Origin of the sequence: uncultured Nonlabens sp., assembly GCF_947495285.1 — a bacterium.
GTDB lineage: Bacteria > Bacteroidota > Bacteroidia > Flavobacteriales > Flavobacteriaceae > Nonlabens.
Window position 1 is genome coordinate 1 of the sequence record NZ_CANLXZ010000019.1, and the last position, 57,671, is coordinate 57,671.

General features: G+C 34.4%; 59 protein-coding genes. 24 read left to right on the plus strand and 35 right to left on the minus strand.

All coding sequences use genetic code 11. The features are described from left to right. Positions 1–359: 359 nt before the first annotated feature. The 10 genes from Q0838_RS09185 to Q0838_RS09230 form a co-directional block, all read right to left on the minus strand. Positions 360–1,712 carry an MATE family efflux transporter gene (locus tag Q0838_RS09185; protein WP_298953876.1) on the minus strand — a complete coding sequence of 451 codons (1,353 nt, stop codon included), beginning with the start codon at positions 1,710–1,712 and terminating at the stop codon, positions 360–362. Between the two features lie 53 nt (positions 1,713–1,765). Further along, positions 1,766–3,175, minus strand: a complete 1,410-nt coding sequence (locus tag Q0838_RS09190) for a M20/M25/M40 family metallo-hydrolase (protein ID WP_298953879.1) — start codon at positions 3,173–3,175, stop codon at positions 1,766–1,768. Then, positions 3,168–4,046 carry a PPK2 family polyphosphate kinase gene (locus Q0838_RS09195; protein WP_298953882.1) on the minus strand — a complete coding sequence of 293 codons (879 nt, stop codon included), beginning with the start codon at positions 4,044–4,046 and terminating at the stop codon, positions 3,168–3,170. Before Q0838_RS09195 ends, Q0838_RS09190 begins: the two co-directional genes overlap by 8 nt. A 1-nt stretch (position 4,047) precedes the next feature. After that, positions 4,048–5,211, minus strand: a complete 1,164-nt coding sequence (locus Q0838_RS09200) for a sigma-54 dependent transcriptional regulator (RefSeq protein ID WP_298953885.1) — start codon at positions 5,209–5,211, stop codon at positions 4,048–4,050. A 2-nt stretch (positions 5,212–5,213) separates the two neighbouring features. Further along, entirely contained in the window at positions 5,214–6,131 is a 918-nt protein-coding gene (locus Q0838_RS09205; RefSeq protein ID WP_298953888.1) for a DUF6268 family outer membrane beta-barrel protein, read from the minus strand. Beyond that, positions 6,132–6,998, minus strand: a complete 867-nt coding sequence (locus tag Q0838_RS09210; RefSeq protein ID WP_298953890.1) for a mechanosensitive ion channel domain-containing protein — start codon at positions 6,996–6,998, stop codon at positions 6,132–6,134. Beyond that, complete coding sequence (locus tag Q0838_RS09215) at positions 6,983–8,278, minus strand: ABC transporter permease (RefSeq protein ID WP_298953895.1); 1,296 nt, start codon at positions 8,276–8,278, stop codon at positions 6,983–6,985. Before Q0838_RS09215 ends, Q0838_RS09210 begins: the two co-directional genes overlap by 16 nt. After that, the gene (locus tag Q0838_RS09220) at positions 8,271–9,200 is read right to left on the minus strand and encodes an ABC transporter ATP-binding protein (protein WP_298953898.1); all 930 of its coding nucleotides are present in this window, start codon (positions 9,198–9,200) and stop codon (positions 8,271–8,273) included. The genes Q0838_RS09215 and Q0838_RS09220 overlap by 8 nt, the downstream gene beginning before the upstream one ends. A gap of 280 nt (positions 9,201–9,480) precedes the next feature. Further along, the gene (gene dnaJ / locus Q0838_RS09225) at positions 9,481–10,611 is read right to left on the minus strand and encodes a molecular chaperone DnaJ (RefSeq protein WP_298954036.1); all 1,131 of its coding nucleotides are present in this window, start codon (positions 10,609–10,611) and stop codon (positions 9,481–9,483) included. Next, complete coding sequence (locus Q0838_RS09230; RefSeq protein ID WP_298954038.1) at positions 10,611–11,153, minus strand: nucleotide exchange factor GrpE; 543 nt, start codon at positions 11,151–11,153, stop codon at positions 10,611–10,613. The genes dnaJ and Q0838_RS09230 overlap by 1 nt, the downstream gene beginning before the upstream one ends. A 235-nt stretch (positions 11,154–11,388) precedes the next feature. Between Q0838_RS09230 and Q0838_RS09235 the strand changes: the two genes are divergently transcribed. Beyond that, positions 11,389–12,054: a YceI family protein gene (locus tag Q0838_RS09235; protein WP_298953901.1), complete on the plus strand. Its 666-nt coding sequence runs from the start codon at positions 11,389–11,391 to the stop codon at positions 12,052–12,054. 101 nt (positions 12,055–12,155) lie between these two features. Continuing rightward, positions 12,156–12,935, plus strand: a complete 780-nt coding sequence (locus Q0838_RS09240; protein ID WP_298953902.1) for a hypothetical protein — start codon at positions 12,156–12,158, stop codon at positions 12,933–12,935. A gap of 10 nt (positions 12,936–12,945) precedes the next feature. Here Q0838_RS09240 and Q0838_RS09245 read toward each other — a convergent pair whose 3' ends face one another. Both Q0838_RS09245 and Q0838_RS09250 read right to left on the minus strand, forming a co-directional pair. Further along, positions 12,946–13,857 carry a TIGR01777 family oxidoreductase gene (locus Q0838_RS09245; RefSeq protein ID WP_298953904.1) on the minus strand — a complete coding sequence of 304 codons (912 nt, stop codon included), beginning with the start codon at positions 13,855–13,857 and terminating at the stop codon, positions 12,946–12,948. 118 nt (positions 13,858–13,975) lie between these two features. Beyond that, positions 13,976–14,386: a DUF2141 domain-containing protein gene (locus Q0838_RS09250; RefSeq protein ID WP_298953906.1), complete on the minus strand. Its 411-nt coding sequence runs from the start codon at positions 14,384–14,386 to the stop codon at positions 13,976–13,978. Between the two features lie 556 nt (positions 14,387–14,942). On the opposite strand from Q0838_RS09250, the gene Q0838_RS09255 reads away from it, so the two are divergent. The 11 genes from Q0838_RS09255 (at position 14,943) to Q0838_RS09305 (ending at position 30,331) form a co-directional block, all read left to right on the plus strand. Continuing rightward, complete coding sequence (locus tag Q0838_RS09255) at positions 14,943–16,511, plus strand: ABC transporter substrate-binding protein (RefSeq protein WP_298953908.1); 1,569 nt, start codon at positions 14,943–14,945, stop codon at positions 16,509–16,511. A gap of 244 nt (positions 16,512–16,755) precedes the next feature. Next, positions 16,756–17,250, plus strand: coding sequence for a CIA30 family protein (locus tag Q0838_RS09260; protein ID WP_298953910.1), 495 nt, complete (start codon positions 16,756–16,758; stop codon positions 17,248–17,250). A gap of 136 nt (positions 17,251–17,386) precedes the next feature. Further along, positions 17,387–17,860 (plus strand): hypothetical protein, encoded by a 474-nt coding sequence (locus Q0838_RS09265; RefSeq protein WP_298953912.1) that lies wholly within the window; start codon positions 17,387–17,389, stop codon positions 17,858–17,860. A 501-nt stretch (positions 17,861–18,361) separates the two neighbouring features. Continuing rightward, positions 18,362–18,934 carry a cob(I)yrinic acid a,c-diamide adenosyltransferase gene (locus Q0838_RS09270; protein ID WP_298953914.1) on the plus strand — a complete coding sequence of 191 codons (573 nt, stop codon included), beginning with the start codon at positions 18,362–18,364 and terminating at the stop codon, positions 18,932–18,934. Between the two features lie 220 nt (positions 18,935–19,154). Next, on the plus strand, positions 19,155–19,376 hold the full coding sequence (locus Q0838_RS09275; RefSeq protein WP_015360681.1) for a DUF2795 domain-containing protein: 222 nt from the start codon (positions 19,155–19,157) through the stop codon (positions 19,374–19,376). A gap of 117 nt (positions 19,377–19,493) precedes the next feature. After that, positions 19,494–22,862, plus strand: a complete 3,369-nt coding sequence (secA, locus tag Q0838_RS09280) for a preprotein translocase subunit SecA (protein WP_298953929.1) — start codon at positions 19,494–19,496, stop codon at positions 22,860–22,862. 331 nt (positions 22,863–23,193) lie between these two features. Continuing rightward, a complete protein-coding gene (gene meaB / locus Q0838_RS09285) occupies positions 23,194–24,207 on the plus strand; it encodes a methylmalonyl Co-A mutase-associated GTPase MeaB (RefSeq protein WP_298953931.1) in 1,014 nt (337 codons plus the stop codon). A 35-nt stretch (positions 24,208–24,242) separates the two neighbouring features. Next, positions 24,243–25,439, plus strand: coding sequence for an ankyrin repeat domain-containing protein (locus Q0838_RS09290; protein ID WP_298953934.1), 1,197 nt, complete (start codon positions 24,243–24,245; stop codon positions 25,437–25,439). A 30-nt stretch (positions 25,440–25,469) separates the two neighbouring features. Beyond that, positions 25,470–27,332, plus strand: a complete 1,863-nt coding sequence (locus Q0838_RS09295) for a M1 family metallopeptidase (protein WP_298953936.1) — start codon at positions 25,470–25,472, stop codon at positions 27,330–27,332. A gap of 207 nt (positions 27,333–27,539) precedes the next feature. Next, complete coding sequence (locus Q0838_RS09300; protein ID WP_298953939.1) at positions 27,540–27,908, plus strand: hypothetical protein; 369 nt, start codon at positions 27,540–27,542, stop codon at positions 27,906–27,908. A gap of 122 nt (positions 27,909–28,030) precedes the next feature. Continuing rightward, a complete protein-coding gene (locus tag Q0838_RS09305) occupies positions 28,031–30,331 on the plus strand; it encodes an acyl-CoA dehydrogenase (RefSeq protein WP_298953942.1) in 2,301 nt (766 codons plus the stop codon). 583 nt (positions 30,332–30,914) lie between these two features. Here the strand turns inward: Q0838_RS09305 and Q0838_RS09310 are convergent. From Q0838_RS09310 to Q0838_RS09320, 3 genes are read right to left on the minus strand one after another with little or no spacing between them, the layout of a single operon-like run. Then, a complete protein-coding gene (locus tag Q0838_RS09310) occupies positions 30,915–31,364 on the minus strand; it encodes an OsmC family protein (protein WP_298953943.1) in 450 nt (149 codons plus the stop codon). Between the two features lie 6 nt (positions 31,365–31,370). Beyond that, entirely contained in the window at positions 31,371–31,949 is a 579-nt protein-coding gene (locus Q0838_RS09315) for a phosphatase PAP2 family protein (protein ID WP_298953944.1), read from the minus strand. Then, positions 31,950–32,177, minus strand: a complete 228-nt coding sequence (locus Q0838_RS09320; RefSeq protein WP_298953945.1) for a hypothetical protein — start codon at positions 32,175–32,177, stop codon at positions 31,950–31,952. A 142-nt stretch (positions 32,178–32,319) separates the two neighbouring features. Between Q0838_RS09320 and lptB the strand changes: the two genes are divergently transcribed. Continuing rightward, a complete protein-coding gene (lptB, locus tag Q0838_RS09325) occupies positions 32,320–33,066 on the plus strand; it encodes an LPS export ABC transporter ATP-binding protein (protein ID WP_298953948.1) in 747 nt (248 codons plus the stop codon). A gap of 21 nt (positions 33,067–33,087) precedes the next feature. Here the strand turns inward: lptB and Q0838_RS09330 are convergent, their stop codons facing one another. Both Q0838_RS09330 and Q0838_RS09335 read right to left on the minus strand, forming a co-directional pair. Next, on the minus strand, positions 33,088–33,528 hold the full coding sequence (locus tag Q0838_RS09330) for a hypothetical protein (protein ID WP_298953951.1): 441 nt from the start codon (positions 33,526–33,528) through the stop codon (positions 33,088–33,090). A 36-nt stretch (positions 33,529–33,564) separates the two neighbouring features. Beyond that, positions 33,565–34,329: a CDP-alcohol phosphatidyltransferase family protein gene (locus Q0838_RS09335; RefSeq protein WP_298953955.1), complete on the minus strand. Its 765-nt coding sequence runs from the start codon at positions 34,327–34,329 to the stop codon at positions 33,565–33,567. A 117-nt stretch (positions 34,330–34,446) separates the two neighbouring features. On the opposite strand from Q0838_RS09335, the gene Q0838_RS09340 reads away from it, so the two are divergent. Both Q0838_RS09340 and lnt read left to right on the plus strand, forming a co-directional pair. Further along, positions 34,447–35,517: a PorV/PorQ family protein gene (locus Q0838_RS09340; protein ID WP_298953958.1), complete on the plus strand. Its 1,071-nt coding sequence runs from the start codon at positions 34,447–34,449 to the stop codon at positions 35,515–35,517. A gap of 69 nt (positions 35,518–35,586) precedes the next feature. Continuing rightward, positions 35,587–37,212: an apolipoprotein N-acyltransferase gene (gene lnt, locus Q0838_RS09345; protein ID WP_298953961.1), complete on the plus strand. Its 1,626-nt coding sequence runs from the start codon at positions 35,587–35,589 to the stop codon at positions 37,210–37,212. 43 nt (positions 37,213–37,255) lie between these two features. Here lnt and Q0838_RS09350 read toward each other — a convergent pair whose 3' ends face one another. The 5 genes from Q0838_RS09350 to Q0838_RS09370 all read right to left on the minus strand — a co-directional run bounded on the left by Q0838_RS09350 (position 37,256) and on the right by Q0838_RS09370 (position 42,488). Then, positions 37,256–38,641 carry a sugar transferase gene (locus Q0838_RS09350; protein WP_298953965.1) on the minus strand — a complete coding sequence of 462 codons (1,386 nt, stop codon included), beginning with the start codon at positions 38,639–38,641 and terminating at the stop codon, positions 37,256–37,258. 34 nt (positions 38,642–38,675) lie between these two features. After that, positions 38,676–39,689 carry a glycosyltransferase family 4 protein gene (locus Q0838_RS09355; protein WP_298953967.1) on the minus strand — a complete coding sequence of 338 codons (1,014 nt, stop codon included), beginning with the start codon at positions 39,687–39,689 and terminating at the stop codon, positions 38,676–38,678. Further along, positions 39,689–40,906 (minus strand): O-antigen ligase, encoded by a 1,218-nt coding sequence (locus tag Q0838_RS09360; RefSeq protein WP_298953969.1) that lies wholly within the window; start codon positions 40,904–40,906, stop codon positions 39,689–39,691. Before Q0838_RS09360 ends, Q0838_RS09355 begins: the two co-directional genes overlap by 1 nt. A gap of 239 nt (positions 40,907–41,145) precedes the next feature. After that, positions 41,146–41,472 carry a MerR family transcriptional regulator gene (locus Q0838_RS09365; protein WP_298953972.1) on the minus strand — a complete coding sequence of 109 codons (327 nt, stop codon included), beginning with the start codon at positions 41,470–41,472 and terminating at the stop codon, positions 41,146–41,148. Positions 41,473–41,507: 35 nt separating this feature from the next. Continuing rightward, entirely contained in the window at positions 41,508–42,488 is a 981-nt protein-coding gene (locus tag Q0838_RS09370) for a M23 family metallopeptidase (protein WP_298953975.1), read from the minus strand. 155 nt (positions 42,489–42,643) lie between these two features. Between Q0838_RS09370 and alaS the strand changes: the two genes are divergently transcribed. From alaS to Q0838_RS09400, 6 genes are all read left to right on the plus strand, one after another. Further along, positions 42,644–45,265 carry an alanine--tRNA ligase gene (alaS, locus tag Q0838_RS09375; protein WP_298953978.1) on the plus strand — a complete coding sequence of 874 codons (2,622 nt, stop codon included), beginning with the start codon at positions 42,644–42,646 and terminating at the stop codon, positions 45,263–45,265. 21 nt (positions 45,266–45,286) lie between these two features. Further along, entirely contained in the window at positions 45,287–45,808 is a 522-nt protein-coding gene (locus Q0838_RS09380) for a YcxB family protein (RefSeq protein ID WP_298953981.1), read from the plus strand. A gap of 88 nt (positions 45,809–45,896) precedes the next feature. Further along, positions 45,897–46,190, plus strand: coding sequence for a hypothetical protein (locus tag Q0838_RS09385; RefSeq protein ID WP_298953984.1), 294 nt, complete (start codon positions 45,897–45,899; stop codon positions 46,188–46,190). An 11-nt stretch (positions 46,191–46,201) separates the two neighbouring features. Next, the gene (locus Q0838_RS09390) at positions 46,202–46,480 is read left to right on the plus strand and encodes a hypothetical protein (protein ID WP_298953987.1); all 279 of its coding nucleotides are present in this window, start codon (positions 46,202–46,204) and stop codon (positions 46,478–46,480) included. Between the two features lie 47 nt (positions 46,481–46,527). Further along, entirely contained in the window at positions 46,528–47,445 is a 918-nt protein-coding gene (locus Q0838_RS09395; protein WP_298953990.1) for a GSCFA domain-containing protein, read from the plus strand. Then, positions 47,445–48,068 (plus strand): DUF4230 domain-containing protein, encoded by a 624-nt coding sequence (locus Q0838_RS09400; RefSeq protein WP_298953993.1) that lies wholly within the window; start codon positions 47,445–47,447, stop codon positions 48,066–48,068. Before Q0838_RS09395 ends, Q0838_RS09400 begins: the two co-directional genes overlap by 1 nt. A 5-nt stretch (positions 48,069–48,073) precedes the next feature. On the opposite strand, the gene Q0838_RS09405 is transcribed toward Q0838_RS09400, so the two are convergent. The 4 genes from Q0838_RS09405 to Q0838_RS09420 form a co-directional block, all read right to left on the minus strand. Further along, the gene (locus Q0838_RS09405; RefSeq protein WP_298953996.1) at positions 48,074–48,409 is read right to left on the minus strand and encodes a hypothetical protein; all 336 of its coding nucleotides are present in this window, start codon (positions 48,407–48,409) and stop codon (positions 48,074–48,076) included. A gap of 112 nt (positions 48,410–48,521) precedes the next feature. Beyond that, a complete protein-coding gene (locus Q0838_RS09410; protein WP_298953999.1) occupies positions 48,522–48,992 on the minus strand; it encodes a hypothetical protein in 471 nt (156 codons plus the stop codon). After that, positions 48,989–49,504, minus strand: a complete 516-nt coding sequence (locus tag Q0838_RS09415) for a hypothetical protein (protein WP_298954002.1) — start codon at positions 49,502–49,504, stop codon at positions 48,989–48,991. Before Q0838_RS09415 ends, Q0838_RS09410 begins: the two co-directional genes overlap by 4 nt. Positions 49,505–49,534: 30 nt before the next feature. Then, on the minus strand, positions 49,535–50,083 hold the full coding sequence (locus Q0838_RS09420; protein WP_298954005.1) for a sigma-70 family RNA polymerase sigma factor: 549 nt from the start codon (positions 50,081–50,083) through the stop codon (positions 49,535–49,537). A 111-nt stretch (positions 50,084–50,194) separates the two neighbouring features. Between Q0838_RS09420 and Q0838_RS09425 the strand changes: the two genes are divergently transcribed. Continuing rightward, positions 50,195–50,926, plus strand: coding sequence for a Bax inhibitor-1 family protein (locus Q0838_RS09425; protein WP_298954008.1), 732 nt, complete (start codon positions 50,195–50,197; stop codon positions 50,924–50,926). Between the two features lie 52 nt (positions 50,927–50,978). Then, entirely contained in the window at positions 50,979–51,779 is an 801-nt protein-coding gene (locus tag Q0838_RS09430) for a zinc-dependent peptidase (protein WP_298954011.1), read from the plus strand. Between the two features lie 68 nt (positions 51,780–51,847). On the opposite strand, the gene Q0838_RS09435 is transcribed toward Q0838_RS09430, so the two are convergent. From Q0838_RS09435 to Q0838_RS09475, 9 genes are all read right to left on the minus strand, one after another. Continuing rightward, positions 51,848–52,213, minus strand: coding sequence for a hypothetical protein (locus Q0838_RS09435; protein ID WP_298954014.1), 366 nt, complete (start codon positions 52,211–52,213; stop codon positions 51,848–51,850). 135 nt (positions 52,214–52,348) lie between these two features. Beyond that, positions 52,349–54,040, minus strand: coding sequence for an energy-dependent translational throttle protein EttA (ettA, locus tag Q0838_RS09440; protein WP_298954016.1), 1,692 nt, complete (start codon positions 54,038–54,040; stop codon positions 52,349–52,351). Then, a complete protein-coding gene (locus Q0838_RS09445; RefSeq protein WP_298954017.1) occupies positions 54,027–54,410 on the minus strand; it encodes a hypothetical protein in 384 nt (127 codons plus the stop codon). The genes ettA and Q0838_RS09445 overlap by 14 nt, the downstream gene beginning before the upstream one ends. A gap of 36 nt (positions 54,411–54,446) precedes the next feature. Next, positions 54,447–54,626: a CAL67264 family membrane protein gene (locus Q0838_RS09450; RefSeq protein WP_298954019.1), complete on the minus strand. Its 180-nt coding sequence runs from the start codon at positions 54,624–54,626 to the stop codon at positions 54,447–54,449. A 140-nt stretch (positions 54,627–54,766) separates the two neighbouring features. Further along, on the minus strand, positions 54,767–55,555 hold the full coding sequence (locus Q0838_RS09455) for a YgcG family protein (protein WP_298954021.1): 789 nt from the start codon (positions 55,553–55,555) through the stop codon (positions 54,767–54,769). After that, the gene (locus Q0838_RS09460; protein WP_298954023.1) at positions 55,555–55,992 is read right to left on the minus strand and encodes a TPM domain-containing protein; all 438 of its coding nucleotides are present in this window, start codon (positions 55,990–55,992) and stop codon (positions 55,555–55,557) included. The genes Q0838_RS09455 and Q0838_RS09460 overlap by 1 nt, the downstream gene beginning before the upstream one ends. A 2-nt stretch (positions 55,993–55,994) precedes the next feature. Then, the gene (locus Q0838_RS09465; protein WP_298954025.1) at positions 55,995–56,606 is read right to left on the minus strand and encodes a LemA family protein; all 612 of its coding nucleotides are present in this window, start codon (positions 56,604–56,606) and stop codon (positions 55,995–55,997) included. A gap of 68 nt (positions 56,607–56,674) precedes the next feature. Then, on the minus strand, positions 56,675–57,511 hold the full coding sequence (locus tag Q0838_RS09470) for an ABC transporter substrate-binding protein (protein ID WP_298954030.1): 837 nt from the start codon (positions 57,509–57,511) through the stop codon (positions 56,675–56,677). Next, the gene (locus Q0838_RS09475) at positions 57,511–57,663 is read right to left on the minus strand and encodes an SsrA-binding protein (RefSeq protein ID WP_298954032.1); all 153 of its coding nucleotides are present in this window, start codon (positions 57,661–57,663) and stop codon (positions 57,511–57,513) included. Before Q0838_RS09475 ends, Q0838_RS09470 begins: the two co-directional genes overlap by 1 nt. Between the last annotated feature and the right edge of the window lie 8 nt (positions 57,664–57,671).

Sequence of the window (57,671 nt, forward strand, 5' to 3'; positions counted from 1 at the left end):
TATCGAAACCACTTAATTAGCTTTGTGTCTATTTTATTTTTAAATTTAATGCTTCGTAAAACAATAAATATTTTTTTGTGCTGTCAATATCTCAATGAACTCCCCCAAACATTATAGCTAAAATCTTACTGCAAATCTTCACGACTTACTAACTGATCCTTTAACTTCTTTGAAGAACTTTTGCCTCGTTAAACATATATCTGTTTTCCTAAGCGGCTGCGAATATACAACCCTTTTTCTTTAACTTCCTAACTTTTTATTAATAAAATCTAAACTAAATTGGAAGAATATCAATAACTAATTGATATAAAGTATATTAAAATTTTTAAATGATAAAAATATAAAGTATATTACATAAATTATTCAACCCTATTTAGATTTTGGTTTTGAATAGTCAATAAATAACGGTATCTACAAAACATTAATCCGAATGAAAGGGTTAAACCTGTAAATAATCCGATCCAAATTCCTTGTAAGCCTAAATCAAGAGATTGACTTAGCAAATACGATATAAGTAAACCTATTACCCAATAAGAAAAGAAACATATAAGACTAGGTACCCAAACATCTTGTAATCCTCTTAGCGCACCTAACATGACGACTTGAAAACCATCGCTTAGTTGAAAAAATGCAGCAATTAAAAGTGCTCCAGCTGCTAGTTGTACAACCTCCCAATCATCGATATATAAGTACGGAAGTTGATTCCTGAATAAAATAAAACATAGTGCGAAAAATAGCTCCACAATAAGTGTCAATAAAAATATAGACTTGACAATTCTTTTCAACTCACCAAATTGATTCAGTCCTTTTTGATTACCGACTCTAATAGTAGCAGTCACACCTAAACCTACTCCTACCATGAATGTTAAAGCTGAAAGATTTAAGGCTATTTGATTTGCAGCCTGACTACTAGTTCCTAGTAATCCAGATAAAATAATTGCTGCTGTAAACAAACCTACTTCAAAAAACATTTGCAGAGCAGTAGGAAAACCAAGGTTCAACAATTTAGTCATAATACCTGCAGATTTGACCTTTATGAAAACAAGGTATTGTTTCAATTCTTTTTTAGTTAATAAGAAAGCTAGAATAATCAACACCATTACTATTCTAGAGATAAACGTACCTATCCCTGCACCTTCTACCTCTAATCTTGGAAAACCGAACTCTCCATATATAAATAAAAAATTCAAAAATACATTTATCAGATTAGCAATTATAGAAGCTGTCATGGAGTAGACCGTTTTTGATAAGCCATCGATAAATTGCTTTATAGCCTGAAACATCATTAAAGGAATCAAAGACAACGCAACCCATCTCATATAAGGGATAGCCAATTCCACAACTTCTTTAGGTTGATCTAACATTGACAAAATAGGTTCACAAAGAAGAACCACAAAAGTCAATAGCACACCTATAATCGTACATAATATAAAACCTTGTTTAAAAATCGAGCCTATTCTACCTATATCCTTTTTAGCATCTGCTTCTGAAACAAGTGGGGTTATAGCAAATGAAAAACCTATACCTATAGAGAGTGCTATAAAAATTAATGTGTTTCCTAAAGATACAGCCGCAAGTTGCGCCTTACCCAACTTACCTACCATAACGTTATCTGCTAGCGCTACTAGTAAATGCGCTATTTGACCAACCATGATCGGTACCGCTATTTTTAAGTTTGTTGAAAATTCTCTTGTATAATCTTTTAGTGCCATCTTGAATTGTAAAGAGGCGCAAAAGTAGTGAGATTCAGGATCTATACAACCATCTAATCCATGCTATTATCAACCACTCCATACTGGTCAAAAAGATAAATTAAGCTAGTCATTGTAGCCGCACCTAATTCTAATTCTCTTTTATTAACAGCTTTAAAAGTATCATTTGCCGCATGATGAAAGTCAAAATATCTTTGAGAATCTGGACGTAAACCAGCTAGTACGGTACCGCTATCTTTTAAGGGACCTACATCTGCACCACTGCCACCTTTTTCAAAATAATGAATTAAATAAGGTTTAAAAAGCTCTTTCCAAGAATGAACAACTTTCATTTGCTTATCGGTTGTGTCAAAGCTAAAACCTCTAGGGGAAAAACCACCTGCATCACTTTCTAAAGCAAAAATATGATTCTCATTTTTTGCCTTTGCTTGTTTTGCATACTCACGAGCTCCTTTTAATCCATTTTCTTCATTCATGAATAGTACAACTCTAATGGTTCTCAAGGGCTGGTAATCTAATTTTTTCAATGTTTCTAGAACCTGCATAGATTGCACCACACCAGCACCGTCATCATGACTACCATCACCTAAGTCCCATGAATCTAAATGACCACCTACAATAATGACTTCATTAGGATACTTAGCTCCTTTGATCTCTCCTATTACATTATAACTTTCTACATTACCCCAAACTGTGCAATCCTGTTTTAAGAAAAACTGAAGATTCTTATCTAGAGATAAGTAAGTATGTAACTTTTCAGCGTCGTTTGTACTTATTGCCGCAGCTGGAATATAATTTTCTACATCTAAGTCTCCATAACTCATAGAGCCGGTATGTGGAAAATCGTCCTGTCTTAAATTCATTGATCTAACTATAACACCTACAGCACCATATTTACCAGCTTCTTCTGCACCGCTGTATCGTTGATCTACACAGCCACCGTATGCCTCAAAAGTTTGAATTTTTGTAGGATCCATAGGTCTGTTATAGAACACAATTTTACCTTCTATTTCTTTTCTCCCTATTTGGGCTAATTGCTCTAAAGAAGTAACCTCTACCACTCCAGCCTTTATACCAGCTTCTCTAGTGGGAATAGAACCACCTAATGCGCAAACATTTACATTAATAGTTGAAAAATCATTTAATTGTATGTAGGCAAATTCTGGAGTACCACGTGTCCATTTAGGCACCATTACAGATTGTAATTCTGTGCGAGAAGAAAATTTTGCTATTTCCTTTTCTGTATATTCTACAGCTCTTTGAGCCTGTATGGAACCAGATAATCTTCCTCCTATATTATTAGATAGGTAATCTAACCACTCATAACTTTTGGACTCTGTAAGGCTGTAGTCATAAATTTTCTTAAGCATTAATGAATCTGCTTGAGATGTTTGTACTAGTTGCGCTTTCGCGAAAGCGGAACACAACAAAATAAGGAATCCAATAGTATGTAGTTTATTCATTTTCTAGCTCTTCAATGTATTTTTTAATATTTCCTGAAACCTCGTCATCTATTTGGGGTGGTTGAATGTACTCCTTTTGAGTAAGTGCATGCGCCAGTATTTTTGCGACTAATAATCTGGCCATGGGTTTATCATCTGCTGGGATGATGTGCCATGGAGCAACGTCTGTATGCGTGTGTTTAATAGCCTGTTCATAACAGTACATGTATTTATCCCAAAGTTTACGTTCTTTCAGATCGTCTTTTGAGAATTTCCAATTCTTTTCTGGTGTTCTCAATCTTCTTAATAGGCGTCTTTTTTGTTCTTCTTCACTTAAATTAAGGAAAAACTTAAAGATAAAGGTTCCGTTTTGAGTTAGTTCCTTTTCAAAATTATTGATCTGGTTGTAACGCATTTGCCAAAACTCTTCTGTAGCGTCTTCTGGCCCATTAAAATCAGGCAAGTTTTCTGCCATGAGATATTCTGGATGCACACGAGTAACTAAGACATTTTCATAATGGGTTCTATTAAAAATTCCAAAATGTCCCTTAGAAGGTAGCGCGATATAATGCCTCCATAAATAACCATGTGATAATTCTAAATCTGTAGGCACTTTAAAACTGTGCTGTACAACACCTCTTACATTAAAATCTTTAAAAACCTCTCTTATCAGACTGTCTTTACCAGAGGTATCCATACCTTGAAAACACACAAGTACCGCATGTTTATCATGTGCATAGAGTCTTGCTTGAAAATCTGCAAGTTCTCTTCTTACTTTTTCCAGTTCCTTTTTGGCTTCTTTTTTTGATAGTGCCTTCTTAGGCAATGTAGAATGTTCTTTAAGCTGCAACTTTGTAGATGCTTTGAATTCTTCTGAATGGATTTTATACATATTATTTACTTGCAAAAAGTTTTACATCTGTCTCACTAATTTCATCACCTCCTAATATAATGAGTCGTTCTACAACGTTGCGCAACTCTCGTATATTACCAGTCCAATCGTATTCTTGTAATAGTTTAAATGCTTTGTTTTCAAATTTCTTTGCTGCATTACCTTGTTCTTTGGCAATTTTTGCTGCAAAATGGTTAATCAATAAAGGAATATCATCTCTTCTATCGTTTAATGAAGGGACGTTAATTAGTATTACCGCAAGTCTGTGATATAAATCTTCTCTAAATTTCTTATCTTCTATCTCTTGTTTAAGATCTTTGTTAGTCGCTGCAAGAATTCTTACGTCTACCTTTATATCTTTATCACTACCGACACGTTGTATTTTATTTTCTTGTAACGCTCTTAGGACTTTGGCTTGCGCTTTGGCACTCATATCCCCTATTTCGTCTAGAAAAATAGTACCTCCGTTTGCTGCTTCAAATTTTCCTGCGCGGTCTTTATTAGCTCCTGTAAAACTACCTTTTACATGACCGAATAACTCGCTTTCTATTAACTCACTAGGTATAGCCGCACAATTCACTTCTATAAAAGGGCCTTTTGAACGGTCGCTTTTTTCGTGTAACCAGTGGGCAACAAGTTCTTTACCAGTACCATTTTCTCCTGTAATTAAAACTCTAGCGTCTGTAGGTGCTACTTTTTCAATAATATTTTTTATAATAACGATTAACTCGCTATTTCCTATCATCTCATAGTTTTTACTCACTTTTTTCTTGAGACGTTTGTTCTCTACTACTAGCTTTTTATTATCTAGCGCATTGCGTACTGTGTTTAAAAGTCTATTTAAATCTGGTGGCTTTGAAATATAATCAAAAGCTCCTAGACGCATCGTGTTTACTGCCGTATCTAGATCTCCATGTCCTGAGATCATGACGATAGGAATTTCTGGCTTTATTTTCTTAATAGCCTCTAGGACTTCTACACCGTCCATTTTAGGCATTTTTATATCACATAGAACAAGATCATAATCGTTATCCTTTATCAACTCTATACCTTCTAGACCGTCTACTGCCTCTACGACATTGTAATCTTTACTTTCTTCTGATAATATTTTACTTAAAACGCGACGTATCGCGCCTTCATCTTCTATAAGGAGAATATTTGCCATTATTATATTTTAAATTTTATTCCTATTCTAGAATAAAACGTATTAGTATCATTAAGTGTTACTACATCATCACCATTATCATCTCTAAGTCTGATGTCATTAATAAATGTATAACCTGCATAAATATAAGCCGAAATATGCTTAGTAAAATTATGTTGGTATCCAGGTCCGAACATTGCAACGGTCATAGAAACATCTTCTGCGACACCTCTTGTGGTAGGCTCGTCATTTTGAATATTTGCATAAAAACCATCTAGACGCGCATATAATTGCACATCATTTTTCTCATTAAATCGATATTTAAGATTCATTTTAGGAGCACCTAATGTAAAACTCCAGCTTTCATTAAGTTCTCTATAGTAATTAAGATAAGGTAATGGAAAAGGTCTACCTGCTGTGGTAGAGTATTGTACTCCTACCACTAGCTGCCATGGTTTACCACCATCTTGTCTTTTCTTTTCATTTTTTATAAAATAAACACTACCTATGAAAAAGTAATCGTCGCTACGTGCTTTTCCCTCGTCAAAATTTGAAGCTACTAATAGGCCAGCTCTTGATCCAAAACGCCAATTATTTTTCATAGGAAATGTATAGCCCAGTGCGACTTGATAACTTTCATATCTATCTGAGCCAAAATCTGTAGCTCTGAAATTATCTCTAACTAAATATTCTACGTTTCGGTACTCTAGGTAAGGAACAAGATAACTAGCATCTCCCACTTTGAGCGGTACGTTCACAAAAGTCCTGAATCTTCTAAAGCTGTTATTAGAATTACTTTGAGGAAAGTATGTGTACTCTGCTCTGAAAAGATCTGTTCCTTGTGAGTACGCTTTTGCGAAAGCGAAAACACAAAAGACTAAAAAACTAGTTCTTATAATTTTATTTAATCTAGCTATTTCTGCTATTTTTAGACTCTTCATCTATTTATTATTTATTATATGAATATCTCTTTGCGGAAATGGAATGCTCACATTATTTACTCTGAACGCTTTATCAATGTCAAATCGTATAGCACTTTTAATACGAGGCTCTGTAAAAGCATCTCTTACAAAGAAGTAAACTGCAAAATTTAATGAACTATCGCCAAATTCATTAAACATGACAAATGGCTCTGGACTTTGCAATACTCCTTTTTGATTTCTTACACATTCTATAAGTAATCTTTCTATTAATCGCGTATCACTGCCATAAGCAACACCTACGTTTACTTGTTCTCTAGTTTTAGGATGGTTTTGAGTATAATTATAAACTATTTCTGACATGAAAAGATGATTAGGGATAATCAATATTTTATCATCACGAGTAATTATTCTCGTACTCCTTAATTTTACTTCAAAGACACGGCCTACTTTGTTATTAATTTCTATAATATCATTTACTAGAACAGACCTGTCTATTAATATAGTTACCCCAGCAATTATATCTTTAAATAGATCTTGTAATGCAAAACCTAAACCTACAAATAATGCTGCACTAGCGGTTAAAAGTCCTGTAAGGTTCACGCCACTAGAATGCAAGACTGAGATAATTACTATGATGTAAACAATGTAATTAAAGAATTTAAAGGCACTCTCAAATTTGAGCTTATCTGGAGTATCCATCTTGCGTGTAACTACCTTTCTAACACCTCTTAATATGAAAGTAGTTATCAAGATGGCAAGTACTGCAAGAATGAGCATCCAAGTATTTAAATGAAAACCTCCATTTTTACCTGGCGCTATAATCTCATGAGTTAGAAACTCCTGTATTTTAACCCAATTTAAACCCATGACTAATATCGCAACCATTTATACAGCTCTTTCCAATTTGTTTTTTTACCGTACATTAAAATTCCTATTCTATAAATTTTGGCAGCTAGCATCGCTACACCTATGATACTTATGTATAATAATAACATACTTAATGCTATTTCCCACCACGCAATCTCACCAAAAGGGATTCTCATTAACATCACTATAGGTGAGGTTAATGGAATGTATGAAAATATTACTGCCACCGTACCATGAGGGTTGTCCATGACTGAAAAGAAACCTACATAAATGGCTAGCATTAATGGTAAAATTACTGGCAACATAAACTGTTGTGTATCTGTTTCATTATCTACAGCGGCACCTATAGCTGTGTAAATAGATGCATATAAAAAGTAACCTCCCATAAAGTAAATAAAGAAACAAATCAATATTTTGAGAATAGGTAGTTGCGCTATGTCGTTTGTAATTAATTGAAACTTATTAGGATCTTGTGCTTGTGCAAGCATGTCTGCATTTGCAGGTGTCGAAAATGCGTCTACCCCAAAAAATGTCGTTGCAACTATCATTAATATAAAACCGACTATTACCCAAATTATAAATTGGGTGATACCAGCTAGAGAAGTTCCTGTTATTTTACCTATCATAAGATAGATAGGTTTTACACTACTTACTATAATCTCAATAATACGATTTGTTTTTTCTTCTATCACAGATCGCATCACCATGTTGCCATAGATAATAATAAACATCATCAATAGATAACCAGCGATACCACCTGCAGCAATTTTTACCCAGCCGGACATTTTACTGGTCTTTTCTCCTGTAAAATTTTGTATTTGGATCTCTTTAGTTACTTTACGTCTATTGATCTCGTTAATATCAATACCAGCATCTTTTAAATTATTAACGGTAGCCTCTTTATTGATTTTATCTTCAATAGATTGTAAAAAACCTTGAGATGGAGAGTCGTCAGAATAAAAGCTTAAGTTAGCTAGTTGACCTTTTTGCGCTTCTATTAATATTAAACCGTAGTAGTCTGCTTCTTTACTAGCAGTTATCGCAGCTTCTTTAGAAATGCCATTAAGCTTAATGTACTCATTGCGCTTATTTGAATCAAATAAGGATATGTAGCTATCTTCAGTTTGATCTAAAATAGCTATTTTTCTACTCGTATCTGAATTTATACTAGTAAGCCACCCTATTAATAAAGCAACGCCTATAAATATTAATGGACTCACAAAAGTCATTATAATAAAGGTTCTATTTCTTACTTTATTAAGGTATTCTCTTTTAATAATAAGCCACAGTTTATCCATTATGCTGTACAGTTTGAATGAAAATATCATTAACACTAGGTATCACCTCACTAAAATGTGTTAATTCTCCTAATTGTGTTAATCGATTTAATGCACTAGGTACATCTATATGAGTAGGAATTTGAATTTGAACATCTAGCGTATTATCTAATCCTGATAAGACTATAGGTTGCGCATTAAACTCTATAGGTATTTGTTGAAAAGCCATGTCATTATTTTGACAAATAAGTGACACCGCATATTTGCGATCTCTATAGCGCTGTTTTACATCACTCAACTTACCTTGCAGGACTAGATTAGACTTATTAATAAGTGCGATGTGGTCGCACATCTCTTCTACACTTTCCATACGGTGCGTAGAAAAAATTATAGTTGCTCCATCATCTCTCAACTTTAAAATTTCGTCCTTTATGAGATTTGCATTTACTGGGTCAAAACCAGAAAATGGTTCATCAAAAATAAGCAAACTAGGCTCGTGCATGACAGTAACAATAAATTGTACTTTTTGCGCCATTCCTTTAGAAAGCTCTTCCAGTTTCTTGTTCCACCAGCCTTCTATACCTAATCTATCAAACCAGTAAGTGAGTCTATCCTTTGCCTCTGCTCTTGATAGACCTTTAAGCCTGGCTAGATAAATGCATTGTTCACCTACTTTCATAGATTTATAAAGCCCACGCTCTTCTGGCATGTACCCTATATCTTCTATGTGATTAGGTTTTAATTGCTCACCATTAAGAAGGATCTTCCCTTCGTCTGGCATCGTAATTTGATTTATGATTCTTATAAGTGATGTTTTACCAGCTCCATTAGGACCTAATAAACCATAAACACTTCCTTTGGGTACTGAGATGGATACATCATTTAATGCTGTATAATCTCCATATACCTTTTTTATATGTATTGCTTCTAACGCGTTTACCATCTATCTATTAATTGCGCTAAATTAACAAGAACCATATGGTATTGCTAAAGATTTAGAATAAAATAATAGGAATGCCAGTTAAAAAAAATATGTAGATCATGTAAATATGCAGTTTCTATAATTTAAAACCCTATTAATTACAAAAAGGCATAAAAAAAAACCACCTCTCTAATAAATAGGGAGGTGGAAAAATTGCTATGAAAAAGAAAAATAACAAATGGCTGGTTAACCATTTGTTGGTATAAATATATACTATTTTTTCTAATTCATTAAGTTTTCTTTAAGAAAACATATCTTTTACTTTTTCAAAGAAAGATTTATCTCCTTTTTCTGGAGCTGGATCAAAATTAGAATCTTTCATCATACTTTCAAAAAATTCTTTTTGATCCTTAGTTAAACTACGAGGTGTCCATACATTTACATGTACTAACAGATCTCCTGTAGCATACCCATTAAGGTTGGGCATTCCTTTACCACGTAATCTTAAAATCTTACCACTTTGAATTCCTGCTTCTACTGGTATACGTACTTTTCCTGTTACGGTCTGTATTTCTTTAGAAGTTCCTAAAACGGCTTCGGGCACACTTACATATAGATCATAATGGAGGTTATTCCCTTCACGCTGTAACTCTGCATGTGGTTTAACTTCTATATCAACAAGTAAATCACCGCTAACTCCATTACCTGGTGCGTCGTTTCCTTTTCCAGAAACCTTAAGACGCATATCAGACTCTACACCAGCAGGGATTTGAATAGTTACTGTTTCTTCAGTAGCTATCATTCCTTGAGAATCTGCTCCAGCTGGTTTGTTATTTAGGATTTGTCCTGCACCACCACATGTATTACATGGCGCAGCAGTTTGCATGCGGCCTAGTATTGTGTTTTGAATTCTAGTAACCTGACCGCTACCATTACAGGTAGTACACGTTTTATAAGAAACTCCAGGAGCTTGCTTTTTACGTTTTACTTTAACCTTTTTATCGACACCGTTTGCAGCTTCTTCTAGAGTAAGAGAGACACGTATACGTAAATCTTTTCCTTTTACCCTACGCTGGCCACCGCGGCCACCGCCACCGAAACCACCAAAACCGCCGCCACCGCCGCCGAAAATATCACCGAACTGACTAAAAATGTCATCCACGTCAAAACCTCCAGCACCGCCACCACCGAAACCGCCTGCGCCGCCAGAAGTATATGCCTGGTGACCTAACTGGTCATAACGAGATTTTTTTTGTGGATCACTTAAAGTTTCATAAGCCTCTGCAGCTTTTTTAAAGTTCTCCTCTGCTGCGTCATCTCCAGGGTTTTTATCTGGATGATACTGAATCGCTTTTTTTCTATAAGCTTTCTTTATCTCTGCCGCTGTTGCACTTCTCTGAATATCTAATATGTCGTAGAAATCTGCCATAATTATTGTCCTATAACTACTTTAGGAAAACGTATGATCTTGTCTCCTAGTTTATATCCTTTTTCTATCACGTCTACTATTTTACCTTTCATATCATCACTAGGTGCTGGTATTTGAGTAATTGCCTCGTGGACGTCTGCATTAAAGGTATCTCCTGCTCGCACGTCAAATTCTTCTAGACCTTTATTATTTAAGGTATTAGTTAATTTATTTGCAATTAACTTTACACCACTTGTCAGCTGCTCGTCTTCTGATTTATTAATTTCTACCATCGCTCTGTCAAAATCGTCTAGAACTGGCAGCATGTCTTTTAAGACACCTTCTCCTGCGGTTTTAAATAATTCTATGCGCTCCTTTGCAGTACGTCTTTTAAAGTTCTCAAACTCTGCAAACAGACGTAGGTATTTTTCTTTTTCTACTTGTAGTTGATCTTCTAGAATTTCTAGATCGCTGCGCTCGTCTTGTACCTCTTCAGTTACTTCTTGCTCGACAACCTCAGGTGCTTCCTGATCTTTTAAGTCTTTTTCGTTTGTATTCTTTGCCATCTTCTGACGATATCTTTTAAATAAATTCAACACTTTTTTATCGAGGTGTTTTAAATGGTTACGCTTTCGCGAAAGCGAGATAGCCACACTATTTTTCACCTAACTATACGCCATAAGGCAAAAGTGTTGCCATTTAAAATTGTGTGTCAAAATGTCACCGAGAATAATTAATATAGATTTAACGATGTTATATGTTTATAAATTTAATTTTGTTTCTCATTTAAATTTAAAGATAATGAAACGTAATTTTTTAAAACTTTCAGGTATGGCTCTTATGATTGCTTTTACCGTAGCGTGTAAAGACAATAAGAATGAGGTAGAAGCAATGGATAGTGAAGAAGCTGCTGTCGCAACTCAAGAAGCTGTTACTTATAAGGTAGATACTGAAGCTTCTAACATCGCATGGATAGGTTCTAAGCCTACTGAGGATCACACTGGTAACATCTCTCTTGCTGGCGGTATGGTTAAAGTGAATGGTGATGTTGTGGAGAGTGGTGAGTTTATTATAGATATGACCTCTATCGAGGTGACCGATCTAGAAGGAGATGCTGCTAATAATTTAAAAGCACACCTAGAAGGTACTGTAGAAGGAAAGGAAACTGACTTTTTTAATACTCCTAAATATCCTACTGCAAAATTTATAGTAACAGGCCTTAAAGCGACTGACAACAATACGACTCTAGAAGGTAATCTTACTCTTAAGGATGTGACTAAGAAAATCGCTTTTAACGTTACTGTTAAGTATGATGGTGATAAAATGATGCTTACTAGTGAGGACTTTACGATAGATAGAACAGACTGGGGTATACAGTATGGCTCTAGTAACTTTACTGATATAGTTGCTAACAAAGCAATATCTGATGATATTACATTAACTTTAAACATAGTTGCTACTAAGTAATTATTATTTTAAAGTCTTAATTTTAAAAGCCTTGCGATCTAAGATTGCAAGGCTTTTTTATTTATGGGTAAGATGGTATTTTTACTCTCTTAACTTTTTACATGAAAAACTTTTTACTCTCCACGCTTTCTATATTTTGCTTTATCACTACTACTGCGCAAGAAGTGGAGTTTATAGATCCTGATTTAATTAACACGTTATATGATTATGAGCAGGTAGAGATAGACTCTGTTCTTACTATAGAATTACCGTCTGATTATTTTAAAACTACTGAGAATGAAGATGGAATTGAGTCTCACTACTGGTTAGGTTATGGAGAGAATGACGTGGTTTATATGGTACATCGTGCTAGAATAGATGAGAGAATATGTCTATCTAACAGACGTGAGTTAAAGAGTTATTATGATAATACCTTAAATGAATGGACCAAAGATGAGGAAATTAAAGTGGTCAAAGACGAACGTGTTGTAGAGAACGACGTGTACCAAGCTTATTATATCCATAACGAAATGGATGAAGACGGAGAAGAGATGATCCAGAATTCTTATCGATTAGTCCAGATTAAAGAAACTCTTTACCAGATAGGTGTTACACAACCCTTAAAAACTAAGGACAGATCTGTGGATGAAGATTTTTTTAATAGTATAGTGATACAACCAGATTTTGCTTTAAAAAATCAATATACGGCGTGTGGCACTTTTGATTTAATTTTTGGCGATGAGGATGACGACTCTTCTACTACCGCTTATGAAATAGGTGAGATTTTAGGTGGCTTTGCTTGTGTTGCTATATTCTTATTACTATTGGGTCTAGTAATATTTTTTATGGTTAGAACTAATAGAAAGAATAAGCAAAAGGAATGGGATCAATTTAATAGTTAGGGCTATTGCTTTACTTTAAATATTTCCTTAAAGCTGGTTCTATTTCTGGGTATTTAAAAGAATAGCCTTTTTCTTCTATTCTTGAACTACTAGCATGCTGGCTAGCAAGAACGATAGAAGACATTTCACCTAGCATTACTTTCATTATAAACTCTGGTACGTTAGGGAGAAATACTGGTTTACCCATCACTTTTCCTATCTTACTTATCATAGGTCTATTTCTTACAGGATGTGGAGCCACACCATTATACACACCTTCTAGCTCGTGATTAAGTATGTGGATAAAAATGCCCGATAAGTCGTCTATAGCGACCCAACTTTGCCACATTTTACCGTTTCCAAATCCTGATCCTGCATAAAACTTTACAGGTTTAGACATTTGCTCTAACGCACCACCTTTGTCAGATAGGACTATTCCTATGCGTACAATGGCATGAGTGAGGCCTAGTTCTTTAAATTGAGTTCCTATTTTTTCCCAAGCGATACAAACATGTGCTAAGAAATTTGTTGCCGTAGGTGGTATCTCATCTTCTCTCAATGCTTTACCATCTTGATCATCTGGATAAATACCGATCGCACTAGCTGTAACTACATGCTTTACTCGATGCTCATTCTCTTTAAGTAAATTTAAAAGCAAGTAAGTACTGTCTATACGACTGTTGAGTATGCGTTTTTTTGCTGCCTCTGTCCATCTTTGAAAAACAGTCTCACCTGCCAGATGCACGATCACATCTACACCGTCTATACACGCTGCGTCTATGGTCATTTTATTTACATTCCATAAAAAGCCTTTATGATTATCGCTAGTTTTTATTGTGCTCTCTCTAGTAGTTAAATAATGAACCGTATGTCCTTGAGACAGTAAATCTTCTGATATTTTTGAGCCCACTAGACCAGTTGCTCCTGTAATAAGTATAACCATATTACGAATTTAATTATCAAACTGATGCGATACTATAATGTTTTAAATTAATTAACAACAAATAATAATCCTGACACAATGTGCATTAATAAAAGTAGATGGGTCAGGTAAAAGAATATTATAGTCGTATGGCAATTTCTTTATCATTTTCTATAGTAATTTTTGCATCATTCCAAGAAGGCGGGCCATAACTCATAGGGTTATTACTCATACCATAAGCCTCATGAGGCATTCCTTGATCTGTAAAATCCATTTGATTATTACCATTTTTATCATGTAAAACCATAATGGCATATTCTCCTGCTGGTATGTTTTCAAATATCGCAACAGCAACACCGCCTTTAATTTCTGCGGTTGCAGATTGTAATGGAGCAGCTTTCATGAATTGGTTTTCTGTACTCAGACTGTAAATTATAGTACCTCGATCGTTCTTTGCATTATCGACAGTAACTTTTAAGGTAAAGGTCTTTTGTGCACTTAGAGCCATAGAGAATAATAAAACGATAATAGTAGTAAAAAGAGTTTTCATATGTACGTATTTTAATTTGTTAGACAGGACAAATATGCAGTACTTTTCTAGTTAAGAATAATTGCATTAACCCAACTGTATTATTTACTTACTCAATTGTAAAAATCATACTAATATTATTATCAACAGTTTAGGTTTAAATTAATGACAAAATAGCATAGAGGTAAAAGTAGATCTTAAAAAACAGTCCCGAACAACACGTAGTAATTTCTTATTTACATCTAGATACTTATAGTTCTTATGCGTTAGAACTTAATTAGTATCAAAAACCCATAGAACTAGCACATTTAATTCTCTGTGTCCATATTCTGCATATTCGGTAGTTTACAAAAAAAAACTGTTTAAAATAGCGGTAACTAGATAGAAAAAATCACTTCATGAGAATACCATAATGGGATCTGGTAAATCTGTACCTATCTACGATGTTTTAACTAAAAAAAAATGAAAAATCAATGTTATGAAAGCAATTAATAAGTTCGTTATATGGATAGAAGAATATTGATAAATAAATAGGCTATTTTTATTTTTTAAATAAGCCAACTAATATCTTTACCCTATGAATAGATATGTGCTCGTTTTAGTTTCGCTTTTTACTTTGATTTCCTGTCATAATCAAGAACAGAAAATAGATACATCTACTGTATTTAGATATAATGAGCATGCAAATGTGACTAGTCTGGACCCTGCTTTTGCAAAGGACCAGCGCAATATCTGGGTTTGCAACCTGCTTTATAACGGCCTAGTAAAACTCGATAATCAGCTAGAAGTCATTCCCGATCTTGCCAGCCGTTGGGAAATCGATAATACCGGTACTTCTTATAAATTCTACATTAAGAAAGGTATTTATTTTAATGACGCTTTCGCGAAAGCGAGAACCGTAACAGCAACAGATTTTAAATATTCTCTAGAACGATTAACAGATCCTGCAATAGCTTCTAATGGTGCATTTGTTATGAAACATGTAAAAGAGATCAATGTTTTAGACACGCTAATTTTAGAAATAAAATTAAAACAACCTTTTCCTGCCTTTCTAGGCTTACTCACCATGAAATATTGTAGTGTCGTACCATACGGAAGCTCTAATTTAAGAGAGCGTCCCATAGGAACAGGACCTTTTTATCTTAAAAAGTGGCAAGAAAATGTAAAGATGGTATTGCGTAGAAATGACCGCTATCATGAAAAAGATAATTATGGTAATGCACTACCCTATCTAGAAGCTGTTGCGATTACTTTTAAAACAGATAAGCAAAGTGAGTTTCTAGAATTTGCTCAAGGGAATTTAGATTTTTTAAATGCTATAGATCCTAGTTATAAAGATGAATTACTAACTACTAGTGGTGATTTAAAAGAAAAATATAAAGCTACTGTAGATTTAAAAAAAGCTCCTTTTTTAAATACTGAATATTTAGGATTAAAGATAGATTCTAAAACAACTGAATTACAAAGTCAGGAACTGCGCCGAGCAATTAACATGGGATTTGATAGAAAAAAAATGATTAAATACCTGCGTAACAATATAGGTACACCAGCCGTAAATGGTTTCATACCTAAAGGATTACCTGGTGGCGGCTTAGTAAAAGGATACTCTTATAATCCTACACAAGCTAGAAATCTAGTACAAGAATACATAGTAGAGTCTGGTAATAAATTTCCTTCTATAACCATAAGTACAGGTGCTAATTATCTGGACCTATGTGAATTTATCCAGAAAGAATTACAAAAAATAGGAATAAACACCACTATACATGTAATGACACCATCGACATTACGGGAGGCTAGAAAAGCTGGACAATTAGACATTTTCAGAAGCAGCTGGATTGCAGATTATCCTGATGCTCAAAATTACTTATCCCTCTTTTATTCTGGTAATTTTGCGCCTAAAGGTCCTAATTACACTCATTTTAAAAATAATACTTTTGACTCCTTATATAAAGAAGCATTATCTACAGCCAGCGTTTCAACTAGAAAGACTTTATATATTAAAATGGATAGGATTATTATTAAGAATGCGCCTATTGTGCCGCTATACTATGATCAAAGTGTGCGTTTTATATCAAAAAATGTAGAGAACTTAGAGAGCAATGCTGTAAATATGCTCCAACTTACTAGGGTTAGAAAAAAATAATTAAATATCGCAAGCTACCAGAAAAAAACATACCTATAAACTGATCTTACAAAACTCAAATAATAAAAAACAGAACACATACCTTTATAGATTTGTTTATTAATCATATGCTTTTTTAATAACTCACTATTGCATCGTTAAAATCTTTCCTTTTAACGATAGTAAGACGTAAACTTCTTACAATAATTAAAAAAGAGCTTAAAATAAGAAACTCTAAAGCAATGTATACCTTATCTTTAGACCTATGATGGTCAACAATGTGTTATTTGATTTTGGTTCTAAAAGTGATTTAGAAAACTGGAGTGTCTTAAACGATACAGTAATGGGAGGCACTTCAACAAGTTCTTTTGAACTTAATGAAGAAGGTCACGCTATTTTCAGCGGTAAGGTTAATCTTAAAAATGATGGTGGTTTTGCATCAGCAAAGTACGATTGTCCTGATACTAAATTAGGAGATATTTCAATTGCCGTACTAAAAGTTAAAGGCGATGGTAAAAATTACCAGTTACGTTTTAAAGAAACTGAATCCGACTACCATTCTTACATTATCACATTCCCTACTACTGGAGAATGGGAAACTGTAGAGTTAGAAGTAGATGAGATGATACCTTCTTATAGAGGCCGTCAGTTAAATATGGAAAATTTTCATCACACCATGATAGATGAATTAACAATTTTTATAGGTAATGGTGAAGAAGAGACTTTTAAACTTCTCATAGATAAGATAGAATTTAAGTAAAATCAAGTTGAGAGATCTTTTTTATAGCACATTACTTAACTATACTAATGATATAGATTACATCAATAACTGCTATAGTTATATTATAAATCAATACAGCTCTAGATTTTACCACAATATAGATCACTTAATATTCATGTTCAAGGAATTAACTCAATCGAGTATTCTTCCAGTAAACCGTGATGCATTAATCTTAAGTATTTTTTATCATGATGTTATTTATAAATCTACTCAAAAAAATAATGAATATCAAAGTGCGTTGATTCTTGAAAAGCACCTTGCAAAAACTGATTTTAAACATATAGAGCTATGTAAAAATCAAATTAATGCAACTAAGAATCATTCAACTAGCTTAATAGATTCTGACACTAATCTACTTATAGATATAGATCTTGCCATATTAGGCCATAAAAAAGACGTTTATCAATTATATACTGAAAATGTAAGAAAGGAATACAAAATTTACCCTAAATTTATCTATAATCCTGCACGTAAAAAGGCAATGCAGCATTTCTTAGAACAAGATCGCATCTTTAAAACCGAAGAGTTTTATAATCTTTATGAGTCTATAGCTAGAGATAATATAACCAGAGAAATAAATAATTTATAAGTATCCATTTTGAGACAGTCTCCTACATCTATACAACTTACCATTTAAGACCTTAAGCAACTCTAATGTACTGCCATTAAGTATTTATTGTAACACAACCGCGTTAATATATATTATAATCTTTAAAAGAAAATACTGCTAGTACATAAATAGCAATTTACCCTATAAAATTAACGATCAGTGCGTCTCTACAATTTCAACTCTATAATTAGATGATAACCTGACACATGATTATTTCTAGGCAAAATCATTTTGAAATACTAAAAGTTAGATGATCACCCTGTAAATTACAAAAGGAACTATAAAATTCCCTTTTTGTTTACCGCTTATCTTTATTTTAAAATACCACTTCCCTATCTTTGGTTTTTTAGGATAAGCTAGAATACAGTTTTAATTCATTAATAAATAAGAATTTTGTTTTTAAAGCACTAAGAGAGTGGCAACACACTTTAAAATCTCTGAAGAGAAACAAGATCAATAATAGATATTTTACAAAACGTAATGAAAATATATACTAAAACAGGTGACAAAGGTACGACCGCACTATTCGGTGGTACACGAGTACCTAAGCATAATATAAGAATAGATAGTTACGGTACCGTAGATGAACTTAATTCATGGATGGGTTTACTGCGGGATCAAGAAATAGATGCTCATACCAGTAAAATTATCAATCTTATTCAACACCATTTATTTACATTAGGTGCAATTCTGGCTACTCCTCCAGAAAAGGAGACGCTTAAAAATGGTAAAGACCGACTTAACATCTCAAAAATAAGTGATGAAGAAATAAAAATGTTAGAAACCGAAATGGACCATATGGACAAAGAATTGCCACCTATGACTCATTTCATACTTCCTGGCGGCCATCCATCTGTGTCATATTGTCACATTACAAGAACCATTTGTCGTAGAGCAGAACGCTTAGTCTCTGAGCTTAATGATGTCACCCCTGTAGATCCACAAGTTTTAAGGTATCTTAACCGACTATCTGACTATCTTTTTGTATTGGCACGTAAATTGTCTAAAGAATTGCAAGCCGAAGAGATAAAATGGATCCCAAATAAGTATTAATTTTTATTTTATACGTAAAATGTAACTAGGCATCGCATGTAGCGACAACAGTAACATCGGTATAAAATAATGACTAAGTGGGGCAACTGATGAGCATTTTCAGCAAACATTTTGATTTTCAAAAGCTTAGACGCTCTTGTAAAACATGAAATCAAAGTAAAAATAACTTGCATAAATCGACTAGAAGTTTATTTTTGCAAAAAACTTAACGAGTAAAAATATGTATTGGACACTAGAATTAGCATCTTATTTAAGTGATGCACCTTGGCCTGCAGAGAAAGATGAATTGATTGATTATGCGATTCGTACTGGTGCACCTTTAGAGGTAGTGGAAAATTTACAAGCCATTGAAGATGAGGGTGACTTATATGAGTCTATTCAAGAAATCTGGCCAGATTATCCTACAGACGACGATTACCTCTGGAATGAGGACGAATACTAACGATCAAAATATCGGATAAAAAGTCTCCAAAAGAGGCTTTTTTTTTGCTTTAATTTCAGATATTAGCACGAGCAGTTTGAATTTTTTAAACTGTTATAAATCAAATAAATAAAAACCATGGGACTATTAGATTCCGTTTTAAAAGTATTCGTAGGCGATAAGTCTAAGAAAGATATAAAAGAATTACAACCTATTGTAAACAAAATTCTCAAATTTGAGCCTCTTCTAGAGCAACTTACTATTGATGAATTAAGACACAAAACAATAGAATTTAAAGAAAAAATAGCCACTGCAACAGCTGACACGCTATCTAAAATAGCATCGCTTAAAGAAACTGCAGAGAAAGAAGAAGACATCGATAAACGTGAAGAAATCTATAATGAAATAGATCAATTACAAGATGTAGCCTACGAGCAAACTGAAACCGTCCTTAACGAGATCATGCCAGAAGCATTTGCTGTAGTTAAAGAAACCGCAAAACGTTTCTTCCATAATTCTGAATTAAGAGTTGCCGCTACCGCAAGAGATCGTGAATTATCTGGCACAGTAGACTATGTCAGTCTAGATAACGATCATGCCATATGGCAAAATTCTTGGAATGCTGCTGGTAAAGCAATCACTTGGGACATGATACATTATGATGTTCAATTAATAGGAGGTGCAACTCTACACAGTGGTAAAATTGCCGAAATGCAAACTGGAGAAGGTAAAACACTTGTTGCCACCTTACCTGTTTATCTTAACGCACTTACCGGTAATGGTGTACACGTGGTTACTGTAAATGATTACCTAGCAAAACGTGATGGTGCATGGATAGGTCCTCTATTTGAATTCCACGGACTTACTATAGACTGTATCGATTATCACAAACCTAATTCTGAAGAAAGACGTCAGGCATATCTTGCAGATATTACTTATGGTACTAACAACGAGTTCGGTTTTGATTACCTGCGAGATAACATGGCACATGCCACTAAAGATCTAGTACAACGCAAGCACAACTACGCAATTATTGATGAGACCGATTCTGTTCTTATAGACGATGCTCGTACTCCTTTAATTATTTCTGGACCAGTACCACAAGGTGACCGTCAAGAATATGATGTATTAAAAGCTCCTGTAGATAATATTGTTAACGTACAAAGAAAAGAACTGGTACAAACTCTTGCACAAGCTAAAAAACTTATAGCAGATGGTGATGCAAAAGAAGGCGGTAAACAATTACTACGTGTTTTCCGTGGATTACCTAAAAATAAAGCATTAATTAAATTCTTAAGTGAAGAAGGTATCAAAACTTTACTTCAAAAAACAGAGAATTTCTATATGCAAGATAACAATCGTGAAATGCCTAAAGTAGATGAGGCACTTTACTTTGTTATAGATGAAAAGAACAATCAAGTAGAACTTACAGATAAAGGTATAGAATTCTTATCTGGTGAAGAACAGCCAGACTTCTTCATTATGCCAGAAGTAGGTATGGAAATTAACCGTATCGAGAATGCAGGCTTATCTGCAGAGGAAGAAGCTGAGAAAAAAGAAGAACTTTTCCGTGAATTCTCTGTAAAATCAGAGCGTATTCACACCCTTAACCAGTTGCTTAAAGCTTATACCCTTTTTGAAAAAGATACCGAGTATATTGTACAAGGTCAGGATATAAAAATTGTAGATGAGCAAACCGGTCGTGCCATGGAAGGACGTCGTTACAGCGATGGACTACACCAGGCTATTGAAGCAAAAGAAAATGTAAAAATTCAAGATGCTACTCAAACCTTTGCTACTATTACCTTACAGAATTACTTCCGTATGTATAGAAAGTTATCTGGTATGACTGGTACTGCGGTAACAGAGGCTGGTGAATTCTGGGAAATCTATAAACTAGACGTAGTAGAAATACCTACTAACAGACCTATCGCACGTGATGATAGACAAGATCTTGTTTATAAAACAAAACGTGAGAAATACGGTGCCGTTATAGAAGAGGTAACTAAACTGAAAGCAGCTGGACGTCCAGTACTTATAGGTACTACTTCTGTAGATATTTCAGAGCTACTTAGTAGAACATTACAAAGAGCAGGAATAGATCATAACGTGTTGAACGCAAAGCAGCACAAACGCGAGGCAGACATCGTTGCAGAGGCTGGTAACCCAGGCCAGATAACTATTGCAACAAACATGGCCGGTCGTGGTACAGATATTAAATTATCTGACGAGGTAAAAGCAGCTGGTGGTCTTGCCATTATAGGTACAGAGCGTCATGACTCACGTCGTGTAGATAGGCAGCTACGTGGTCGTGCTGGCCGTCAGGGTGATCCAGGAAGTTCTCAATTCTATGTATCTCTAGAAGATAACTTAATGAGACTATTTGGTTCTGAACGTATGGCAAAAACCATGGATAGACTAGGAATGAAAGAAGGTGAAGTAATTCAACATTCTATGATTTCTAAATCTATTGAACGTGCACAATCTAAGGTAGAAGAAAACGCCTTCGGTGTTCGTAAAAGATTATTAGAATACGATGATGTAATGAACGCGCAACGTGAAGTAATTTATAAGCGACGTCACAACGCATTATTCGGTGATCGTCTTGCGGTAGATATCGCAAATATGATCTATGACATTTCAGAGAACATTACTAACGGTAATAAACAAGCACAAGACTTTAAAAACTTTGAGTTTGAATTAATCCGCTATTTCTCAATGAGCAGCCCTATTACAGAAAAAGAATTTGCTGCCAAAGATGATAAGACCATAACCGATATTATATACCATGCTGCTTACGAACACTATAAGCAAAAAATGGAACGCACTGCTGCAGAGGTGTACCCTGTAATCAAGAACGTTATGGAGAATGACGAGCGCAACTATGAGCGCATCGCAGTTCCTTTTACAGACGGTATAAAAACTCTTAATGTTGCCACTAACCTGCAGGAAGCCTATGATTCTCAAGGACATTCTTTAGTAACTGATTTTGAGAAAAATATTACTCTTGCCATCATAGACGAAGCGTGGAAAACACACCTACGTAAAATGGACGAGTTAAAGCAGAGTGTACAACTAGCCGTGCATGAGCAAAAGGACCCATTACTTATCTATAAATTTGAAGCTTTTGAATTATTCAAAGTAATGATCGATAAGGTGAACAAGGACGTAATAGGTTTCATGTTTAAAGGCGATTTACCATCTAGAGATGCTGCTGCTATAAGCGAGGCTAGACAGAAACAAGCCGAGAAAACAAACACAAAAAAAGAAGAAGTTCTTAATAGTGACGAGCAAGCTGCCAAAGCTAGAGCCGTAGGCGCTGGCGCTAGTCAACAGCAACAACGTCCTCAAGTAACAGAAACTTTTAAACGCGACCAACCTAAAATAGGTCGTAATGATAAAGTGATTATCAAAAATATCATGACAGGAGAAACTAAAGAAGCAAAGTATAAAGCAGCGCTGCCTTTAATTAATTCTGGACAGTGGGTTATGGATAAGAAAGCATAGTTGAAATATATTTCCGCTTTCGCGAAAGCGAGAACAAAAAATGCCTCTCTGAAAAGTGAGGCATTTTTTATGTATAGAAGATTGAAGTAAGTAAATTTATTTGTTCATAAACTGCACTTTATAAATTAGTCTCGTCTATTAACGTATGCTAAAAAAATAGTTGAAATGCTAGCCTATCTCCTATTTATATTGAAACAATGGATTTTATGCTAGTATTTACTCCATACTATTTAAGTAACCATAAGTATTGTATAGAAATTTTAAAGTGCGTCATTTAATTTTATAACTTCACTTAAATTTGTGTATCAATCAGCCTTTAAACACCACCGACTTGTCTCAAAATTCACATATCAATCCTAATTTAAAACGTAAAAAAGAAGCGGTAAATGTGAATCGCCTTTTTAACGACCTACATTTAGGACAGGTAAGCGCACTGAGTCGTGCGATAACATTAGTGGAGAGCACAGCTGGTAGTGATTCCGCTTTCGCGAAAGCAATAATTAAACAAGCTCTACCCTATTCAGGAAACTCTTTTAGACTAGGAATAACCGGTGTGCCAGGCGTGGGAAAATCTACCTTTATAGAATCGCTGGGAAGACAGCTCATAGAACACGGCAAGAAAGTAGCCGTGCTGGCCATAGATCCATCCAGTAACATCTCACGAGGCAGCATTTTAGGAGACAAAACCAGAATGGAAGAACTGGTTAAAAGCGACCAAGCCTTTATCAGACCCAGCCCTGCAGGAACAACCCTAGGCGGCGTAGCACGTAAAACACGTGAAGCCATTATACTTTGCGAGGCAGCAGGATATGACTTTATCATAGTAGAAACCGTAGGTGTGGGACAAAGCGAGACCGCAGTCCACTCCATGACAGATTTCTTTCTACTTCTCAAACTCGCAGGCGCCGGCGACGATTTACAAGGAATTAAACGCGGCATCATGGAAATGGCAGATGCTATAATCATCAATAAAGCAGATGGCGATAACCAACTCGCCGCAAAACACGCCCGTCGCGAATTCAAAAATGCGGTACATCTCATGCCACAAAAAGACCACAACTGGCCTACACAGGTACTGACCTGTAGCGGGTTGAATAATGTAGGAATCACAGAAGTCATAGAAGAAATCAACAACTACAAAGCACACGCAACCGAGAACAAATCTTTCACTAAAAAACGCAACGCACAAGAACTCTACTGGTTCCATCAGACCATAGAAGACGCCATTAAAACCAACTTCTACAACCGACCAGAAGTCATCGCAAAACTGGCTGTTTTAGAAAAAGAGGTTTTGAGTAAAGTGAAGAGCCCTTTTGACGCTGCTGGGGAATTGTTGGGGTTGTGATTTTACACTAAAGTTTCACCCAATTAATAATAAATATGGATTACAAAGCCTCCAAAAATATATTTTTCCTATTCTCGATAATTAGCTTCTTATCAAAGCGAATTAGTGGGATTAAAGAGATCCCAGTACTTAAGATTCCTTTAAACTCAACAAGCGATGGTATAATATATCTTTTATATGTCGTTATGTTTTTGTTTAGTTTAATTCATTTAATAGTAGAGAGAAAGAATCATAAGTTCCTATTTGAATTATGGTTTCTAATATTGATATTTTTAACAGTAAGTATTTCTAAATTTTGGGAAAGTTTAATGCCTTATATATTTGAATTATGCAGCACTATTTTCGTAGTTTTTTTAATTGCATCTCTCACCCAATCAATCATTAAAGAAAGTTTTTTTATTAGAAGTAAAATAAAGTCTGAGCAACTTAATCTACCGAGAATACCATCTGCTTCCTTACCAATGTTTATTTTTGATGTAATTGGAATTATAGTTGCAATTGGGATTTGGACTTACATTTCTTACAATTTTTTAGATTGGAATTTTATTATTAAAAACATAATATTTATAGCTGTATTACCATTTTCTTTCTTCCTTATTTTATTTTCAAAAAAACAAATTAAAATATTTTTTAAAATATCAAATTGGCAAGATGAAAAAGAAATAATTGAAAAAATGAAAAAAGCCTTTGATAACCATGATAGAGATTATCAGAATATGGGATTAATTAAAGTGAAAAAAAGTAATTCTAAATCTAGAGAAATCAACTCCTATATAACGATAGATGATGTTAGTTCTATAGACAAATATTATCTATCTGGAAAAGATCCAAATGAAGTATTTAGTTTTGGTTTCACATCTCTAATGTTTGCAAGCGCAGAAAATAAAATTAATTCTGTAAAGAAGATAATTGAACATGGAGCAAATTTAAATTTAAAAAACTCTAAGGGAAGAACGGCTTTATGCTTTGCCTCTCGATACAATCATCATAGTATTGTGGAATTACTCTTGGAAAAAGGTGCGGACCCAAATGACTGTTCTTTAGGAGCGGAAACACCTTTACAAATAGCTGCCTTTAATGGAAATGAGGAATCTGTAATTCACTTATTGAATTCTGAAAAAATTAACCTGGAAAGAAAAACGCTTTTAGATGGATATACTGCCTTAGATTTAGCAATGCAAAACGGACACGGAAAAATTGCTAAATTACTTAGAAAAAAAGCAATTACTTAAATAATTAACAATGTTATCTTAACAATTAAAATGAAAAACAATATACTGTTAAACATAATAATCATCGTCCTGTTAGCAAGCTGTAACAACATGAATGATAATGAAACAATTATTCACAGACCTACTAAAACCTACCTAGAAGAATCCCATTCCTACGCACAACCTAATGATGCTGTGACGACACATCTAGATTTAGATATCAATGTAGATTTTGAAACACAAGTTATAAGTGGTACAGCAACTTATAATATTGTAAATAACGGTAGTGAGCAAATCATTCTAGACAGTAAATTCTTAGAAATTGAAAGCGTAACCGCAAATGGTGTAGCGACTACTTTTAAATTGGGTGAAATGGATGCTACTTTAGGGCAGCCATTAACTATTGCCATTAAAAAAGACACTAAGCAAATAGCCATCACCTACTCTACCACGGCAAAAACAGAAGCTTTACAATGGCTTACTGCTCAACAAACAGCAGACAAAACAAATCCATTTCTATTCACTCAAGGTCAAGCGATTTTAACTCGCACTTGGATTCCTATTCAGGATAGTCCGCAAATACGTATTACTTATGATGCAACTGTAAAAGTTCCTGAACAGCTTATGGCAGTGATGAGTGCCGAGAATCCTAAGGCCAAAAATGAAAATGGTATCTATAATTTCAAAATGGAACAACCTATTCCTGCATACCTCATCGCTCTTGCCGTTGGTGATATTAAATACAAATCGATAAGTGACAGAACTGGTGTTTATGCTGAGAAATCCATGCTGGACAAAGTACACGAAGAGTTCTCAGACATGGAAAAAATGGTCGTTGCAGCAGAGAATTTATACGGCGCTTATGATTGGGATCAATTTGATGTGATCGTGTTGCCACCTAGTTTTCCTTTTGGCGGTATGGAAAATCCGCGGTTGACCTTTGCTACGCCTACAGTTATTGCAGGAGATAAAAGTTTGACTTCCCTTGTAGCGCATGAGTTGGCTCATTCTTGGTCTGGAAATCTCGTAACTAATGCAACATGGAACGATTTCTGGCTCAATGAAGGTTTTACCGTTTATTTTGAGATTAGAATCATGGAAGCGCTTTACGGTAAGGACCGCGCAAATATGCTTGCATTAATAGGTCGTCAGGATCTTGAAGATGAGTTAGAAGCCTTGAGCGATTTACCTAATGACACAAAGTTAAAACTAGATCTAAAAGGCCGCAATCCAGATGATGGAATGAACAGCATCGCTTATGATAAAGGGTATTTATTTCTAAGAACGTTAGAAGAAAAAGTAGGACGTGACCACATAGATGCTTTCTTAAAATCTTACTTTAAGAAAAATGCATTCTCCACCACTAATACAGAAGATTTTATCGTTTACCTCAACGAGAACTTACTAGATAAAAACAACATCACGTTCAATACAGAAGAGTGGATTTATCAACCAGGCATTCCAGATAACGCAGCTGTCATAGAGTCTGATGCGTTTTCTAATGCAGAAAATACACTAGAGCTGTTTTTAAAAACAAATAAAATAGACACTGCAGTAACACAAAACTGGACACCACAAGAATGGGTGCATTTTGTACGCAATTTTCCTCCAGGAATAACATTAGAACAAATGAAACAACTGGACGACACCTTTGATTTTACTAACTCTAGCAATTCATATATCAGTATGGTATGGTTTGAACAGTCTATTTTAAACGGTTATGATGGTAATAATGTTGATTCTAAAATTTCAGAATTCTTGAATACAGTAGGAAGACGTTGGTATGTTACTACTCTTTTTAACGCTTTCGCGAAAGCGGACAGAATAGACGAAGCCCTAGAAATTTACAAAACCGCTAGAGGCAACTATCACAGTGTGACGGCAAATACGGTGGATGGGATTTTGGGATTATAGACTAATTATCAGTATAATTTCAACATCTACTAACCTCTTAAAGTTATAAAGATGAACAATTATCAGAAAATAATTTAGACTTTAATCTTATGTTTTTATGTTAATTCTATAAAAGCTCAAGTTAATTCATCAAAGCATTTAGATTCTTTAGATTTAAAATTTAATGAAGCGGTATTATTAAATCCTAATAATGATAATAGGTTAACAATGAAACTTGCTCAAAACCGCTGGACTCCAGGTAAGAATGAAATTACATTACTAAGAGAAATTCTTATACAGCCTTCTAAGGACGGGAAACTAGATTTTATAGATAAACCGCATAAAATTAATTTATTTGAACAGTATTTTTTCCAATACATACCTTATATCAATAACAAAAATGAAAAAGTAGTTTTAGTGAATTCATTTTGTTACAATCGTGAATCTTACGAGAAAGAAAAAGAATCAGGAAGAGCATATATAAGCTATGCTCATGGTATAGTAAGAATTACGCATGCTGGTCGATGCCTCTGGCAACTGTTAATCAATATAGAAAATAAAAATTACGGATCACTAAACATAGGAGACACATATTAAACTAAATACCACCATTCCATACTTTAACTAGATATTATATAGTTGGTTATAGGATAATAAACATTTGAAAACTATCTTTCTAGAATAATTAACACGAGCATTGATCACTTAAAATAAAAAGCATGTCAGTTTCCATACAAGATCCCTTATTACCATTCTTACCTTTATTATATATCGCCTGGGCTGATGGTGTTCTAGAAGAGACAGAAATAAATTTTATCAATAAAAAGATTTATGAGAACAAAACCATAAAAAGAGAAACCAAAGATATGGTTTGTAAATGGTTGAATCCTCAAAATGCGCCATCTGCTAGAGTACTGGCTTATTGGAAAAACTACATAAAACAAAATGCAGATCTTTTGAATCCATCTGAGAAGTCTGATTTATTTTCTATTGGTGCGCAACTGGCAAAGAAGGAAGATACAGAGTACTGGGTAAATGATGAAACTAAAGAATCGCTGCATTTAATAGAAGATTATCTAGGGATAGTAAGTCGTGAGGCATTGCGATCTGTTTATGAAAACGATCCTGTAACTTCTACCTCCTTACCTACAGAAAAATTATCTGAAAAGGCATATTCTAAACCTTTAAAAGCTCTTTTACAACATGGTTATCCAGACATTAAATCTAGAGTACAAAGTATTCTTGACCCTCATAAAGAAGCTATAGAAAGTTATGACGACGATTTAAAAACGCGAAAAGAGAAAGTACTAAAATGGTGTAAAGAACTGGCTAATGCAGGTTTAGGAAATCTAGCCTATCTACCAGCTTATGGTGGATCTGGTTCTATGCCTAAATACGCCGCTGTTTTTGAAGAGATTTCTAAGTATGATTTAAGTCTAACGATCAAGTTTGGGGTTCATTTCGGATTATTCGGTGGTAGTGTAGAATCCTTAGGTACAAAAATGCATCATGATAAGTATTTAAAAGATATAGGTACGATGGTATTACCAGGTTGTTTTGCCATGACTGAAATGCACCATGGTAGTAATGTAAAAGCACTACAGACCACAGCTACTTATCAACCAGATGATAACACCTTTATCATAAACACTCCATCACAATACGATAGAAAAACCTATATAGGTAACGCTGGTATGCATGCTCAAATGGCAACCGTGTTTGCTCAACTTATAGTGAATGAAGAAGAGCATGGTATTCACGCATTTTTAGTGCCTATAAGAGATAGTAAAGGAAATACCTTAAACCATATAACAATAGGTGATAATGGTCATAAAATGGGTTTAAACGGTGTAGATAACGGTACATTACATTTTAACGCTGTAAAAATCCCTAAAGAAAATTTACTCAACAAATTTGGAGATGTGGACGAAGAAGGTAAATATACCAGCCCTATAAGCAGTTCTTCAAAACGTTTCTTCACCATGCTAGGAACTCTGGTAGGTGGTAGACTTTGTGTACCTATCGCGGGACAATCTGCTGCAAAAAAGGCGCTAAATATGGCGGTATATTTTGCACTAGAACGTAAACAATTCGGTCCACCTGGGAAAGCAGAACAATCCATAATGGATTATCCCACACATCAAAAAAAATTGATGCCGTTAATTGCAAATGTTTATGCTTATGATTTTGCTCATGATTTCTTATTAAATGATTATTCAAATAATAAAGAAGCAAATAGCCAGCAGGTAGAAGCACTTGCTGCTGGATTAAAAGCACTGAGCACATGGAACACTACTCAAACTATACAGATATGTAGAGAGTCCTGTGGAGGAAAAGGGTATTTAAGTGAAATGTATTTTGATTTACTTAAAGCAGATACAGACATATTCACCACATTTGAAGGAGATAATACCGTACTGTTACAACTCACAGCTAAGAGTCGATTGACCTATTTTAAAAAGCAATTTGGTAAAATGGACTGGTGGGATACTCTCAAGTATATATCTAGTATTGCTTCTACTAATTTAAGTGAGTTGAATCCACTGGTGACCAGAGACACGTCCCAAGACCATTTATTAAGTAATGATTTCCAGATCGATGCATTTTCTTATCGAGAAGAGTACTCTTTACGAACACTTGCTATGCGATTAAATAAAAAAATTAAAAATGGAATGGATAGTTATGACGCTTTTCTAGATGTTCAAGTACATTTAATAGATATGGCGAGCGCCTATATAGATCGTGTGGTTCTAGAACGATTTATTATTACTATTAATGAACAAAAGGATAATAGTGTTAAAGAAGTACTGACCTCACTTAAAAACTTATATGCGTTACACTTAATAGAAAAAAATAAAGGCTGGTACTTAGAGCATGATTACATATCTGGATCAAAGTCATTGGCTATAAATAAGCTTGTTATAAAACTCTGTAATGATTTAAAAGAAGAAAGTAAACAGTTAGTTGATGCTTTTGATATACCTAAACACATGACACAAACAGCTTTGAAGTTTTATTAAAATCTAAAAATCTATCTTTAAACATGAACAGCTGTTTAAAGATAGATTCACAATACTTATTTTAAAATAAGTACGATATTTGAGATCTTAAAAAGTTTTATGTACTCATGTATTGCTTTTAAAAAGTTACACCGTCTTACAGGTCAAGTTTTATAGAGTATTTCTTTTAAGAAATTACATTTTCTACCGTAGATAAATAAATCGTCAGATATAATACCATTAACGAGTCGTCATCTTCTGGAAAAACCTTAGTCTCTACAAAGTATCGATAAATTTATTCCCTGTATATGCAGTGGTATCATCTAGATAACCTAACGTATATACTAGCTCTTTAGCAATCTTTTTTATTATTGGAGACAACTGCCTTACTACTGTTAGGACACTATCGTTATCACAATTAAAAATGATTGATACATCGTCGACAGGCTAGTATAAAGTTAATTATGCCACAAAATTAAATTCTAATCACCCTACATTTAAGGTTATATATTTAAAAGCAATTTCAGAGTCAACTCTATAAAATGAAAGAGGTTATTTCTCATACTTTATCAAATTAACTTACTTAGAACATATTTAAAATAAATCACAATGTATTTATTCTTGAAATTATTTTAATCTTAAAGTTAACTGAATTTGCGATAAAACAAAGCTGGTGTGCTTTTTCATGCAAACTTATTGCTAGAGATTTTTGATCACTGTTTTTGATAGTAACTACAGGATTTAACTGGACTACCGTAAAGCCACCACTGGCATCTGGACGCAATTCTAACATACCAGTCGCAGTATCCTTATAATCCATAATCTCTATTCCTTCCTGCTGGCATACATAGAAGTAAGACATCATATGACAGGAAGAAAGTGCACTAAGTAATAAATCTTCTGGATTGCGTTTATCTGGCTCTCCTTTAAATTCTCTAGCGGCACTGACGTTTATACTTTCCTTTCCATCAATTGTAGAAGTGTGAGTTTTAGAATTAACAAATTGATTTTTTTGCCATTGAGTATGGACTTCAAAATGAAATTCTTTTTTCATCTATTTTTAAATTATCGTTGTAGATATTCCGTATCTCGCTTTCGCGAAAGCGTACAACCATAAAAAAATTAAACCTAGAATAAGCCCCATAAACGCGCCCATAAGCACATCTCCTAAATAGTGAACCCCTAGATAAACACGACTATAGGCTACTAATACGGCCCAGACTATCATAACCATACCTATCGTTTTATGTTTTCTCCTTAATAGAAACCACAAGAATGTGGCTAGCGCAACGGCGCTGCTGGCATGACCGCTATAAAACCCATAAGTACCGCCACTCTTACCTACTTTAGAAATAAGTCCTTCTAGTGCTGGCTCTCTAAAAGGACGCAATCTTTCCATGCTGTCTTTAAAGAAACTAGCTAGTTGATCGCTACAGGTTATGAGTAGCGCTATTGCTATTAATGCAATAACTAGATTACGTGTACCGAGTTTCTTATATAGAATATATAAAACAAAGAGATATAAAGGAATCGCATACAGTTTATGAGTGATAACGTTGAAGAATAAATCTACAGCATCATTACCCCAGTCGTTAAGAAAAAGCGTCGCGTCCCAGTCTAATTGTTTGATATCTACCATTTACTTATCGTAAAGTTCCATTTGCTCATCATAGAATCTGCTTGCTTCTTCGATAAGGTTTTTAGTTTCTTCTTCTAGCTCCTCAGCATCTTCTTTAGTCACCTCTTCTAGAAACTCTACCTCATCATCTTTAAGGTTGATAATAAATCTTGGGTAATCTAGGTGAATGACGAAAATATCTTCAGGATAATGAACGTTATCGCCCATAAGAAATCTAGGAAGTTCCATTAGTTGTTTTTATTAGGTAAAAATATAGTTTTAGGATCGATTAATCTCTTTTAAAACCAGCTTTACCATATTTAATGGTGCAATCTAATAAATTCTGAATATAGAATTCACTATATAGAATTGAAAAAACTAAATTTGTTCCATGCGAAAGAAACTAAGAGCTGATAATTTACAGAAATCCTATAAAGGTCGTCCGGTAGTTAAGGGCGTGTCTTATGAAGTGAATCAAGGAGAAATAGTAGGATTACTAGGACCTAATGGTGCTGGTAAAACCACTTCTTTTTACATGACCGTAGGACTGGTAAAACCTACTGATGGTGACGTGTGGCTGGACGATAAAAAAATCACACAATATCCTATGTACAAACGTGCACAAAATGGTATAGGTTATCTAGCACAAGAGGCTTCTATCTTTAGAAAATTAACTGTAGAAGAAAATATACTAGGTGTACTGCAACTGACTAACCTTTCTAAGAAAGAGCAAAAGGAACGTTGTGAGAAACTTCTAGAAGAATTCAGTTTGCAAGACCGTCGCAATAGAAATGGTGATTTATTGAGTGGTGGTGAGCGACGTCGTACAGAAATAGCTCGCGCGCTAGCAACAGATCCTACTTTTATATTACTAGATGAGCCGTTTGCAGGTGTAGACCCAGTGGCAGTAGAAGACATACAGAGAATAGTTGCACAACTAACTAAAAAAAATATAGGTATTCTTATTACGGACCATAATGTACAAGAAACACTCGCTATTACCGACCGCACGTACTTAATGTTTGAAGGTAAGATCTTAAAACACGGTTCTCCAGAAGAACTGACTGAAGATGAAGTGGTACGTAGAGTTTATTTAGGACAGAATTTTGAGTTGAGAAAGAAGAAGATTTTTGAGTAGAATTTATATCTAATCAAAAGTTTAAAGAAATTGATTTCTCTTATACATTTCGGAAATTCTAATGCGTTGATCAATTTTCAAATCATAAAAATCTGGATATTCATAGTCTGAAATTTCCTTTCCTATTTTTTGAGTGTTTATCAGTTCCTTTTTCTTAGTTTCAAAAATTACTCCCCATTTTTCATATTCCTCATTATCATGGAGTATCAAAGAATTAATAGCATTAAGAGAAACAATAGAGATATCATTATTGATTGTTTTACAAATTTCTTTATAAACCAAATCATTATCCTTTGCAAATTTTGATAATTCAATAACCGATTGTACTCTTATATTAAAGTCTTTAGATTTTAAGCCTAGAAATAAAAAAACAATATCACCATTCTTCGATGCGTTTTCAATAACTGAACTCGTAATTTTCAAAATACCTTTCTTGTATAAATATTTGATAGGTTTAATCATGCTTTACGAGATTTCAAGACTTCATATTTTACTTAACTATATTTTGAAAGCTTTTCTACTCATCACATTATTCACCACACTCATCAAGATATAAATTACAATAATGCAAGGCACTGCATAAATTTGAAGTGTTGCTATTAGTGTAATACACAAAGCGATAAAGATCCAGCGTATTTCATTTCCTTTCCAGCCGAAGCTTTTAAATTTTAAAGCAAATAGAGGCAATTCTGCATTAAGAATATAAACACTAAAAATAGTGATAGTGGTTAATACATAAGGATTAGTCAGCGCCTCTGTCACCCAGCCAGCATTATAATCTTGTGCGATAATACCTAATGAAATAATGAAAATCGCATTTGCCGGTGTCGGTACTCCTATAAAAGAATCTGTCTGTCTGGTGTCTATATTGAATTTTGCCAGTCGGTAACAACTTCCTAAAGTAATTAAGAAACCTATTACTGGCACAAATGGGTGTGCATACCACTGCTCTGGCGCAGCTGTTTCAAAACTTGTTATCGTATTTATCAGGTTATATCCTACAGCATCGCTCAACATTTGATACATGACTATTCCTGGTACAAGACCACTAGTAACCATGTCTGCAAGAGAATCCAGTTGTTTACCTAGCTCGCTAGAAACGTGGAGCAATCTCGCGGCAAGACCATCAAAAAAGTCAAAAAATATTCCAGCTGCTACAAATATCCCAGCTAGAATAAGCTGGTCATTAAATGCATAAATAGCTCCTAGACATCCACAAAGTAGATTTAATAATGTAATAATATTAGGTACCCAATTCTTCATGATACAAATATGCAGTATTTTACTGATGTGTTTTGCCTACTTTTGAGGCAATATGTACATAATATCATAGTTATTAACTCAGAAACCTAGATATTTGCGATTTATTAAAATTTGTACTTGAAAAATTATTACTTTTTACTGTTTGCTTTATGTTCTGCATGTGCTCATGCGCAGACCTCTAGAGCCTATTCTAACGAATTTTTAAATATAGGAGTAGATGCCGCAGCCTTAGGAATGAGTAATGCTGTAGTAGCTAGTACAGATAATGTAAACTCTGTTTACTGGAATCCTGCTGGATTAATAAAAATGGAAGAGCAAGAACTGTCCTTAATGCACTCTAGCTATTTTGCAAACATTGCTCAATTTAATTACGGCGCATATGCGATGCCTATAGATAATCAAAGTGCATTCGGCTTTTCTGTGGTACGATTTTCTGTAGATGACATTTTAAACACCACACAACTTATAGACGATCAAGGAAATATAAACTACGACCGCATTTCTACCTTTTCTACAGCAGACTGGGCTTTTACATTCTCCTATGCTAGAGAATTAAAATTAGATGGCTTTTCTTATGGCGCAAATGCTAAGGTTATACGCCGTGTCATAGGAGAATTTGCAAGCTCTTGGGGTTTTGGATTTGATGTAGGATTACAGTTTAAACGTGGTGACTGGCAGGTAGGTATTATGGCACGCGATATAACTACTACCTATAACACATGGGCTATCGATGAAGAGAAGTTTTCCGAAATAAGTGATGCCGTAGAAAATCAAAATCAAGAATTACCAGAAACTACCGAGATTACATTACCTAAATTACAACTAGGACTCGCGAGAACGTTTACATTTCACTACGACCATGTTCTTACTGCCGAGGTTGATTTAAACATGCGTTTCATACAGACTAACGACATATTCTCTAGCAGTGCCGTAAGTGCTACTCCAGCGCTAGGCCTAGAATATGGATTTACAGACTTAGTTTTTGTACGCGCCGGAGTAGGAAATTTTCAAAACATACAACAACTAGACGGCAACGATAGTGTTACCCTACAACCCAATATAGGTATAGGTTTTAAATACAAAGGAATCGCAGTAGATTATGCACTTACCGATATAGGAGATTCTAGCGAGGCGCTGTATTCTAATGTCTTTTCAGTAAATATCGACCTATCTGTTTTCAGTAAATAAAAGATTAACTTCTTATTCGATTTTTAGTTGACTGCAAAGACCTTAACTTAGCAACAGATAAATTTATACATGAAAATTACCAGCATATTACTAGCCATTTTATCAGGAATTCTATTATGGCTAGGATGGCCTACCTATGGATTTGCAGGATTATTATTTATCGCATTGGTCCCATTACTTATTTCAGAACGTAAATTGCGTTTAAGCGACAGTAAAAACATCGCTGGAAAAGTATTTCTCCATTCCTATCTCACTTTTTTTATCTGGAATATCGCCACTACATACTGGTTATATTTCTCCACGCCATTTGGTATGTGGTTTGCTGTTTTAGTAAATACAGCGTTAATGAGTCTGGTTTTCTTAGGTTATCATTACCTAGCTAGAAAAGCAACACAAGGCGCAGCACTTACCTTTCTCGCCTGTTTATGGATCAGTTTTGAGAGATTGCATTTAGACTGGGATTTTTCATGGCCTTGGCTCAATTTAGGAAACGGTTTTAGTGAGACCACCTCATGGATTCAGTGGTATGAATATACGGGCACCTTCGGCGGTTCTTTATGGATATGGCTGGTTAATATATTTATTTTTGTTGCTGTGTTACGCTTTCGCGAAAGCGGACTTACCACAAGGCGAAAATTCATTATCAAACGCTCTCTAGTACTTACAGCTATAATAGCAATTCCTGTACTTATATCACAAGCCCTCATCATAGAGAGCATACCTTTTCAAAAAGATGGTGGTACTAACGTGGTGATCGTACAACCTAATATTGATCCATATGAGGAGAAATATTACCTGAATAACGATAGTATTATAAAAACTATTATGAGTCTGGCAAAACCAGAAATGGACCAGTTTACCGACCTAATTATTACACCAGAAACTGTACTAGCAGATGACGTACGATTGAATAATCTCACTCAACTTAAATTTAATCCAACTGTTCTCTCTATAAGACAAGAGTTATATGATTATCCTAATGTTAATTATCTAGGTGGTGTTGCTATAGATGAGGTATTTACAGATAAGCGCAGAGCGACTGGTCGTACTAATTTATTTAGAGATGGGAGAACGTTTTACAATAGTTACAATAGCGCTATGTTTCTATCTGCTGGTGGGCCATTAGGATTATATAATAAATCAAAACTAGTCGTAGGTGTTGAAAATTTTCCTTACAAGGGAATACTGCAACCCATTTTAGGGGACGTTATGCTAGATTTAGGCGGCACCGTTTCTACAAAGACTATACAAGAAGATAGAACTGTTTTTAAAACTATAGATGCTACCGTGGTTGCTCCTGTAATATGCTATGAGTCTGTTTATGGAGAGTATGTAACTGAATTTGTGAAAAATGGTGCTCAGGTTCTAGCTATTATAACTAACGATGCCTGGTGGAATGAGACTCAAGGCCATAAACAACATTTAAGTCTGGCTAGATTGCGAGCTATCGAGAATAGAAGATGGATAGCGCGCAGTGCTAATACTGGAATAAGTGCTATTATAGATGATCGTGGCGTTATTAAAAAATCACTGGGATATGAAAAGCAAGGTGTTTTAAAAGGAACATTACTTCCTAAAACAGAACTTACATTTTACACTATTCATGGAGATTATATTGCTAGAATAGCAACTGTCATGGGACTATTTGTACTTCTATTCAGTATTTTTAGAAGAGGAAAAATGCAGAGAAAATAGTAGGAATCGTTAATAAGTAAATTATTACCTATCTAGTTAAAATCTATTGTCCTTTAAAGAAAATAATGGTACTCAGGGTTTTTACTACTATTCTTATATCTAAAAACACACTGCGTTTTTTAATATAATAAAGGTCGTACTGTAGTTTTCTTAAATGATCTTCGTCCGTAACGCCATACTTGGTTTTTACTTGTGCCCAACCTGTAAGACCTGGTTTTATCACGTGACGAGTTTCATAAAATGGAATTTTTTCTGACAGTTGTTCTACAAAAACCTCTCTCTCTGGTCTAGGACCTATTACACTCATTTCTCCTTTAAATATATTTAAAAACTGTGGAAATTCATCTATACGCGTTGCTCTTAAAAACTTACCGAATTTTGTAATACGTGCGTCATTAACTACGGCAAACTGTGCTCCAGATTTTTCTGCATCGGTAACCATTGATCTAAATTTTATAATCTTGAATAGCTTTCTATTCATACCTACACGTTCTTGTGTATAAAATAGAGGGCCTTTATTACCTATTAAATTACCCAAGAATACTACTGGTATTAAAAGTAAAGTCACTATAATACCTAATACAGAAGCTAACAAATCAAATAAACGATGGTATACTAGGTACAATCTATTTTGATTATTACGTGCAAATGGAAAGTATCTATAAAAATCCTTACCTACATATTGTACTGGTACTCTATCTGTCATTTCTTCATATACCTGTGTATATTCTCTTACAGAATAACCATTTTCTACTAATTCAATAAGCCATTTATAAAGATGAGAAGTTATTCCATTCACCTCATTACTAGCTACTACTATCTCTGTAACCGACTGGTCATGCAATAATTCATGTGCATTTTTTATACTTATAGCTTTTACACCTACTATATGACCTTGTTCTATGTTAGAACCTGTATTAATAAAACCGCTTATTTTATAATTAGGATCTACGTCTTGCAAGTTTTGGGCTACCATAGCCGCATCACTAGAGTCTGCAATAATGATTATATTTTTATTAAATCTAGAACTAGCAAAAAGCTTTATATAAAGTGTTCTCCATAAAAGCAATGGAACGGTAACCGCTAGATAAAAGTATAAAATCTGTATTCTATTTTCAGGTAACACTGGTGTAAAGAATGGTGTCAGTAAATATACTAACGACGTTACAGATCCTGTACTTATAGCACCTCTCAACGTATCGGTAATACGACTGGCTCTTTGAAGATTATACATTTCAAAAACTGTGGCAAAAAATAATAAATAACCTGAGAGAATCACAGACCACAACCACTGTCGCTCATTGATTAAGAAATAATCAAATTGAAATATAATTCCTAATAAATACAACGCAATTAAAACTACTGTAACATCTATGATACGCAACAGTATTTTACGTTCAGACATTTCAAAATGAATAGGTTTTGACACTTTGGTTAAGTTTTATATATGTAAATATACATTTTTATACCTTGAGCAATGTATTCCAGTCTTTACTTACTTCACTCCAAGAAAATTGCTGAGTATACTTTCTAGCCGTTAGAATGATATTATTGCACTCTAATGATTTATCTATCAATTCATTAACAGATTCTACCATCGCATGAACATCATTATCAGGAATTAACTTACCATTAATATCATTATCGATTAAACAGGAAATACCTCCTACATTAGTGGATATGATAGGTAAACCTAATGCCATAGCCTCTATTAAGCTTACTGGTAAGTTATCAAAATGCGTAGTATTGATAAATATGTTGTGTGATTTACTTAATTCTACCCATTGTTTTTTAGATAGCAATCCTGTAAAAGTTACATCTAAGTTCATATTTTTTGCTATTGTTCTACATGTCGCTAGAGTACCGTCTTTATCTGGACCTACCATAGTTAGACTAGCCGCAGGATATTTTTCTTTAAGTTCTTTTAGAACAAATACTGCCATTTGCGGATTATAAATTTGAGCAAATGAACGTACCCAAAGTAACTTAGGTTCCTTAATAATTCTGTCTGTAAAAGGATAATTTTCTAACTCAATAAAGTTATTTATCTTAATAATATTTTGAAATCCCACTTTATTAAAAGCTAGTTTTAAAAACTCACTAGGACTGACGACCTGGTAGGCATTATCTAGAAAAAATTTAATTGCTTTAGGGTTTTTCTCTAGCCTACTAGGTAAATTACCACCATGTAATATAGGAATATATTTAAGATTTAAAGATTTACAAATACGCGATATGGTAATCGCATACCAAAAATTCTTAGTACTATAGGTATCAATCAACACTACGTCTGCCCATTTTCTATTTAAATAAGTCATGCGCATCATATGCAGCATGCGCTTACTTATGTTTTTAATAGAAGAAGCATATCTAACGTTATATCCTTCTTTTTCTAACAGTGGTCCTAATGTATCTATAGTTGTAGCTGTTGCACCATGTCCAGCTAGTTTATTACCTATGTAAAGAATATTATTCATTAGGAAACAGCAATAATGGGTGTTTCTAACTCCGTTTTTTGTTTTTTCTTAGTCTTTGGTTTATATACATAAAGTAAAGATAATCCATAGAAAAAAGCAGGTGCTGCAACACGCATTGCACTATGATTAATAGTTGCTATCCAGAAAATTAAAAAAGCATAAAAATAGATATTTCCTTTATATGAAAGCCGGAATATAAGTGGTGTAAATATCAAAACCAATAAAGACAGGATACCAATACTGCCATGTTCAGAAAGCAATCTACTGGTCTCGTTATGAGAAGCAGCGAGAATACCATCTTTCTTTGCCCTGTAATATTTTACCTGCCCTGCCCCTATTCCTGCAATAGGGTTTTCTAAAAAAGCTTCTATTTCTACCGATATTAATTTTGCTCTACCAGTAGATAAATCAGACTTCACCCTTCCGGCTGCATCTTTATTTGCATAGCGTTTATCTATAAGTCCACTAGTAGCAAGAGAAGTATAACCCCATGCAAATAATAATCCTAACACGATAACAATTAATTTTGGTAAAAATGAAAATTTAAATTCAGATCGTTTAAGAAAAAATAAAGTTCCTATTACAGCTATAATCATTAAAAAAGCTGTGATAACTCCACCACGTGAAAAGGTCACCCAGCCTCTATACGTCATTCCTAAAAACAGAATAATATCTATAACATTAAACAACAAATTTTTAATACGTAAAAAACGAACAAAGCAAATAAACATACCTATACCTAGAGCTGTAGCTACCTGATTAGGCCCATAGCCACCAGAAGCTGCAAAATTAGATGCGGTATCTGTAATAACATCCCTTATGTTAGGAGTAACCACAAAAAGATAAAACATGAGCATGACTATAGGGCCTACACTCAGCTTTAAAATCTCATCTAATCGATCTGTGCTTATCCTGCGTTGAAAACAATAAATAGCTACTATACCTAGAGTCACAGGTCCACTTAAATTAAATGCTACCGCTTTTCTTAGGGACTCTGAGATAGGTATATTTTGCGAGGCAACTATTATACTGGGAACCAACAGTAGCAAGTAAAACACAAAAGGAATGGATTTAAGAGAAAAACCTCTTAGTAAAATACCAGCGAGCATAAATAGAATAACTATATATTTAATCATCTCATAAAAAAAGAGCGCATTATTCATACGCAAGAAAACTTCTAAGCACGATAAATAACAACATGCTAGTATAACCTCCATGTTTTTATCAACACTAATAAGTAATCTTAAGATAAAATATATAATGGCTCCATAAAAAAACACCTTAACTAAAAATGGAAAGGCAATCATAAAGATCGTGATCAGAATATGGCCTGCTATTAGAATCGGATACGGCAGTTTCTCAAACTTGATCATTAAAAAAGGTAGGAATTAAGTGTTATAACAAGAGCAAATTTAATGTAATAAAAATAAGGCTTATTAATTCTTTTAAATTTAGATTATAACTGTGCTTTGATTTTCAGCAACTCGGCCTTTACATGTTCAAGTTTACTTATTATTTCAAAGGTCTGAAGCTCATTTTTATGATTTTTCATATAATCTTGAGCACCATCTAGAGTAAAACCTTTTTCTTTTACTAGGTGATATATAGTTTTAAGGTTTTCTATATCTGTTTTAGAAAACTTGCGGTTACCTCTGGAATTTTTTTTAGGTTTTAAAACATCAAATTCTTTTTCCCAAAAACGCACCAAAGATGCATTTACTTGAAATGCTTTGGTAACCTCTCCCATGGAGTAATATAATTTTTCAGGAAGTTCTATATGCATGAATTGCTTATAACGTGTTTAAATCTACTTTCTTATTAGTCTAAAGAAATATTTTCTTGTTGCGATTTTTGTAGCAAGGCATTAAACTCATCTGGTGTTAGATTACCATAATAGAAATTAATAGGGTTAATGCGTTCATTATTTTTAGATACCTCATAATGTAAATGTGGCCCTTGTGATCTTCCAGTACTTCCTACATACCCTATAATATCACCACGTTTCACCTTTTGCCCTGGTCGTACATTATATGGTTTTGACCTTCTTAAATGCGCATAAAGAGATTTGTAACCAAATCCGTGATCTATTCTTATATGGTTTCCATAACCAGAGCTATTAGCATCTGCTCTTTTAACAATACCGTCACCTGTTGCAAAAACTGGTGTACCTCTAGGAGCGGTAAAATCCATGCCGTAATGAAATTTTCTAGTCTTATTAAAAGGATCAGTACGATAACCATAACCACTGGCCATACGTGTTAAATCTTGATTGCGCACTGGTTGTATAGCAGGTATAGAGGCCAGTAACTTCTCTTTATCTTCGGCAAGAATCACTATTTCTTCTAGCGATTGAGACTGTATGGCCGTTCTTTTTTTAAGTTTATCTATAGACTCTCTCAGGGCGATGATTTTTTTTGCACTCGGCCCATTTTCATATTCTTTATAACGATTTACCCCTCCAAAACCTGCCTGACGCTGCTCTCTAGAGATAGGATTTGCATCAAAATAAATGCGATAAATATTATTATCGCGATCTTCTATATTTTCAATAACTGTAGAGAGTCTAGTTACATCATCCTGCACATCATCTAGTTGCAATTCTAGATACTCTATTTTACTGCGTGATTCCTTTAATTCTGGTGATTCTATGAAAAGATCTGCAATGAAAAAACAACATAATCCAAAGCAACAACTAATTAATAGAAACAGAAAGCTACCCAAAAAAAATCTGCTTTTTTTAGTTTTAACCTTACGGTAAGAAAGAGTTTCAGAATCGTAGTAATACTTGACCTTTGACATATGGTTTATTATGCTATTTTTGTGATGCTTTAAGAGATAAAAATTAAGTAAAAAAAAATTAGTAGTTGTTTCGCTTTCGCGAAAGCGATATTATAACAATTTTTATCACGCACAGCAAAAATAAGAAAAATGAATTAACCGCTAGTAAAGCCATAATGAAGTCAAAACAAATACGCCAAACGTTTCTTGAGTTTTTTGAAAATAAAAAACACCAAATCGTCCCAAGTGCACCCATGGTGATCAAAAATGATCCTACCCTGATGTTTACTAACGCCGGTATGAATCAATTTAAAGAATACTTCTTAGGAAATTCTGAACCTAAAAATAACCGTATTACAGATTCTCAAAAATGTCTGAGAGTAAGCGGTAAACATAACGATCTAGAAGAAGTAGGTGTAGATACATATCACCACACGATGTTTGAGATGCTGGGTAACTGGAGTTTTGGCGATTACTTTAAAAAAGATGCGATTTCATGGGCGTGGGAATTACTTACTGAAGTTTATGGTATTGATAAAGACTGCCTTTATGTAACCATTTTTGAAGGTGATAAAAGTGAAGGCCTAGAACGCGATACAGAAGCTTATGATCTATGGAAAGAACTTATAGACCAAGATCGTATTCTTAACGGTAATAAAGCAGATAACTTTTGGGAAATGGGCGCACAAGGACCTTGTGGACCATGTTCTGAAATACACGTAGACATAAGAAGTAAAGAAGAAAAAGCAGCAGTAGATGGCGCTACTCTTGTTAATATGGATCACCCACAGGTGGTAGAAATATGGAATCTAGTTTTTATGCAATACAACCGCATGGCAGACAGTTCTCTTAAAAATCTACCTAACCAGCATGTTGATACCGGTATGGGCTTTGAACGTCTTGCGATGGTATTACAGAATGTACAGTCTAATTATGATACTGATATTTTTACACCTCTTATTAGAGAAATAGAAACCATAACTGGACATGCATATGGAAAAACAACGCAAGAAGATATCGCAATACGTGTTATTGCAGACCACTTGAGAGCGGTATCTTTTTCTATTGCAGACGGACAACTACCTTCTAACAACGGTGCTGGTTATGTAATACGTATGATATTGCGTCGTGCGATACGTTATGGATTTACTTACCTAGGTAAAAAAGAACCTTTTATCTACCAGTTAGTAAATACTCTTTCTAAGCAAATGGGCGATGCTTTCCCAGAACTTAAATCTCAAAAGAACTTAATTCTTAATGTCATTAAAGAAGAAGAAACTTCTTTTTTAAGAACACTAGAAAATGGACTTACTCTTCTAGATTCTATGATCGCAGGCATGAAGTCTGCCGGTTCTGAAATCCTAGACGGTAAAAAAGCATTTGAACTTAATGATACCTATGGTTTTCCTAAAGAACTGACGCGTCTTATATTAAGCGAGCAAGGTCTAGAAATGGACGAAGAAGGATTTGCCATTGCTCTTAAAAAACAACAAGACGACTCTCGTAAAGCGAGCGCGACAGAGACTAGTGACTGGACTGTTCTAGTAGATGACGACACGCAAGAGTTTATAGGTTATGATCAACTAGAAGCAGAGGTGCGTATATCTCAATACCGCAAGGTAACGAGTAAAAAAGATGGCGAGTTGTACCAGATCGTTTTTAACATGACTCCGTTTTATGGAGAAAGTGGTGGACAGACTGGTGACAAAGGTTATCTAGAAAGTGCTAGTGGTGACACGGTTTACATAGTAGATACTAAAAAAGAAAATGGCCAGACCGTACATTTAACTAAGAACCTACCTAAAGAAATAGGTGGTACTCATAAAGTAGTGGTAGATGCAAATCAACGTGCACGTACTGCTGCAAACCATACAGCTACTCACCTACTACACCAGGCGATGCGTAAGATATTAGGTACTCACGTGGAGCAAAAAGGTTCTATGGTGAGAAGTGCTAGTTTAAGATTTGACTTCTCACACTTCTCTAAAGTAAGTGCAGAGGAACTCGTAGAAATAGAAAACTTTGTAAACGCACGTATTAGAGAACAATTATCTCTAGAAGAAAATCGCGATAATACGTATGACCAGGCTATGGAAGATGGTGCAATAGGATTATTTGGCGAGAAGTATGGTGACGTAGTACGTACCATTAAATTCGGTGAGAGTAACGAGCTTTGTGGTGGTACTCATGTAAAAAATACGGGAGACATTTGGCATTTTAAAATCACTAATGAAAGCGCTGTTGCATCTGGAATACGTCGTATAGAGGCAATTACTAGCGATGCGGTAAAAGATTTCTTTACAGAGCAATCAAAAAGCTTTGAAGAAATTAAAGCCGTTTTAAAGAACCCTACTAAAAACCCAGCAGAATCTATTGCTGCGCTGCAAGATGAGAATGCTTCTTTGAAAAAAGAAATCGAGCAACTTCTTAAAGCAAAGGCTGGAAACCTAAAAGGTGATTTAATAGCTAGTGCAAAAAGCATTAATGGAGTGAACTTTATCGCTACAAAAACCGATCTAGATGCAAAGTCTGTTAAGGAACTAGCTTTTAATATCGAGAGAGAAATGGAAAACCTTTTCTTAATTATAGGAGCAGCAAACGGAGAGAAAGCAACTCTAACGGTTATTCTAAGTAAGAATCTAGTAGAAGAAAAATCACTAGACGCTGGTAAAATAGTTAGAGAACTAGGTAAACACATTCAAGGTGGTGGCGGTGGCCAGTCTCATTTTGCAACGGCTGGTGGTAAAAATGCTGCTGGAATAGATGCGGCTCTTGTTGCTGCTGAAGGGTTGATTTAATTTACTTTTTATTATTATAAAATGAAAGAAGTAGAGATAAATTATAGAGTTGAAAAGAAGGAGTTTGTTAATCATAGGATGCGCATGCTCTTAAAATCAAGAAATATCATGATTTTCGGTTTATTTATAATACTCTTACCATCATTCAAATTTATCGTACCGTTAATTAACCCAGCGCAGAATGCAGCTCCTGAGCAAGGTTTCACCTCGATAATGATTAGTGTTTTACCACTTATCATTGTGCCCATTCTGATTGTTCTGTACTTAAGGTATCAGTTTAAAAAAGTATACGATAATACCACAGACTTTCAGCAAGACGTAAAGGTCGTTATGGATGAGAACGGTTATTTTGGAAAGTCTGCCTCTTCAGAAGGAAGAAAAGATTGGAACGCTATCCATAAAAATGTTCAACAAAAAGAAATGTTAGATATATATTTTTCAAAACAACTTTGCGCTTCTATTCCTATGAGATCTGTGAGTTCTGAAAAAATAAAAACCTTGAAAGAAATTCTTAATAAAGCTCAGATAAATAACAACCTATAAAACAAATGGTCTATTTAAATTTAAATGGACCATTGTTATTTCACGTCACAGACTGTAACATTTCTTCATTAAAAGCTACTCATATTATATGGGAGTTGTCACTAAACATTTACTGGAGAAAATAGATCGCATACATGCAAAGGGCGACGAGCGTAGAGCTGACCGTATACATGATGCTCGTTTTGCTACTGCATCTTTGTATCAAACAGCTTGCAAATGCAAGGTTTTTACTCCACAAGAAGTAGCAGCTGCCAAAGAAGTATACAAACAGAAATTACAAAAAAGTAGAATAAAACACAAAATCATCTGGATCTTAACAATAATCCTAACACCAGTGTGCTTTTATCTAGGTTATTTATTTCTATTCATGTTTGACTTTTAAAATTACAGATTATGGGCTCTCTAGCATTTATTACAACCATTAAAATTAATGCAAAACAGTTAAAATCTAGATCTAAATTCAAAGGACTAGACGCTGACACCGGCATTTATAAAGGGAATATTAATAAAGAAGACTTTTCACCAGAACAAATACAGGCCGCAAAAGATGCCTTTCAATTGCAGGTAAAAGCAGAGAAAAAGAAAACACTTATAGTACTACTCCTTACCATAGTATTAGTCCCTATTTTGATATATGCACTCATAAAACTCTATCTATTTACATTTGTTTAAACCTTAAATTAAGATCGTACCTTTGAATTAATTGATCTTAATAATCCATGAAACTAAGCACACCTGTTCCTGTTTTAAAACTATCCAGCCCTATAGATTATAATTCTAAAGTGGTTCTACTAGGCAGCTGTTTTACCGAGAATATAGGTTCTAAGCTATCCTATTATGGGTTTGATACGAGTATAAATCCTTTTGGGATTATTTTTAATTCCACTAGTTTAAGAGTTTTAATAAATCGTGCTGTTCACCATATTCCGTTTACACGAGAAGATATAGAAGGTGATTATTCTTATCTAGCACATTCTGATCTTAATAATAAAGATCAGAACGTGCTATTAGATCAATTAAATACCGCTTTAAAAAAACTAGAAACAGATTTAAAACAGGCTTCTCATCTATTTATAACTCTAGGTACTGCGTGGGTTTACCGTCATATAGAAAAGGATATAATAGTTGCTAACTGTCATAAACAACCGCAACAATTGTTTATTAAAGAACTGCTGGATACAGAAACCATAAATATGGATCTAACGAGTATACAGGAATGGGTAAACAAGGTAAATCCAGAAATAAACATCACCTATACCCTATCGCCGGTGCGTCATATTAAAGATGGTTTTATAGAAAACACACGTAGTAAATCGAGATTGCACGACGCCATACAGACTCAAGTAGATTTAAATAATGCCACTTATTTCCCTGCTTATGAAATAACTATGGACGAGTTGAGAGATTATAGATTTTATGCTCGTGATATGGTACATCTCAATGAAATAGGTGTGGATTTTATATGGTCTCGCTTTCGCGAAAGCGGACTTAACAACAACACTCTAACCCAACAAAAAGCAGTAGAGAAATATAGAAAACTATCTCAACATCGTGCTACAAACACAGAAGCACATCAACTACAAATAGAACAAATGCGAGCTAAAGTAAACTCGATATATCCTGAAATAAAATTATAATGAAAGACATTTTTAAATACATAATCAGTGGTTTAATTGCTGTTTCAATATTTTATTTAGGATCTATATTTCTAGATAAAAATAAAGATCGTGAGTTATTACTAGCACAGACAGCACTGATACAAAAGGAAATTAACAACACGAGTAAACTGGTAGTCACAGAGATGAAATATGCTAAGGTATTTACCTATGAAAGCACAAAATCTTATGGTTGGGACTTTTTTAGAAGTCAGAAAAGCGCGATCATAATATCAAATGCCGAGGCTCAAATATCCTATGATCTTAAACTGTTAAAACATAAACTAGATCTAGAATCAAAAACTATTTTCATTACCTATATACCACAACCAGAAATTAAAATTTATCCTCATCTAGATTATTTTAAAATGGACAACGGTATTTTAAACAAATTTGAAGGAAGAGATATCAATAAGATGGAAAAACAGATAACGGAAAAACTTAAAGAAAATATTCGTAAAGATGAAGTTATAAAAAATGCTCAAAACAGATTATTAACTGAATTGAGCAATATTTATTTATTGAGCAGTTCTATGGGTTGGAAACTTATTTATAATGATGTAGAAGTTAATAGCAAAAAAGAAATGAATGCTATCTTATTCTAGAGATCCTACTCTATGATTTCATAAGCCTCTGCGGCTTTATCAAATTCAGCTTCTAGTAACTGGTAATACTTATTATAAATATCCTTTTTAATGCGACATAATTTACCGTTACTCTCTAGAGCGGTAGAGAATTCTTGTTGCGTGATTTTCTTATTCATAAAGTCTGTAGTTAGCTGTGGACGCTCTTGTTTACATGCTGCATAATTGTTGTATGCCTGTACATATAATTTGTATGTTTCACTATTTTTAATAGAATCAGCTGTTTGATTTTGAGAATCTGACGGTGTTGTATCGCAGCTGGTAAATAAGAGGACACATAGGATGATAAGTATTCTTTTCATAAGTATAGTTTTATGCGTTAAAAATAAAGACTTGTTATTTTTAATCAAAATTAGAATTAAAAAAAAATCCTTTCCTGATTTAACTGGAAAGGATTTTATAAATTAATTTAATCTATTTATTACGTCTACGATCTTTGTATTCTCTAATCATCTTACGCCTGAAATCTAATTCGGCTTTTTTTAATTTAAGAAATCGCTTTGCGCCTATTACTTGTATTATTTCCTTGTGCTTATAATCTAAATAAGTAGCACTTATTTTTTGATCTAATTGAACCATCTCATCCACATAAGCAACTGCTTGCTTCTCTGACATGGTGTCAAATTCTCCTTCTAGTTTTTTGATAAGGTCTTTCTTTACTTTTTCTAGACGGGAGCGTTCATCTTTTACCTCATTGTATAAAGGCCAGAATTTTTGCGCTTCTTGAGAAGAAAGATTTAATTCTCTGTTTATGTGTGCGATAGCAAGAGTTTTAATCTTATCATGCATTTTTTTATTTCTGTGTCTATTGTGACCTTTTTCTGGGGCTTGTGCTTTTACCACAAAGGAAAAAAGCAATACGAATACTATTATTAAATTTTTCATTCTCTTATAATTTGGTCTAATGTTGCGTCTTCCATAAGGTAATTTAACAACTCATTATCTGTAAATTCTAGTTTTATTTCAGTCTCGTTAAGTATGCTATTATCTGCATATAATATCTCCATAGACTCTTCATCTTGTAAAAAGTTAATGTCTACTATATAATCTCTTAACTCTTGATCGTTAAGGTCTGCAAAAGTAACTTCGTCTGTAGAGAACAGACCATTAATAGTTACAAAACCTATAAATATAGCTGCCATTGCTAACAATGGGTATAACCATGTATTATTTTTTGAAGTTTGAAGAGTTACAACTTTTACATCTTTTTTATCTTCTTGTACTAACGTTAAAATACGATCTTCAAGAGTAGAAAAATAATCTTTAGGAACACTAAAACCAGCGTGTTCTACGATCTCGTCTTTTTGTGTGTTTTCTAACACACGATCTGTAAGTGAATCAAAGTAACCTTCTGGTACTTTAAAGCCTGCTTGTGTATGTTGATTATTGTTTTTCATATCCTTATGACTGTTTTTAAGTCAATTAGTTTAATTCACTTTAATAAATTGTTCTACTTTCTTTGCTGCTATGTGGTACGTACTTTTCACAGCACCTTCACTTAAATCCAGTATCGTCGCAATATCTTTAAATTTAAGATCGTCATAATACCTATAGTTAAATACCTCTCGCTGTCTATCTGGTAATTGTGCAAGTGCTTTTTTAAGAGCTAGTTCTATCTCATCACTTGTAAAATATACATCGGCTTCTAGCTTTTCAGTTAGGTGATCTTGTAGTTCTTGAGAAGATATTTGTAGTGTTTTTCCTTTTTTAGTTAAAAAAGTAACGCTCTCATTATAAGCGATTCTATACATCCATGTAGATAATTTGCTATCTCCATTAAAGTTTTTAATACCCTTAAAAATTTTAATAAACACATTTTGCAACACATCGTCAGCGTCATCATGGACTACTACCATTTTTCTCACCTGCCAGTATAACTGTTCTTGGTATTGAGATACCAGCAGTCTAAACCCTTTATTAGCCGTAGCTTCATTAAGGATTAAAGAAATTAATTCATGGTCTGATGTTCTACTCATATATCTATGACTCGCGCAAAGTATAAAGGTTTAACAATTTTAAAAATAATTTATATCATTCCTTAACATTAAGGTAAAACATAATAATTATCTTCACGTTTTAATACAGTTATGAATCAAGACCACACACCGCATTACGATACCTCTATCCAGCCACTATCTATAGTAAACGACGAGGCTAGAGCTATTTTTTATAAAAAGACGTATGGACATGTAGCCATCGCCACATTACTATTTGTGATTATAGAAGCTATTTTATTGCGCATAGAACCATTAGTTAACTTTATGTTTAGTCTTACACAAGGCTGGACGTGGTTACTCGTATTAGGTGCATTTATGATGGCCACTTCTTATGCAGAAAAGATGGCACATAAATCACATGACCGCAGGCAGCAGTATCTAGGCCTATTCCTATTTGTAGTAGCAGAGGCTGTTATTTTTCTACCACTTATTGCTATGGCATTACAATATCAGGCAGCTCTACAAGGTGGAGAAAGCAATTTACTAAGTCAGGCAGCCATCCTTACATTGGCCCTTTTTACAGCGTTAAGTGCTGTAGTTTTAATTACTAAAAAGGATTTTTCTTTCCTTAAAAGTATTTTATCAGTAGGTTTTATTATTGCAATAGGATTAATAATTGCAGGTATGATTTTTGGATTTGACTTAGGACTTTTCTTTAGTGGCGCTATGGTGCTTCTTGCGGCTGGTTCTATCCTTTATCAGACATCTAATCTGGTACATAAATACCATACAGATCAATATGTAGGTGCTGCATTAGGTTTATTCTCTTCATTGATGTTACTTTTTTGGTACATCTTAAGAATTTTTATGTCCCGCGATTAATTTCTTACACCTCATATCGCTACAGGCAAACCCTAATAGTGAAACTTTATGGATGGGTCCCTATGTCATAGCTGGTATGATTATAGGGCTAGTTCTAGTAATAATTCATTTAAGTCTACGTGTTCTTCAAAGAAAGCGCGACTTTATATGGTACAGACAGTTATGGAGCAATGCACGGTTACCGCTTTCGCGAAAGCGAGTCCTAGAAACATATCCTTTTTACATCCATCTCTCTGAAAAATATAAAAAGCAATTTGAACATAGGGTGGCCACCTTTATAAAACAGAAAGATTTTAAACACAGGTATCAAGACACGGTGACTGATGAACAAGTGGTTTTAATAGCTTGTGTTGCATGTCGTTTAACCTTCGGTAGGCGCAATTACCTTTTTCCCAGGTTAAATACTTTATTACTTTTTCCAGAACCGTTTAAAAGTCCTACTACACAAGAATACCATAAAGGTGAATACAATCCTATAGCAAAGGTTCTAGCTTTTTCATGGCCCGATTTTAAAGAAGGAATGGATATCGTAAATGATAACTTGCACTTAGGCCTGCATGAATTTACTCACGTACTTCATATAGAAAGTGAGCGCAGTAGTGAGATAGATGCTTTACGTTTTAAAAAATTTACACGCAATATTCTTAGAGAACTCATGAAGCCGGCTGTGCGCAGCAAACTAGACAACACAAAGTTTTTTAGGGATTATGCTTTTACAAATCAGTACGAATTCATGGCTGTTCTTATAGAGTACTACTTTGAATCTAATAAAGATTTTAAAGAACAATTTCCATTAATGTATAGTCATCTAACTAAGGCACTTCTTTATGAAGAAGAATGGATTATTTCTTAATAGGCATTTAAAATATTAAGATTGTAAAAAATCGACCGAGTAGACTTACTCTATTTATAAAAGATCACCTAATATCGACGCATATCATTACGACCTAAAAAGATAGCGCCTAGACCTGCTATAATAGGTGTGCTTATCAACCATGTACTTAAACCCTTACTTAAAAAAAGAGATATAACTGGTAATAATAAACCTAGAACAACAGCCACTATACCTCCATAAAACAATGCTTTACCTCTACTATGCAGGCCTTTTAATTGATCTAGACGTATAGCTCTTTTATCCACTCTTTTAACTATATGTTCTATATCTTTTTGATCTGTGCCTTGTTCTTTTAGTGTATTGCGCAATTTTGAAAAATCCATTCTCTTTTCAGAAATTTCTTTTGCATAATGTTCTATCTGTACTGAAATGTCGGTATACTTATCAACCATTATTTAAACTATTAAGGAGTGAATATAAGTTATCAATAGAGAACCTAATTTAATATAAATGCCAAATAGTCGCATTAAAAAACCCCAAAGGTTTTAAAAACCTTTGGGGTAGTTATATAACAACTAAGAAAAGAACTAGTCTCTAGTTAACTTCTTGTAACGTATTCTTTTAGGTGCGTGATCACCTAAACGTTTTTTCTTATTCTCCTCATATTCAGTAAAACTACCTTCAAAAGAATAGATTTGAGAATCTCCTTCAAATGCTATGATATGCGTACAAACTCTATCTAAGAACCATCTATCATGCGATATAATTACTGCACAACCAGCAAAGTTATCTAGACCTTCTTCTAGTGCTCTCAAAGTGTTTACATCAAGATCATTAGTAGGTTCATCTAGTAATAGTACATTACCTTCTTCTTTAAGAGTCATGGCTAGGTGTAAACGGTTGCGCTCTCCACCAGAAAGTGTAGACACCTTCTTATTTTGCTCACTACCAGAGAAGTTAAAACGACTTAAATATGCTCTAGAATTAACCATTTTACCACCCATCATAATCATGTCCTGACCGTCAGAAAAGTTTTCCCAAATAGATTTATTTGCATCTATATTAGAGTGTGATTGATCTACATAGGCCAGTTGTACCGTTTCTCCTACAGTAAAAGAACCTTTGTCCGGTTGTTCTTGATCCATGATCATTTTAAAAATGGTCGTTTTACCAGCACCGTTAGGCCCTATAATACCTACTATACCATTTTGTGGTAATACAAAGTTCAAGTCTTCATAAAGTAACTTATCGCCAAAGGCTTTACTCACTCCATTTGCCTCAATAACATTTGTACCTAAACGTGGCCCATTAGGAATGTAGATCTCTAGTTTTTCTTCTTTAACTTTTTGATCTTCATTTAAAAGCTTGTCATAATTGCTTAGACGTGCTTTTTGTTTCGTCTGGCGACCTTTTGCTCCCTGACGTACCCAGTCCAATTCTCTTTTAAGAGTTTTTTGTCTTTTAGACTCTGACTTTTCTTCTTTTGCCAGACGGTCTCCTTTTTGCTCTAACCAGCTAGAATAATTCCCTTTCCATGGAATACCTTCTCCACGGTCTAGTTCTAGAATCCATCCTGCAACGTTATCTAAGAAATATCTATCGTGAGTTACTGCGATTACCGTTCCTTTATATTGAGCAAGGTGCTGTTCTAACCATAATACAGACTCTGCATCAAGGTGGTTAGTAGGCTCATCTAGTAAAAGAATTTCTGGTTGTTGTAATAATAATCTACATAATGCCACACGACGTCTCTCACCACCAGACAGGTTTTTGATCTCTGCTTCTCCTGGTGGCGTACGCAGCGCATCCATCGCTATTTCTAGTTTAGTATCTAGTTCCCATGCGTTTAATGCATCTATTTTATCTTGAAGAACAGCCTGACGATTCATCAGTTTCTCCATTTTATCAGCATCAGTATACACCTCTTCTAGACCAAAGTCGTCGTTGATCTTATTATACTCATTTAGTACCGCAACAGTCTCTGCCACACCTTCACGTACTATTTCCATAACGGTTTTAGTCTCGTCCAGTTGTGGTTCTTGCTCTAGATAACCTACATTATAACCTGGTAAAAAATTAATATCTCCTTGATAGTTTTTTTCTATCCCAGCGATAATCTTCATCAGTGTGGACTTACCAGAACCATTAAGTCCTAGAATACCAATTTTTGCACCATAGAAAAAACTAAGGTGAATATTTTTTAAAACTTGTTTTCCAGTACTTTGATAAGTCTTTGAAAGACCAGACATGGAAAAAATGACTTGTTTATCGTCGCTCATTTGATGTGCTTTTTTCTTGTAATATTTTATATAATTGGGTTAAGGATTTGTCTTGGTACCGCTTTCGCGAAAGCGTAACCGCATCCATCCCTTTAGATTTAATATAAAGCCCCTTATCAGAAAGATCCAGTTGCTCTAATTCTTTAAAAGTAAAACCAAAAGTTTTTCTACCTATTAATTTTACTGTGATCGATTTATGACTGTAAGAAGCAGAATTGCGTGTAGTAAAACCTTCAAAATTAAGGAGATAAAATAAGGTTACTGCAACTAGCGCCATTATAGAACTGTACATTCTTAGATCATTAAAGAAAAGTACCGCAGCGCAAATAAGGATTATAAAGGCTAGTCCTAGTATAATTTTATGACGCAAAGTGTTTAAATCTTTAAAATGAATAACCTCCTTCACTTACACTCTACCTTTAAGTGCATTAAAAACCCAGGCTATCGCAAAGAAACCTAGTCCTATTGCTGCAAAACCAAATCCTACGTCTGTATAACGGTATGCTCCTAATGCTATTAGGCCTACTCCTATTATTATCATGACTAATGTAGCCCATCCTAATACCCCATTCTTGTTCAATGCCATAGTTCAAAATTAGTTTGCAAATATAAGCAGTAAACTAAATCTTTAGGCCTTTTAAACAGTCGTTAAACGGTGATTTTAATAGATAGCTATAAATTATTGATAACTTATTTAAAGTTTAATAAGGTGGACGCATTATAAAATTACCAGCTACCACCAGCACCACCGCCACCAAAACCACCACCGCCGAAACCGCCAAAACTACCACCGCCGAAGCCACCTGAAGAGCCACCGCCAAAGCTACCGCCGCCAAAACCGCCGCGCCCCATATTACTTAAAATAATAATATCGAGTAATGAACCACCAGAACTTCCTCTACTTCCATTATTGCCATTTCCTTTGTTTTTAACATTCATAATAATGAAAAATAAAAACACTGCAAATACTAACAAAACACTCCATGGAAATGGTTTTGTACTACCAGCGGTACCTTTAAACTCGCCTTTTAGGGTTTTAAAAATAGCGTCTGCTCCTAGGTTTAAACCGTTGTAATAATTGCTATTTTTAAAGTTAGGAATTAAGACTCTGTTCACTATACGCTCTGCATCTCTATCTGACATTATAGATTCTATCCCGTAACCAGTATTGATATCTACCTGTCTATCATTTATGGCTAGAATGAGTAATATTCCATTGTCCTTTCCTTTCTGGCCTATTCCCCATTCTTGTCCCCATCTAGCGCCTAAACGATCTAGCTCTTCACCATTTGATGATTTTATGGTAGCAAAAACTAGTTGTGTAGAAGTAGTGTCTGCATACCGTTTCAGTTTATTATTAAGAGATGTTCTTTGCACAGGTGTAAGCACCTGGCCCGCATCATAAACATATGGTGTTGGTGAACTGCTACCTGGTTTCTCTGGAATGGTAAATTGTCCAAGAGCAAGATTTGAAAAACCTATGAATGCGATTAAGATATGGAATAAACACCTCATTAACTTACAGATATTTCGTCAGGAAGTTCATTCACATCATTCTCATCCCATGGGAAATAAGTTGCAAGTTTTTCACTTACGAGCTCTATTCCTTGAACGAGTCCGTTTTGGAATTCGCTTTCGCGAAAGCGAGACAAAACAACATCTTTTACAGACGTCCAGAAGTCATCTCCTACTTTTGCATGTATACCTTTATCACCTATGAGGGCAAATTTCTTGTCATTTACGGCAACGTAGAAAAGAATCCCATTCTCTTCTTTAGTATTATCCATTTTTAATAAATGAAACAATTCTTGAGCACGAGTGATGGGCGCATCGCAATGCGACTCTAGATGCACACGTATTTCACCACTGGTTAGTGACTCTGCTTTACGTATGGCATCTACTATCGCTTTTTCTTGTGATGCTGTAAGGAAATCTTCTACTTTAACTGACATGGTTAATCGTTGCCAAATAGGTCACCTACATCTGGAGCTTTTTCTGCACCTGCGTCTGCCTGATAGAATCCTGAAGGATTAAAGTCAAAAATACCTGCTAATAAATTACCAGGAAATTTTTTAATATGAATGTTATAAGATCCTACAGCGCCGTTATAGCGGTTACGTTCTACGTTAATACGGTTTTCTGTACGTTCTAATTCATTGATCAATTCAAAGAAATTTTCATTTGCCTTTAAATCTGGATAATTCTCATAAGTAGCAAGAAGTCTACCTAAACCTGAGCTTACCTGGCTTTGCGCCTGTGAGAATGCAGCTAGGTTTTCTTCTGTAAGATTAGTTGCGTCTACATCTATGGCTACTTGAGTAGCTTTGGCTCTTGCTTCTATCACACCTATTAAAGTTTCCTGCTCAAACTCTGCATATTTCTTAGCCGTAGAAACAATGTTAGGAATTAAATCGTTACGTCGTTGATAGCTACTCTCTACATTTGCCCATGCGCCGCCTACGCCTTCACTTAAACTTACCGCACTATTGTACCAGTAAATACCATAAATAACTATTATTCCTAGTATTATTCCTGCTAGACCTAATCCACCACCTATTTTTTGCATCTATAAATTTTTTATTATTTATTAATTTTTACAACCAAAGTTACATGAAAATTAGAAACCTGCTTTACTTATATAGTTAAGTCGGTATTTTTAGGTTGTAAACTTTGTAAGTACTCTGGCGTTTTTAATAGTCTAGAACCATACCAAGAGAACAGTTCTCCATCTACCACTTTAAAATCTGGTATAACATTAGGTTTTACAGGATCCTGAGATGGTGCTGTGAGAAAGGCTAGTTTCATCTCGGCAATATCATCTGTAGTAAACGGATAAGGCTCTGAAGATAAGAAAACAGCATCTGGCTGTAACTTTATCATTGCCTCCATATCTAATTCTGGATATCTAGTAAGATCTTGAGCCGCATTAGAAAAACCTGCTCTTGCCAGCATGTCATTAATAAAGGTACCTGTACCGACTGCCATGTATGGCTTTTTCCAGATAAGGTAAAGTGCTTTATGATTCACTTCTGGTTTTGATAAAGTTTTAAATGCGCTAGAAATATTGCGTATCAGGGATTTTGCTTTAAACTTAGTTCCTGTTATTTCTCCTACATCTGCTATCATCTCTAGAGCCTGTTGTAGAGTATCAATATCAGACACATAGGTAGGTGCGATGTGATCACAAAATTCAACGATTTTCTGATTATTTTCTTCTCTGTTACAAATAATAAGATCTGGCTGTAATTCTATAATGCGAGATTCTACTATTTTTTTAGTTCCACCTACTACGGTTTTCTCATCTATTAACCCTGCTGGATGTATGCAGTAACGAGTCACACCTACGAGTCTATCTGCTAGACCTAAGTCTATAAGTAATTCTGTCTGAGATGGTACAAGTGATATGATACGTTGTGGTAGTTGATCTAATGCGATCATTCTACCTAATTGATCTGGTATTTTACAAAACATTAATCTAGTGCGTTTTTAGTTACCCATAATTTGTATCCAAAAATTGCCAATTGCAATTTACTTGCTTTAGCTAGATCTAATCGCTTTTTTGTAAAGCTGGGTAAGACTGCTTTATTTAATAGTGCTAGTATTTTGAATACATCTTTCTTCATACATCAAA

What these genes read in the sequence shown, in the direction of transcription:
- Q0838_RS09185 (WP_298953876.1), bottom strand. Translation starts at nt 1,712, where the DNA reads ATGGCACTAAAAGATTATACAAGAGAATTTTCAACAAACTTAAAAATA.
- Q0838_RS09365 (WP_298953972.1), bottom strand. Translation starts at nt 41,472, where the DNA reads ATGCATATAGAACTTCCTGAAAAATTATATTACTCCATGGGAGAGGTT.
- Q0838_RS09430 (WP_298954011.1), top strand. Translation starts at nt 50,979, where the DNA reads ATGGGTCCCTATGTCATAGCTGGTATGATTATAGGGCTAGTTCTAGTA.
- Q0838_RS09425 (WP_298954008.1), top strand. Translation starts at nt 50,195, where the DNA reads ATGAATCAAGACCACACACCGCATTACGATACCTCTATCCAGCCACTA.
- Q0838_RS09235 (WP_298953901.1), top strand. Translation starts at nt 11,389, where the DNA reads ATGAAACGTAATTTTTTAAAACTTTCAGGTATGGCTCTTATGATTGCT.
- lnt (WP_298953961.1), top strand. Translation starts at nt 35,587, where the DNA reads ATGAAAATTACCAGCATATTACTAGCCATTTTATCAGGAATTCTATTA.
- Q0838_RS09210 (WP_298953890.1), bottom strand. Translation starts at nt 6,998, where the DNA reads ATGGTTGCGATATTAGTCATGGGTTTAAATTGGGTTAAAATACAGGAG.
- Q0838_RS09255 (WP_298953908.1), top strand. Translation starts at nt 14,943, where the DNA reads ATGAATAGATATGTGCTCGTTTTAGTTTCGCTTTTTACTTTGATTTCC.
- Q0838_RS09460 (WP_298954023.1), bottom strand. Translation starts at nt 55,992, where the DNA reads ATGTCAGTTAAAGTAGAAGATTTCCTTACAGCATCACAAGAAAAAGCG.
- Q0838_RS09450 (WP_298954019.1), bottom strand. Translation starts at nt 54,626, where the DNA reads ATGGCATTGAACAAGAATGGGGTATTAGGATGGGCTACATTAGTCATG.
- Q0838_RS09370 (WP_298953975.1), bottom strand. Translation starts at nt 42,488, where the DNA reads ATGTCAAAGGTCAAGTATTACTACGATTCTGAAACTCTTTCTTACCGT.
- alaS (WP_298953978.1), top strand. Translation starts at nt 42,644, where the DNA reads ATGAAGTCAAAACAAATACGCCAAACGTTTCTTGAGTTTTTTGAAAAT.
- Q0838_RS09290 (WP_298953934.1), top strand. Translation starts at nt 24,243, where the DNA reads ATGGATTACAAAGCCTCCAAAAATATATTTTTCCTATTCTCGATAATT.
- Q0838_RS09315 (WP_298953944.1), bottom strand. Translation starts at nt 31,949, where the DNA reads ATGGTAGATATCAAACAATTAGACTGGGACGCGACGCTTTTTCTTAAC.
- Q0838_RS09320 (WP_298953945.1), bottom strand. Translation starts at nt 32,177, where the DNA reads ATGGAACTTCCTAGATTTCTTATGGGCGATAACGTTCATTATCCTGAA.
- Q0838_RS09205 (WP_298953888.1), bottom strand. Translation starts at nt 6,131, where the DNA reads ATGAAGAGTCTAAAAATAGCAGAAATAGCTAGATTAAATAAAATTATA.
- Q0838_RS09415 (WP_298954002.1), bottom strand. Translation starts at nt 49,504, where the DNA reads ATGAAAAACAATAATCAACATACACAAGCAGGCTTTAAAGTACCAGAA.
- Q0838_RS09355 (WP_298953967.1), bottom strand. Translation starts at nt 39,689, where the DNA reads ATGAATAATATTCTTTACATAGGTAATAAACTAGCTGGACATGGTGCA.
- Q0838_RS09405 (WP_298953996.1), bottom strand. Translation starts at nt 48,409, where the DNA reads ATGAAAAGAATACTTATCATCCTATGTGTCCTCTTATTTACCAGCTGC.
- Q0838_RS09250 (WP_298953906.1), bottom strand. Translation starts at nt 14,386, where the DNA reads ATGAAAACTCTTTTTACTACTATTATCGTTTTATTATTCTCTATGGCT.
- Q0838_RS09390 (WP_298953987.1), top strand. Translation starts at nt 46,202, where the DNA reads ATGGGCTCTCTAGCATTTATTACAACCATTAAAATTAATGCAAAACAG.
- Q0838_RS09245 (WP_298953904.1), bottom strand. Translation starts at nt 13,857, where the DNA reads ATGGTTATACTTATTACAGGAGCAACTGGTCTAGTGGGCTCAAAAATA.
- Q0838_RS09380 (WP_298953981.1), top strand. Translation starts at nt 45,287, where the DNA reads ATGAAAGAAGTAGAGATAAATTATAGAGTTGAAAAGAAGGAGTTTGTT.
- Q0838_RS09190 (WP_298953879.1), bottom strand. Translation starts at nt 3,175, where the DNA reads ATGAATAAACTACATACTATTGGATTCCTTATTTTGTTGTGTTCCGCT.
- Q0838_RS09330 (WP_298953951.1), bottom strand. Translation starts at nt 33,528, where the DNA reads ATGATTAAACCTATCAAATATTTATACAAGAAAGGTATTTTGAAAATT.
- Q0838_RS09360 (WP_298953969.1), bottom strand. Translation starts at nt 40,906, where the DNA reads ATGGAGGTTATACTAGCATGTTGTTATTTATCGTGCTTAGAAGTTTTC.
- Q0838_RS09335 (WP_298953955.1), bottom strand. Translation starts at nt 34,329, where the DNA reads ATGAAGAATTGGGTACCTAATATTATTACATTATTAAATCTACTTTGT.
- Q0838_RS09240 (WP_298953902.1), top strand. Translation starts at nt 12,156, where the DNA reads ATGAAAAACTTTTTACTCTCCACGCTTTCTATATTTTGCTTTATCACT.
- Q0838_RS09435 (WP_298954014.1), bottom strand. Translation starts at nt 52,213, where the DNA reads ATGGTTGATAAGTATACCGACATTTCAGTACAGATAGAACATTATGCA.
- Q0838_RS09475 (WP_298954032.1), bottom strand. Translation starts at nt 57,663, where the DNA reads ATGAAGAAAGATGTATTCAAAATACTAGCACTATTAAATAAAGCAGTC.
- Q0838_RS09230 (WP_298954038.1), bottom strand. Translation starts at nt 11,153, where the DNA reads ATGGCAAAGAATACAAACGAAAAAGACTTAAAAGATCAGGAAGCACCT.
- Q0838_RS09470 (WP_298954030.1), bottom strand. Translation starts at nt 57,511, where the DNA reads ATGTTTTGTAAAATACCAGATCAATTAGGTAGAATGATCGCATTAGAT.
- Q0838_RS09270 (WP_298953914.1), top strand. Translation starts at nt 18,362, where the DNA reads ATGAAAATATATACTAAAACAGGTGACAAAGGTACGACCGCACTATTC.
- Q0838_RS09260 (WP_298953910.1), top strand. Translation starts at nt 16,756, where the DNA reads ATGATGGTCAACAATGTGTTATTTGATTTTGGTTCTAAAAGTGATTTA.
- ettA (WP_298954016.1), bottom strand. Translation starts at nt 54,040, where the DNA reads ATGAGCGACGATAAACAAGTCATTTTTTCCATGTCTGGTCTTTCAAAG.
- Q0838_RS09265 (WP_298953912.1), top strand. Translation starts at nt 17,387, where the DNA reads ATGTTCAAGGAATTAACTCAATCGAGTATTCTTCCAGTAAACCGTGAT.
- Q0838_RS09195 (WP_298953882.1), bottom strand. Translation starts at nt 4,046, where the DNA reads ATGTATAAAATCCATTCAGAAGAATTCAAAGCATCTACAAAGTTGCAG.
- Q0838_RS09395 (WP_298953990.1), top strand. Translation starts at nt 46,528, where the DNA reads ATGAAACTAAGCACACCTGTTCCTGTTTTAAAACTATCCAGCCCTATA.
- Q0838_RS09215 (WP_298953895.1), bottom strand. Translation starts at nt 8,278, where the DNA reads ATGGATAAACTGTGGCTTATTATTAAAAGAGAATACCTTAATAAAGTA.
- Q0838_RS09465 (WP_298954025.1), bottom strand. Translation starts at nt 56,606, where the DNA reads ATGCAAAAAATAGGTGGTGGATTAGGTCTAGCAGGAATAATACTAGGA.
- Q0838_RS09420 (WP_298954005.1), bottom strand. Translation starts at nt 50,083, where the DNA reads ATGAGTAGAACATCAGACCATGAATTAATTTCTTTAATCCTTAATGAA.
- Q0838_RS09305 (WP_298953942.1), top strand. Translation starts at nt 28,031, where the DNA reads ATGTCAGTTTCCATACAAGATCCCTTATTACCATTCTTACCTTTATTA.
- Q0838_RS09300 (WP_298953939.1), top strand. Translation starts at nt 27,540, where the DNA reads ATGAAACTTGCTCAAAACCGCTGGACTCCAGGTAAGAATGAAATTACA.
- secA (WP_298953929.1), top strand. Translation starts at nt 19,494, where the DNA reads ATGGGACTATTAGATTCCGTTTTAAAAGTATTCGTAGGCGATAAGTCT.
- Q0838_RS09410 (WP_298953999.1), bottom strand. Translation starts at nt 48,992, where the DNA reads ATGAAAAATTTAATAATAGTATTCGTATTGCTTTTTTCCTTTGTGGTA.
- Q0838_RS09200 (WP_298953885.1), bottom strand. Translation starts at nt 5,211, where the DNA reads ATGGCAAATATTCTCCTTATAGAAGATGAAGGCGCGATACGTCGCGTT.
- Q0838_RS09400 (WP_298953993.1), top strand. Translation starts at nt 47,445, where the DNA reads ATGAAAGACATTTTTAAATACATAATCAGTGGTTTAATTGCTGTTTCA.
- Q0838_RS09385 (WP_298953984.1), top strand. Translation starts at nt 45,897, where the DNA reads ATGGGAGTTGTCACTAAACATTTACTGGAGAAAATAGATCGCATACAT.
- Q0838_RS09220 (WP_298953898.1), bottom strand. Translation starts at nt 9,200, where the DNA reads ATGGTAAACGCGTTAGAAGCAATACATATAAAAAAGGTATATGGAGAT.
- Q0838_RS09295 (WP_298953936.1), top strand. Translation starts at nt 25,470, where the DNA reads ATGAAAAACAATATACTGTTAAACATAATAATCATCGTCCTGTTAGCA.
- Q0838_RS09455 (WP_298954021.1), bottom strand. Translation starts at nt 55,555, where the DNA reads ATGAGGTGTTTATTCCATATCTTAATCGCATTCATAGGTTTTTCAAAT.
- Q0838_RS09275 (WP_015360681.1), top strand. Translation starts at nt 19,155, where the DNA reads ATGTATTGGACACTAGAATTAGCATCTTATTTAAGTGATGCACCTTGG.
- lptB (WP_298953948.1), top strand. Translation starts at nt 32,320, where the DNA reads ATGCGAAAGAAACTAAGAGCTGATAATTTACAGAAATCCTATAAAGGT.
- Q0838_RS09310 (WP_298953943.1), bottom strand. Translation starts at nt 31,364, where the DNA reads ATGAAAAAAGAATTTCATTTTGAAGTCCATACTCAATGGCAAAAAAAT.